We start from the raw sequence: 57,671 nt of genomic DNA, 5'->3' as shown, positions 1-57,671 counted from the left end.
TAATGACGGCAACGGTGGCTTCCTTAGGTTTCTTGCCAATGGCAATTTCTACAGGAGCGGGAGCGGAAGTTCAAAAACCTTTGGCAACGGTAGTCATCGGCGGATTGGTAAGTGCTACCTTCCTTACTTTGTTTGTACTTCCGATGCTGTATATTATTTTTAATTCAAAAATATCAGGGAAGCCTGGCAAAACAAAATTAACCACTGCTGTGGTGCTGCTTGGGTTCTTATGCCTTGGACAGACTTTTAAAGCACAATCAACACCGATATCCGTAGAACAGGCTATGGAAATAGCTGCAAAGAATAACCTGACCTTACAATCTAAAGAGCTGGGTATCCAGTCGCAGGAAGCGTTGAAACAGACCGCGAATGAACTTCCTAAACTCAATTTTAACGCGCAGTTAGGACAATACAACAGTCCGAAATTCGATCAGTCATTCTCTATTTCACAGAGTGTTCCTTTTCCTACGTTGTTCAAAGCCAGAAAGGAATTGATCAATGAAAATATTAAAAGCAGACAGATAGAAAAAGAAATGTCTGTGAATGAATTGATGAAGCAGGTTCGTACCTATTATTATCAGATTGAATATCTCCAATATACTCAATCTAAATTGAGTAACCTCGACAGCCTGTATCAGGATTTTATTCGGATTGCAACAGTAAGATTTAAAGCCGGAGATGTTAAAAAGATCGAAATAAATACCGCGGAAACTCAGAAAGGAGAAATTAATCTTTTGTTAAAGCAGAATGAAGTCTACCTCAGCAATGCTTATAAAAATTTAAAAACACTGTTAAATACGCCACAGGATATCGAGATTCCTCATCAAAAAGGCTATGAACCGCTCAAAGTGGAAATGGTTCTGGATAGTGTGGCTATTGCAAACAATCCTTCTGTAAAAGCTTTATACCAAGAAATGGAAATTGCCGAAAAGAATAAAAATGTAGAGAAATCACTGGGGCTTCCTGAATTTACGATCGGATATACCAATCAGTCGCTTACAGGACCGGGTACCAGAAACGGAGTTGAGCAGTATTTTAATGCTTCAAACCGTTTCAATTCCGTAAACCTGGGCGTTTCGATTCCGCTTACATTCGGTGCCACCAAAGCAAGGATTCAGTCGTTGGAATATCAGAAACAGATGGCCGAAATGAATGCAAAACAACAGCAGAAACAGCTTTCAGCACAATTGGAAAATGCTTTTAGCCAATACCGGCAGGACGTAGAGCAATATGAGTATTATGTCAATCAGGCAATTCCTAATGCTGAAAAAATAGTAAAAGCCGGCCAGTTGGGGTATAAAACAGGAGAAATCACCTATGTGGAATATCTTTTTGCCCTTCAGACAGCTACGAACATTCAATTAAAATACTTAGAATCCATCCAGCAGGTCAATCAATCTGTAGTGACGATTAATTCAATACTTAATAAATAATATGAAACTGAAATATAATAGCATATACCTGGTAATCATTTCCTTGTTGATCATGAGCTGTGGAAAAAAAGAAGAATCAACGGAGAAATCTGTTGTAAAAACCGAGCAGAATCAAAAACATAATGAAGAAGCAGTGCCAACCATTGCAGCCCTGACGGAAGAGCAAATGAAATCCGTTGGAATTACCTTAGGCTCAATAGAAATGAAAGAACTGACCTCTACCATTAAAGCAAACGGCCTGTTGAGAGTTCCGAATAATAATAAAGCAACCATCACTTCTTTGTATGGCGGAATTATTAAAACCTTAAATGTTCAGGTCGGAAGTTTTGTAAAAAAAGGACAGATAATTGCATCCATCGCTAACCCAGAATTTATCCAGCTTCAGGAAGACCATCTTACGGTAAACAGCAGAATTACTTTTGCCGAACAGGAGTACAGAAGACAGAGAGAGCTTTTTGATAATGATGCCGGAGCAAAGAAAAATCTTCAGAATGCCGATGCCGAGCTGAAAACCCTCAGAAGCAGGAAAGCTTCTTTGCAGAACAGACTTCAGATGATGGGCATCAATCCGGGAAAAGTGAGCAACGGTAATATGAGATCAGGTTTAGTCATTACAGCTCCGATCAGCGGAACGATCAGCAGTATTTCTGCACAGATAGGAAGTTATGTGGACATGTCATCACCTGTTGCGGAAATCATCGACAACAGCTCAATACACCTCGACCTGCAGATTTTTGAAACGGACCTTCCTAAAATGAAAGTAGGGCAGATTGTTCATTTTAAACTGACCAATAACCCTGAATCAGAATATGATGCCCGCGTCTACAGCATCGGATCTTCCTTCGAAAATGAAAGCAAAACAATTTCAGTGCACTGTGACGTTACCGGAAATAAAGCAGGACTAATCGACGGAATGAATATCACAGGGATTGTAAGCCTCGATAAAAGCACAACCGCCGCTGTCCCTAATGAAGCGATCGTAGATGCGGAAGGTAAAAACTACATCTTCGTACAAACCGATAAAAAACCGGAAGAACATGAAGAAGCCGGAGAAAAAGAAGGGAAAATCAAAGAGCATGCTAAAACCATCAATTTTGAAAAGATAGAAATTGTAAAAGGAACCTCTGATGTAGGATATACAGCTATTACTCCCGTAAGAGCGATTCCAGATGATTCAAAAATCGTAGTGAAAAATGCCTTTTTTGTAAATGCGAAACTGGTGAATTCCGGTGAGCACGAATAAGGGAATAAGACAGGGATATTCAGGTTCTGATAACGTATAATCTCGGTTTTTATACTTAAATTAGAGTTGTTTTATCAGGAAATAGTATTCGGTTTTATGATGAATTTTATAAAATGTATTCATTAATCAAACAATCAAAATGAAAAAAGAAATTGAAAATAAACTCATCGATAAAAATACCAAACCTACAAGCATGAGGATTTTGGTCTACGATTTTTTACGTTCTCAGGAAAGTGCCCTGTCCTTATCCGAAGTGGAGCATCACTTTGAAAATGCCGACAGGACGACCATTTACAGAACATTAAAAACTTTTGAGGAAAAAGGAATTGTACACAGTATCCAGGAAAACACCACTACAAAATATAAATTGTGTGATGACGGCTGCAACGAGAAAATGCATAAAGATTGGCACCTTCATTTCTATTGCAAAATATGTAAGCAGACCACCTGCAGAGAAGATATTTCTTTCCCTGAAAATACAAAAACCAATTTCAGGATTGATGAAGTAAGGCTTTTTGCCAAAGGAATCTGTGAAAACTGTCTTGAAAGTTTGCAATAGTATTGCATGAAGTTTGTCCTTAATTTTGCTTAAAATTATCATGTATGGAAGCGCATAAAATGCAAAAAAATAGCCACGAAAAAGATCACGTTCATACCGAAGGAGATGGACATGATCATGATCATTCTCACGATAATACAGATAAAACGGTCTTTCAGATGTTCCTTCCTGCAATAATCTCCCTAGTATTATTGCTGTTGGGAGTAGCGCTGGATAATTATATACCAACAGAATGGTTCAAAGGATGGGTTCGTATCGTATGGTATGGAGCTGCCTATATCCCTGTAGGAATACCGGTATTAAAAGAAGCTTTCGAGAGTATCACGAAAGGAGATGTATTCTCAGAATTCTTTTTAATGGGAATTGCTACCGTTGGGGCCTTTGCCATCGGGCAGTATCCTGAAGGGGTTGCCGTAATGCTGTTCTATGCCGTAGGAGAAGTATTTCAAACCATGGCGGTATCTAGGGCAAGAGGAAATATAAAATCCCTGCTGGATCAGCGTCCCGATGAGGTAACGGTGATGGAAAACAATCAGCCGAAAACCATTAAAGCGAAGGAAGCAAAAATTGGAGATACCATTCAGCTTAAACCAGGCGAAAAGCTGGCTTTGGATGGTGAGCTGATCTCAGATTCAGCATCATTCAATACCGCTGCTTTGACAGGAGAAAGCAAACCTGATACAAAAAATAAAAATGAAGCGGTGCTGGCTGGAATGATCAATATGAACGGTATTGCATTGGTGAAAATTACGACTGCTTATGAAGACAGTAAACTGAGTAAGATCCTGGAAATGGTACAGAATGCCACTTCACAGAAAGCTCCAACCGAGCTGTTCATCAGGAAGTTTGCGAAAATATATACTCCGATTGTCGTCATCCTTGCCATTCTGATCTGTCTGCTTCCTTACTTTTTTGTGAGCGATTATCAGTTTAGAGACTGGCTGTACAGAGCATTGGTTTTCCTTGTGATTTCTTGTCCTTGTGCATTAGTGATCTCAATTCCTCTGGGATACTTTGGAGGAATAGGGGCTGCCAGCCGTAATGGAATCCTGTTTAAAGGAAGTAATTTCCTGGATAGTATCGCAGAAATCAAAAATGTGGTGATGGATAAAACAGGAACGATGACAGAAGGAGTCTTCAAAGTTCAGGAAGTAAGCATTACCTCTGAATTTAATAAAGACGAAATTCTGCAAATGGTCAATACCCTGGAAAGCAAAAGCACACACCCTGTAGCAACCGCAATCCATGAGTATGTTGGCAATATTAACCATTCTATTCCTTTAGAAGATATGGAAGAAATTGCGGGGCATGGCCTGAAAGCCACCGTCAACGGAAAAGAACTGTTAGTTGGAAATTTCAAGTTGATGGATAAATTTAACATCAACTATGATCTTAATCCAGCTCATATCGTATACACCATCATTGCGATTGCGTATGATAAAAAATTTGCAGGTTACATCACGATTGCAGACAGTATAAAAGCAGACGCCAAAGAAACCGTTGACAAACTTCATAAGATGAATGTAAAAGCAACGATGCTGAGCGGAGACAAAAGTACTGTTGTGAAATTTGTAGCAGAGCAGCTGGGTATCGATAATGCATTTGGGGATTTATTGCCTGAAGATAAAGTGAATAAAGTCAAAGAGATCAAAGCAAAAAATCAAACAGTCGCTTTTGTGGGTGACGGTGTGAATGATGCTCCTGTTGTTGCCTTAAGTGACGTAGGAATCGCGATGGGCGGACTGGGAAGTGATGCGACTATTGAAACCGCTGATGTCGTGATACAGGATGATAAACCCAGTAAAATCCCAATGGCGATTAACATCGGTAAACAAACCAAAAAAATTGTCTGGCAGAATATCATCCTCGCATTTGTCGTGAAAGGGATCGTACTTATTCTTGGAGCCGGAGGGTTGGCGACCATGTGGGAAGCGGTTTTTGCAGATGTTGGAGTTGCTTTACTGGCCATTCTGAATGCCGTAAGGATACAGAGAATGAATTTTTAAAAATGAGGGCATGAATTCACAGATGCTTTTACGGTAAAAGCACAAAACTCAAAGCAATAATGAAGCTCCGATACCCGTATAAAGGGATCGGAGCTTTTGTTTTCTGAAATAGGATCAATGATTTTCATCAGGAATGAAGCATACAGTCATTTTCAGTAGTATATTTGTAGGACAGAATTCATCGTTGAAATTTTTATTATCCATATTCATCATCTTTACCATTGCAATACGCCCTGTTTTGCCATTGATCAATTATGCTGTTAACTATGATTACATCGTAAAAAATCTTTGTGAAAACAGAAATGTGCCACAATCTACCTGTAAAGGCAAATGCTACGTGGGAAAAGAATTGGCAAAAACAGAAAAGCAAACCAATTCTCAAACCATTAAAATTTCTGTCATCGATGTTTTCCTTCACCACGAAATTCTTTCATTCTCAAATCAATATCAAGGTGAACCTCTTGTTAAAAACTCCGGTTCAAGGTATTTGAATTCCCATACATCAGAATATTTTTCCAGAATATTCCATCCTCCACTGGCCTGATTTTATTTTAAACTAAATATACCGTTGATTGCAATAGCGTTATTAAAGCATATTTTTGTAATGATGCCATAAATTTGTAAAAAGATTTTGGATGATCTTTGTATTACAAACCCATTTATTTAGTTTAAAACCCATTCACTTCTTATAAACGATTATTATTAATTTCAATTGATATTTTACAATGAAATCTAAAATTATTTTGACAGCTTTACTGTCACTATCATTGCTGTCTTGTGCGCAGGAGGCACCTAAAGTGAAGCATAAAAAGAGCACGGCTTCTTCCGGAAACCCTATGGGAAATGTGAAAATAGTCAATGTAGAAGATCCGATCTGTCACATGAAAAATACAGAGCATACCAAAGATACGGCTGTATATAAAAATAAAACGTACGGTTTTTGCAGTGTATACTGTAAAGACGAGTTCAAAAAAAATCCAGAGAAGTATGCCCAGAAGTAAAAAGACTGATAACAGCGCCAAAAGGAAGATTATTATCCCGATTGCTGTAATAGCACTGTTATTTTTGGCCATAGGAATTGGAATGAGTTATTTTAAAAATAACCTCTACACCGTAATGAAAGTTCCGGATTTTGAACTGACCGATCAGAATAACAAAAAGATCACCAATAAAGATATGCTCGGGAAAGTGTATCTGGTAGAGTTCTTTTTCAGCAGCTGTCCTACCATCTGTCCGGTAATGAACAGCAATATGAGAGCTATTGAACACGAAATCAATAACCCGGAATTTGGAATTGTTTCCATCAGTATTGATCCCGAACATGATACTCCGGAAATCCTGAAAAAACATGCAGAAAGAATTGGAGTGAAATCACCCAACTGGCATTTTCTAACCGGAAACAGAGATTATATAGGAAAGATTGCAGACCAGTTCAATATCTATGTAGGTGATAAAGAAGATGAAGGCGAAAGCCTGAACCACAGCGGAATGATTGCTCTTGTTGATCAGCAGGGAAATATCCGGTGCAGATACAATAAAGAGAATATGCCGATTCTGTATTATTCAGGATTAAACTACGAAGATCCGGAAGGAAAACTTCCTAAACTGACCGGAAAATATCATCCGGACAGAGAAATATTGATAGAAGATATCAAAAAATTATTAAAATAATAGTGTTAAACCACAAAAACAAAACGTTATGAAGATTATGAAAATAGCTGCTTTAAGTGCAGTTTTTGCGGCGCAGTTTGCGTTTGCTCAATTTAAGCAGACCCCTTTAACATATGCTTACAATGCATTGGAAGGTTCTATCGATGCCCAGACTATGGAAATCCATTATTCGAAGCATGCTGCTGCCTATGTTGCCAACCTGAACAAAGCGATTGCAGGAACACCTCAGGAAAAAGAAACCCTGTTCCAGATCCTTTCTAAAGTATCAACATTAAGTCCTGCCGTGAGAAATAATGCTGGTGGACATTTTAACCATGAGCTTTTCTGGACGATGCTTACTCCGGTAAAAAATACCCAGCCATCGGCACAATTAATAAAAGCCATTAATGAATCTTTCGGAAGCATGGATGCTTTTAAAGAAAAGATCAGCAAGGCTGGAGCAGACCGTTTCGGATCAGGATGGGCTTGGCTTTCTGTAGATAAAAACGGAAAACTGTTCGTTTCTTCAACTCCTAATCAGGATAACCCTTTGATGGATGTCGTGGAAGAGAAAGGAACTCCGATCTTAGGAATTGATGTTTGGGAACATGCCTATTACCTGAAATATCAGAATAAAAGAGCTGATTATCTTGCGGCTATCTGGAACGTGCTGAACTGGAAAGAAGTAAGCAAAAGATATGAAAATGCCATCAGCAAAAAATAATTCATGAAATTAATCTGCAGCATATTCCTTACTTTTTATATGGTGGTCAGGCCTCTGATCCCCATCGTAGAGTATGTTGCAGATTATCATTATATCTCCGAAGTTCTCTGTATTAATAAAAGCAAACCGGAGCTTCACTGTAATGGAAAATGTTACCTTAGCAAAGAGCTTGCGAAAACAAACGATACCGAATCTTCCCCTCTTCATAAAGCAAAAAATTCAGGACAGAAAATCTTAGATATTTACATTCTCCCTGACATTGCAGAAATAACCATCACGGAAAAACCACTGTTTTCCAGTTTTAATTTTACGTACGAAACAGCATACTCCTTTCTGTTTCTTCCCTCTGTTTTCAGACCACCGGTTTTTTAAGTTACCACCAATCATTTTTATTATAAAAATTGAATGTACAGCCATTCAAAGAGCATTTCTATGCTTTATCATCAACATAATATTCAACTTAAAAAATAAACATGAAAATTTATAAATTTTTATCATTACTTTTCGTAGCAATTGCATTACTTACCCTTTCATCTTGTAGAAACAATAACGATGATGAAATTCTGGATACAACTCCGGGAAATCTTCAGTTAAAATTCGAAAATGGTTTCAATAATCTTGGAGACATCGTTTTAAACCAGACCATACAAACGTCTCTCAACGGACAAAAGCACCAGTTTTCTACCCTGAAATATGTAATCAGCAATATCACTTTAATTGATGAAAACGGGGGAGAGTTCAAATATCATTATAACGATCCGGACAACGGTGCATTTATCGTTGATCAGTCGGAAGCAGTTGCCGGAATTAATTATATCAACCTGAAAGAAATTCCTAAAAATAATTACAAAAAAGTAAGAATCGGTTTGGGGATCAGCCAGTCGGCGTACTTTTTGGGACAAAATGGACAAGGGGTTTTCTGGCAGAAAGCAAAAACTTCAGGAATGGCTTGGTCTTGGGCTGCAGGATATATATTCACGAAATTTGAAGGCAAATACGGAACTTCTTCAGCAGCTACAGAATTTATGAACCACTGTGGAAATATGGGCAATACTTCTGCAAACAATACAGCGGATCTTTATCGTGAAATTACCCTTGATTTTCCTACAACGGCGAGAGTTTCAAAAGAGATTACACCGTCAGTTCATATTTTGGCGGATCTTAATCAATATCTGAGCGGGCAGACTTCTTTAACACTGGATAATTCCAACGATATGGCAATGGGATCGAACCAACATCTGGTCAATGTGACGAACAATGTTTCTAAAATGTTTAAAGTAGATCACGTTCACAATGATTAATTGTTTCAAACCATCCAAAAGAGGGCAATTCTGCTCTCTTTTGATTTTCCTTTTTTTTGCAGCTTTTTCATTAACGTCATGCACAGGTGATGAGGTTATTGAGCCTTTACCAAAAGATGAAGCGTATCATCTTGACAAACCATCCGGATTTCCGGAAATAACGTTCGACATTACAGGAAATCCGGTCACGGTGAATGGGGTGGCATTAGGAAAAAAACTTTTTTATGAAGGGAAATTATCCAGAAATAACACCATCTCATGCGGTTTCTGTCATATTCAGGAATATGCTTTTACGCATCACGGTCATTCAGTGAGCCATGGAATTGATGACAGATTAGGCATCCGAAATGCGCCGCCGATACAGAATATGACGTTTCTAAAAAATTATACCTGGGATGGAGTGGGTCACAATCTGGACGAAAGATCTTTGGTTCCGATTACAACTGATTTTGAGATGGACAGTTCTCTTCCTGAAGCAGTAGGAAAGCTAAATGCTGATGCGAATTACAAAAAAATGTTTAAAGCAGCCTTCGGGGATGAAAATATTACCGGTGAAAGAATTCTGAAAGCTATTTCCCAGTTTATGGCAACCATGATTTCTGCTGATTCAAAATACGATCGGATGAAAAAAGGAAACGCGGTTTTTACTGCCGATGAATCTCAGGGGATGGCTCTGTTCCAGCAAAAATGTACAGCTTGCCACAGCGGAGAATTATTCACCGATGAAAGTTTTCGCAATACCGGAATGTATTACAACAGTCAGTTTAAAGATGCCGGACGCTACCGCGTAACCCTGGATCAGAATGACTGGATGAAATTTCGGGTTCCGAGTCTCAGAAATGTAGAGTATACAGCTCCTTATATGCATGACGGAAGATTCTATACGTTGGATGCCGTGCTCAATTTTTATTCGGACAATGTAGAAGACAATGCCAATCTTGATCCACAGCTGAAACAGAACGGACACATCGGAATTCCCATGACGGGGCAGGATAAGCAGTATATTATTGCTTTTCTGAAAACACTCAGTGACAACAATTTTATCACTAATCCAAAATTTGCAGAATAAATGGAACATACCATAAAGAAGATCATTGTAATAATCAGTCTGTTTGTATTGACTGTCTGTCAGGCAGCAACCATCAGGGACAGCCTTTATATCCCGACCATAAGTTATAATAAAGTTATCCTTGATGATGACTGTGATGCTTGTGGCTGTGCTGCAGGAAACGGCTCCTCCGGTTTTGAATCACTGTTGAATCCACAGTTCATCGGGATTAAATATTTTGCCCAGCACTATAAGGCCAAAGAGAATTTATTCGTGAAAGATCTTACGCAGGATCAGTATTTTAATACCCTTCAGCTTTGGGGAAAAATTCCTCTCACTAAAAAACTAAGTGTATATGCCAGTCTTCCTTTTCATTTTCATGAGAAACAAACACTACAGGGAGATATCCGGATCAATGGAATCGGAGATATGAATGTAATGGGAATTTACCAGTTCCTGAATTCTAAAAATACTTTTCATCAGCTCAACGGAGGCCTTGGAGTGAAAGTTCCACTGGGAAAATTTGATGAAAAAGGAATCACCGGAGTGAATCCCAGTTTTCAGCTGGGAACCGGCAGTTGGGATTATCAGATGGTCTTGAACTATAAATATCAGAAAAATAAACTGGCAATACTCTTCAATACAGATTACACCGTTAAAACCGAAAATAAAAAACACTACCGATTTGGAAGCCAATGGAATTATGCAGCGGCAGGATTTTATCAGCTTTACAGAAATGAAAAGGTGATTGTTTCCGGAAAAGGCGGACTTCAGGGTGAAGTGTATGACAAAAACAGGCAGTTTAATGAGGTGTTACCCAATACCGCAGGCAGCGCTTTATATGGAAAAATTGGCTTTGAAGCAGGTTACAAAAATCTGAGCTTAGGAGGAGAAGTGATGCTGCCTGCCTATTCCAATCTGGCAGGAGGTGACATTGAAGCAAAATCCAGATTCAGTTTGTTTATCAATGTGGGTATTTGATGGGAATGATGCAGATTTAAGATTGAAGAATTAAAGTGGTTTAAAATTTTACAACCACAGATTTTACAGATTCACGCAGATGATGCAGATTTAGCAGATTTTTCTGTATGATGAATAATCTTTGATTTTTTTAACTTAGGTGAACTTGCTATACACAATCATTTAACCTTAAAAAACTAAAATTTTTAAAAAACTTTTATGGCTTTGTGGTTAAAATTAAAAGTGTAAACAAGTTGAAGTACAAACCTTATAGATTTCAAAAATCTGTAAGGTTTTTTTTATAGAAAATTTTTAGATAAAAATGACGCTTTAAGTTTTTAATAGGAGACAGATTATCTTGAAATTTATATTTATCGTATTGAAAATTAATTTATTAAGCCTTTTATTGGATATCTTAATAATTTTCTATCTTTGCCGAAATCTGGTGCGCCATAAAAAGCGCTTAAAAGGGAATCCGGTGAAAATCCGGAACAGACCCGCTGCTGTAAGCTCCAAACCAAAGTTTTTGAAGAATATATCCACTGTTGTAAAATGGGAAGGATTTCAAAAATGGAGTAAGTCAGAAGACCTGCCGGACAATTAACGTTTGACGCTTTCGTGGAATAAAGCTTAGGACACTATTGATATTGTGCAGTGCAGAACTGTGCTTTGTCATGGTTTTCCCATATCCATTAGCGTTATCATTATTCAAGTGAGCTAATGGTAATACAATATAGTACTTCTCAATTTTACAGATCAGTTACTGCAATTCTTGTGATAACAGGGCAGTTTTTATTTTCCCAGTCGAAGGACAGCCTCCGGGAAAAAGAAATTCTTCAGATCGATCTCTATAAAAAAAATCTTAAAGAAATCCTTCCTGCACAAACGTTGTCAGGAGAGCAATTAGAAAGGCTTAACAGTCATTCGGTGGCAGATGCCCTGCGGTATTTTTCCGGTGTCCAGATTAAAGACTATGGCGGAATAGGAGGGTTGAAGACGATTAACATCCGAAGTATGGGAAGCCAGCACGTCGGTGTTTTTTATGATGGAATCCAATTGGGGAATGCCCAGAACGGCTTAGTAGATTTAGGACGCTTTTCTTTAGATGATCTTGAAGAAATTTCGCTATACAACGGACAGAAAAGTGAAATTTTCCAGCCGGCCAAAGATTTTGGTTCTTCAGGATCTATTTACCTGCAGCCAAAAACACCAAGTTTTAAAAATGGCAGAAAAACCAATCTGACGATCAGGTTAAAAAACAGTTCCATTGACTTATTCAATCCGTCGATTCGGGTGGAGCAGAAGATTTCGGATAGAGTATCGGCCAGTTTCAGTTCAGAATTTATGCAGAGTGACGGGGTCTATAAATTCCGGTATACCAGGAAATATCCTGACGGTGAGATCGCCAATGATACTATTGCGAAAAGATACGATTCTGATATCCGGGCAAAGCGTTTTGAAACCAGTTTTAACGGAACCGTGAATAACGGAAGCTGGAATGTAAGAGGATATGGCTATATATCAAACCGCGGAATTCCCGGGGCTATTGTCAATAACCGTTTCGGGGCAAGGGGACAACGCCTGATGGATGAAAATTATTTTGTACAGGGTAATTTCAGGAAAAAAATATTCCCAAAACTGGAAACCCAGTTCAAAGCAAAATTTGCTTACGACTATACTCATTTTGTCGATACGCTTTCTTCCATAAAAATAAACAATCAATATATTCAGAAGGAAGTGTATCTGTCTTCTTCCAATCTGTACACAATCAATCCTAACTGGGAGGTAAGCGCCAGCGCAGATTTCCAGTATAATACGCTGGATTCGGATCTCAAATTATTCTCTTACCCTACAAGATACACTTCACTGGTAGCTTTTGCCACCACCTATCATTGGAACAGATTTAAGTTTTTGGGAAGTTTATTAGGAACTTTTGTTCACGAAGAAGTAGAACTCAACACCAAATCTCCGGATAAAGCTGAATGGACACCGGCTGCATTTTTAAGCTACCAGCCTTTCGATGATAAAGATTTTACCGTAAGAGCTTTTTATAAACGCATTTTCAGGATGCCAACATTCAACGATCTGTATTATACAAATATTGGAAATACTTTCCTGAAACCTGAATTTACCAACCAGTATAATGTGGGATTTACTTACCAAAAATTGTATGATCATCCGGTCTTTAAAGGATGGTATGTAAAAGTAGATGGCTATTTTAATAAAGTAGAAAACAAGATTATTGCGGCACCCAATGGAAGTATGTTCCGATGGTCGATGTATAATCTGGGAGAAGTTGAAATTATAGGGACCGATGTCAATATCCAGGGAGAACTGAAGCTGGGAAATGTAATGGTAAAACCTTTACTGAGTTACACCTTCCAAAGTGCACGCGATTTTACCAGCAGGGAAGAATCCTATTTCGGGGATCAGATTCCGTATACGCCCTGGCACAGCGGAACATTTACGCTGATGGCGGATTATAAAGACTGGGCCTTCAACTATAGTTTTATGTATGTAGGGGAAAGATATGACATCAATCAGAATAACATACCTGCCAATCATGTGCAGCCTTGGTATACCCATGATCTTTCCGTTCAGAAAAAATTCAGATGGAAAGAGCATCAGTTTAAAACCAGCCTGGAAGTTAATAATGTCCTCAACCAATTCTATGAAGTCGTGCTGAGCTATCCGATGCCAGGAAGAAATTTCAGACTCACTCTAAGCTATACCTTATGAAAAAACTCAATTTTTGCCTGTGGGCCTTACTGTTTATTGCTGTTCTTTCCTGCAGAACCGATGAATATGTAGACCGTGAAGAGCTGGATTACCTTATCCCGGCTGAAGGAGATCTTCCCATCAAAGGATTTTATTTGCTGAACGAAGGAAATATGGGAACCAATAAAGCGACCCTGGATTTTTTTGATTATAAAACCGGAATCTACCACCGGAATATTTATGCACAGATCAACCCGACCGTCGTAAAAGAATTGGGAGATGTAGGTAATGATATCCAGATTTACGGAAGTAAGATGTATGCAGTGATCAATGTTTCCAACAAAATTGAAGTACTGGATGCAAAGACGGCGAAACGTCTTAAAACCATTCAGCTGGAAAATTGCAGATACATTACGTTTAAAGATGGAAAAGCCTATGCATCAAGCTATGCGGGTCCTGTTTCTCTTGATCCCAACGCACCATTAGGAAAAGTAGCCGAAATAGATACCGTCTCTCTTTCTATCCAGCGGGAAGTGACAGTAGGTTACCAGCCTGAGGAAATGGAAATTATAGGGAATCAGCTTTTTGTGGCCAATTCAGGAGGATATAAATTCCCTAATTACGACAGAACGGTTTCTGTGGTAGACCTTTCGACATTTAAAGAAACCAAGAAAATAGACGTAGCCATCAACCTCCACCATATTAAAAAAGATAATTACGGAGATCTGTACGTGACGTCCAGAGGAGATTATTACAATATCCCATCCAGTTTATTCCTCGTAGATGCTGCGACCGGTGCGGTGAAAAAAGATTTTCATATTGCGGTAAGCGAAATGACCATCGTGAATGACAAACTTTATTATTACGGGAATGAATTCAACTACAACACCCATTCTTACACAAAATCCTTCGGAATTATCGATGTGAAGACTGAGCAGATCATTTCCAACAAAATTATTGATCAGCAATATGTAGATGCCATTAAAACACCTTATGGAATAGCGGTAAATCCAATCAATGAGGAGATTTATCTTACCGATGCCCGGAATTATGTTTCAACAGGGTATGTCTACTGTTTTGATAAAACCGGAAAATTCAAATGGAAGACCGAAGGGGGAAATATTCCCGCTCATTTCGTCTTTTTATATAAATAATTAAATCAAAAAAAATGGAAAGAAAAACTCTTACGATGATAAAAACGGTGCTTCTGTCTTCTGTTTTAATAGGGACAGTAGCCTGTAAAAGCGATACTGATGAGGTAGTGGCAGAAGTTACAGTTCCTTCGGCAGTTCTTAAAGATTCCTATACAATAGACCGTCTTAAGATTTTAAATATTGACCCTCAGATTGCCGGAAAACTGACCTGGAGTATCAATGATTCTATTATTTCTGAAAATTCAGACCTAGATTTTATTAGTCATATAGCGAATACCTATCCTTTAACCTTAAAAGTAGAAGTAAATGGAGTCGTGAAGACTTACGGCTCGTCCATTATTGTAAAGAAGGAACAGACACCTTACAGTAAATACATTTCCAATGTTTTTGATTTTCGTCCTGGTGTAGGGCAGTTTACGAATGAAATTCCCGAATATATTTCCGGAAGCACTGCTGCTCAGATGATTCAAAAAGCCAAAGAATCTCTGGTAGGAGGAAATTCTTCCATGATTACTTTAGGAGGCTATGGTGGTTATGTTACAGTGGGTTTCGACCATACGATTCCAAACCTGGATGGAAGAGATTTCAAAATTCTGGGGAATGCTTTCTGGGGAAATGACGCGAATGATCCACGATCAGGATCTTGCGAACCGGGAATTATCATGGTAGCTTACGACAAAAACAGAAATGGTAAACCTGATGATGACGAATGGTATGAGATCGCGGGAAGTGAATACTTTAAAAATACAACCACTAAAAATTACAATATAACCTACTTTAAACCTAATGAAAACAAGCCTCCCGTTCCGGGAAGTGAACTTTGGCAGACTGATGTGGAGTACATCAAATGGGAAGATAATTATGGGAATTCAGGATTTAAAACCAGAAATACCTTCCATGCACAAAGCTATTATCCTTTATGGATCTCAGATGCCAGTTACAGCTTTTTGGGAACCAGACTTAAAGATAATTTTTACGACCAAAGCGGAGCGGGGACTTATTGGGTAGGGAAGTCGTATGATTTCGGCTATGCAGACAATGCACCGAATAATGATGAAGCCTCCAATATTGATATTTCTTGGGCAGTGGATAAAAACGGACATTATGTAAAACTTCCGGGCATCGACTTTATAAAAGTGTATACCGGCGTCAATCAGGAAGCAGGCTGGCTTGGAGAAGTTTCAACGGAAGTTGCCGGAGCGTATGACCTTCATCTTAATTAAAATTCAACAATACTTTTAAAATAGTTTAAAAATGAAAAAGTTTTATCTTTTAACAATGCTTTTTCTGTTTGCATTTTTTACCAATGCACAGATAAAAGTTCAGGGAGTGCCCCGAAATGACATTCAGAATCTGACCACTCAAAATCAGACGACTACACCTCTTACATTTGCTGATGTTCAGTATTGGGTAGGAACAGGAACAAACGAAGCTGCTTTTGTCGTACAATGGAATGATGGTAAAAATCCCGATGCTTTGGTTTGGGGATTCAGATGGAACGGAAATGCAACAGGTGAAGATATGCTGAAAGCAATCGCAAAAGCGGACCACAGGTTTTTCTCTCTGCTGTATCAGGGAACTCAGTTCGGATCAGCCATTGGCGGACTTGGCTTTGATTTGAACGGCGCTAATTCAAATGCGCTGTACAAAAACGGAAATGTAACCTATCCTTTTTATCCAGTTGACGGAATTGTAAATACTTCGGCTTACGATTTTGACCAGTATACAGCTGCGGATGCTGCGGATCATTGGAGTTCAGGATGGGCTACCAACGGATATTGGTCATATTGGGTGAAAGATCCTACTGATGCCGATTTTGGATATTCAGGAGTAGGAGCAACCACCAGAGCACTGGTAAACGGATCATGGGATGTCTGGAATTTTAACCCAAACTTTACGGAATTTCCTATTTCTTCTACAATGACGCCAGTTTCTCCGTATGTAAGTTCTACCAATTTTGCCAATGGTTATTTTATGGTGAATGAAGATTGGTACGGCCATACCAACGGTTCTGTCAATTTTATTGATAGTAACGGACAGATTAACTACCGGGTTTACAGTAATGCCAATAACAATCATGCTTTTGGAGCAACCACACAATACGGGACGATCTATGGGGATAAATTCTATTTTATCTCAAAACAGGCTGCGGATGGCGGAGATACACAATATACTCCTGGTGGAAGACTAGTCGTGGCAAACGCACAGACCATGCAGAAAATTGCTGGCTTCAATACCATTGGTGGCGGAGACGGAAGAACTTTTGTAGGAGTGAATGAGCATAAAGGATATATCGGAGCTTCAAACGGAATATTCCTTTTTGATATTGATAATCTACAGGTTGGCAATCTCATCACAGGAACAGGTGGCGGAAGTGCTTACGCGGGACAGATTGGTAATATGATCCGTACTTCAAAATATGTATTTGCCGTGAAGCAGACAGCTGGTATTTTGGTGATAGATCCTGCTACGGATACCTTAATCAGTACGATCTCAGGAGCATATCATTCTATTGTGCAGGCTAAAGACGGAAGTGTTTGGGCAATACAGGATCAAAAGGTAGTGAACATCAATCCTACTACTTTTGCGGTTACTTCGTACAATATTCCTACCACCAAATACCTGGGATCATGGGGTGCCTGGAATGCAGGAAGCTTTTCAGCAAGCCGCCAGCAGAATGCTTTATACTGGATCAATTCAATTAATAGTTTTAATTCCGGAACACAGATTGTTAAATTTGATGTAACGACAAAAACATTCAATGAAAACTTTGCAGTGATTCCGGGACAGACAGGAACTTATAAGCAAATTCCTTACGGAGCAGGACTTCGTGTAAACCCAACAACGGATGAATTGATTCTGAATACCACAGAAAGTGGCTTCGGTGCACACTATCAGAAAAACTGGATCCATACGTTTAACAATACGGGGACTTTGACGAATACAAAAACACTAAACGATTATTACTGGTTCCCGGCATTGGCGGTATTCCCGGATAATACGGCACCTACAATAAGCAGTACTTTCCCTTCTCAGGTTACGGCAGGAAATATAACATCGATTGATTTAAAGATTGTAGTTTCAGATGATGACAACTTATCAGCTGCCATTGTAAAATCAGTAAAATCAAACAGCAACCCGGCAATTGTTTCTGCCGTTATTAACGACAGTGACGAATTGGTATTAACTCCGCTGGCATCAGGAACATCAAATATTGTTATCAGCTTTAATTCAAACGGTAAAACGGTTGAAAAAACGCTTATAGTCAATGCAACGACTTCTTCTCTAGCAACGGCCGAAGTGAAGAAACTGGAATTCAGTATCTATCCAAATCCAGTGACTGATTTTCTTACCATTAAAACACAGGAGAAAGTACTGAATGTTTCTCTTTATGATGCTTCTGGTAAATTGATCAATACGCAGTTCAATAACGGACAAATCAATGTAAGCATGCTTCCAAAAGGAATGTATATATTGAAAGCGGTGACTGATAAAGCAGTATATCAGCAGAAAGTAATTAAAAAATAATTTTTAGATATCTATTTTATAGGTAAGCCTCTACTTCCATACAGTAGAGGCTTTTTTTATAATGATAGTCAATTTTCTGATCTTATTTTTTTTTCGATCCTTTAATATTAGGTAAGAAGGCTGTAATAATACCGATCAAAGGGAGAAAAGCACATATCTTAAAGACGTATTCAATGCTTGTATCATCGGCGATGGCACCCAATACGGCAGAACCAATACCACCCATTCCAAACATAAATCCGAAGAATAATCCGGCTACCAACCCAATTTTATCAGGCATAAGGTCGGTCGCATACACCAGAATCGCAGAAAATGCAGATGCAATGATCAATCCGATGATCACAGCAAATGCAATGGTCCATGCTAAGGAAAGATAGGGAAGGCATAGGGTAAACGGAGCAGCTCCGAGAATAGATATCCAGATGATTTTTTTCCGGCCGTATTTATCGCCCAATTTCCCCCCAAGAATAGTTCCTACTGCTACCGCTGCAAGAAACATAAATAAATACAACTGAGAATCTTTTACCGATATATGAAATTTATCCATCAGGAAAAAGGTAAAATAATTCGTCATGGATGCCAGATAGATATATTTGGAAAATACCAGTGCCAATAGAATGCTAATGGAAAATAACACTTTTTTTCGCGAAAGTTGGATATTCACTACTGCATCAGTATGCTTCGCTGTTTTTTTAATGGATAATCTTTCAGCGTACCAGTTTCCAATTCTCCACAGCAGAATAATACCGATAAATGCAGCAATTGCAAATAATCCCACATATCCCTGACCTAAAGGAAGAACGATCAATGCAACCAATAAAGGTCCTATAGCACTTCCTGAATTCCCGCCAACCTGGAAAATAGACTGCGCCAATCCTTTCTGACCGCCGGAAGCCAGTTGCGCCACCCGGGAAGCCTCAGGATGGAAAATAGAAGATCCCATGCCAATCAATCCGACTGAAAGAAGAATAATATAATATTGATGGGCAGAAGCCAACAAGAGTAGACCGGCCATAGATAAAGCCATTCCAATCGCCAGAGATCTCGGATTCGGTTTTTTATCAGTATAAATACCGACAAAAGGCTGTAAAATGGAGGCAGTAAGCTGAAATACCAGGGTAATAATTCCGATCTGGGCAAAAGATAATTTAAATTCTCCTTTTAAAATAGGGTACAAAGAAGGAATAGTAGATTGGATCAGGTCATTCAAAAAATGTGAAAAACTGATCATGAACAAAATAGGATATACAATCGTACTTGTATCAATGCTTTTGGTTTGTGTGTTGTCCATAAATAATAAATTTACATTCATCTTGTCATCTGATGAATTTAAAGATGAATATTGGTAAGGGTAATTTTTTAAAATAATTTATCGATGATTTGCTGCGCAATATGAGCGGCACGATCTGCATCTCTGTCTTTTATAGAATGATACAGACTTGTATGAAGTTCATGTGACGCTTTAAAAGCGTCCGTATTATTATTGTGCCCGTTTTCGAAAGTTCTCATGACCTGTTTGCTGGCAATCTTATAGATTTCTTTCAAAAGGGGATTTCCGCAAGCTTCGGCAATAGAAACATGGAAATTAATATCCGCCTCATAACATTCCAGCGCCTGATTTTTCTCAGCCATTATACCTCTTAAATCAAGGTAGGATTTAATAATCTTCAGTTCATCTTCATGATGATGTAAGGCAGCTTTTGCAGCTATTTTTGCTTCAATTAAAGAGCGTACTTCAAGAACTTCTTCTATTTCAGCTCTGTTAATTTGAGATTCCAGTGATTCCTGAACATTGTCGGAAACAACAAACGTACCGACGCCCTGCTGTACTCTCAATACACCTTGAATTGATAATATTTTAATCGCCTCACGAATGCTGGAACGTCCGACTCCATACATTTTCATCAATTCAGGTTCAATCGGTAGCTGATCCCCAATTGTATATTCTTTAGCAATAATTCCTGCTATCAGGCGGTCGGCAACCTCTTGGGCCAAACTCTTTTTTTGAATTACACTCATACATCTTATCATCTGATGATTGCAAAGGTACAACTTTTTTTGAAGTAAATTATGTACTGTCAGAATTTTATAAGGTAAGAATCGATAATTTACACCTGATGTTGTGGTCTGCTTATTTCTGCTGTCATTCAAATGCAACGAAGTGAAATGAAAAATCTGATCTATCAAAAAGATTCCTCCTTCGTCGGAATGACACTAGAGGTAAAATAGTATATAGCCACCTTTTATAATTAAAAAATCCGGTAGATTGACGTCTACCGGATTAGTTATTTTACTTGATAATTATTTTTCGTGAATAGATCCTGTTTTCTTTGGTCTGTAGATTGAGGATATAAATTCCTTCTGGAATAGGAGTGGAAAGATCAATATTTTTCGAGTTGATCTTTGAACGGTATATTTCTTTACCTGAAATATTTGTAATAGTCATTTGGGAATCTTCCACAGGAACATTTCCACTTAAACTGATCTGCCCGTTGGCAGTACCGAAAGCTGTAAAAGTAACAGGTTCCTGATATGCATAATAAATACGGAAGCCACCGCCAAGGCTCAGTACTCCGCCGCTTACTCTTATTTTCACACCGGTATAGGGTTTGGTAGGTTGTAATTCGATGGTTGCCCTGTTGGGGGTGTCTCCTCCAAGCTTAAGGATACTGCTGTTAATGTATTTCATGTCACCGTTAGAAACATTTCCATTCATCGTTTCTATGGTAACTCCGCCAAGTAACTGAACCGTTAAAGGAATATCGTTGGTTCCGATGCCTACAACCAGTTTTGTATTGGAAGTTACATCCGGAAACAGCAGTGTCTGAGAAACTCCGCCCAGCAATACAGTACCCATGGTGAGGGTAGAGTAGTCGTTCTCATTATCTCCTACAGCATTGAGCGGATTCTGTACATTACAGGCCAGGCATACGCCGAAGGTGTCGGAGGTTTGTTCGTAGGCATAGATTCTGTTCTGTGCAAAAGATAGAGAGCTTAATAGCAATAATAAGAATGCTGCCTTTAGGTGCAGACTACACTTCGATAGAAAATTAAATTGCATGTTATGAATTTTTGGTTATTAGATTAATCCAAATTTAGGGATAAAAAGAATAAACCAAAAGAGATATTTCTATTTTATGTGATTTACTAATAAACAGGTATTATTTTTTTTAAATAGCGTATTAAAAAGAATAATAAACAATAATCGTTGTAAGGTTTAAATAGGAAAAGAATGCTTGTAAGATACCCTCTTTGGGAGAATATGAATTAATCCCATAGTAGGCTTTAAAGAAAGTTTTAGAGACTATTTATTCAAAAGAAATGGAGAGGAAAGAATAAGGCAATGATGAAGACATGATAATCCCCAAATCTTGCAGCTGAGTCCTGTATTCATATGACAGCATACTATAAATGCAAAAAGAGAAGACTTTATAAAAGTCTTCTCTTTGTAGCCCGTAGGGGAGTCGAACCCCTCTTACCAGAATGAAAATCTGAGGTCCTAACCGATAGACGAACGGGCCCTCTATCTTCCGCTAATATAAAATCAACGTGTTAGTGTTTGTTTTTATAAGTTTATCAACTCTTAGTTTTGTAGCCCGTAGGGGAGTCGAACCCCTCTTACCAGAATGAAAATCTGAGGTCCTAACCGATAGACGAACGGGCCTACTATACTTTTATGCTAATTTATTAACGTACTTCGTTAATTTGCTTTTCAAGTTAGCAGCTTTGTTTTTGTGGATGATGTTTTTCTTAGCTAACTTATCCAATAAAGCGACTACTTTAGGCAATTGCTCAGAAGCAACAGCCTTATCTTCTTCATTTTTTAACACTTTGATAGCTGTTCTAGCAGTCTTGTGATAATATCTGTTACGAACTTTTCTAACTTCGTTTTGTCTTATTCTTTTTAATGCTGATTTATGATTTGCCATATCGTTCAAATGTGAGTGCAAAAATAAAAACTTTTTTCTTAACTGCCAAATTTATTTTTAAAATATTTCAATTTTCTTCTGACAGGTATTTTCTGAGTTTATCTATTGCTTGTTCTATTTTTAAATTTTCTTGTTCTTTCTCTATTTTCCTGATTGTGCTTTTCAGCATAATCATCGCGTTGTTCCATTCTCCAGTCGTATTGGTGAAGGTAAGTCCGTCAATCGTTACTTCAAAGGCGACCCTTTCTTCTGTCCTGTAAAGCCTGAAACTTATTTTATCATCCCTGCCTGCAATCCCGTCTTCATTGACTTGTAAATCATAACTTTTTGGGTTAGAGTGGATTTTCTTAAAAAGCAATGTCGCTTCTTGTATTTTTAAATCCGGCATGATATCAAATTTGGTAGCCTATAGGAGAATCGAACTCCTGTTGCAAGGATGAAAACCTTGAGTCCTAACCACTAGACGAATAGGCCAAATTTTGAGGTTGCAAAAGTAGTGATTAACTTTTTAACTTCAAAATTATTTTTTAGATTATTTGTAAACTTTTTGAATGATCGTATTCTTAATTCCCTTCGCTTCGATCTCCTTCTGGAGCTTCACTGCATCCTCCAGACTGTAGACTTTACCATAGGTGTAGTAGAAGACTCCGTTGTCCTTGTTTCTCTCTACATCCTTCAATGTCTGTAAGATAAACGAATTTCCGTTCAGCTTTTCACCCACAAATACCTCTATCGTATAGTAGCCGGTACTTAGTTTTTGGTTAGGCATAAATCCTACTGCAAAAGCATTTCTGAAGCCGGCATCTTTAGCCGTTTTTAAATTGATATCTTTTACGGAAGCCATGTTGGTAACCCCATAATAATATTTATACTGACCGTTTTCTTTAAGAGGAAGAATATAATTCAGCCCTTTCAACGCAGGATCTCCTTCATTGTATTTTACAGGAGAACTCAGTAATAAAATCCTGAAATCATTTTTCAGCGCAGTTTCCGCTGGCTTTTCAGGCTCAGGTTTTTTATTATTCATGGCGATTGATCCTCCGGATTTTCGGTCAACGGCTTTTTTATACTCGATAATCGCATTGTAAATACTTTCAGAGATCTCATTCTGGCCCTTTTCAGAGGCTAGATAATGGCTCTCCTCAGGATGGTTGATGAAACCCGTCTCAATCAGTACCGATGGCATCGCATTCATACGGAGAACGTGAAGGTTTTTCTGAAAAACCCCTCTTGAGAACCTTTTGTCTTTATTCACAAAATTATCCTCTACCAGTCCGCCAAGCAAAAGACTTGATTCTAAGTATTTACTTTGCTGAAGTTTTAGAGCAATTAAAGATTCCGGTGAGCTCGCATTATACGATCCGAAAGTCTGCTTGTCTTTTTCATCAAGGAAAATCACGTCATTTTCTCTTTTTGCTACTTCAAGGTTCTCGTCATTCTGATTGGGTCCCTGAACGTACGTTTCCGTTCCATAAGCAGTCGGTCTCACTGATGAATTACAGTGGATGGACACAAAAAGATCAGCTTTACTTCTGTTGGCAAGGTTCGTTCTGTCCGAAAGTGAAGGGTATTCGTCAAACTTACGGGTGTAAATTACCTTAAAATCTTTATTTTTTTCAAGCATGCTACCCACTTTTAGAGTAATTGCCAGTGTAACGTCCTTTTCTGCCACCCTTCCGATATCACTGTATGTTCTATTGGCTCCGTGGTCACTTCCCCCATGTCCAGCGTCTAAAACGATGGTAAACTTCTTTTGTGAAAGGATAAAGTTACTTAAAAGGATAAGGAGAAATGATAAAATTATTTTAAAATTTTGTTTGTGCATCTTACAGTTTTAAAAATTATACTAATTTTGAGCCTTAAATTATATAACAAAATTGGCCAAAACCGTCCTCAAAAATATATTACAAATTTTAATTATCCTAATTTTTAACAATTTTTTAGCACAGAAAAATCCTGAAAAATTGCCTAAAAATACGGTTAATGATACTATTTCCAAAAAGGATACCATAGTTGTAAAAAAAGAATCTTTGGAAGATATTCTTCGCACAAAAGCTGAAGATCAGAGAAGAGATGTCCAAAAAAAGATGACTTACCTCAATAAAAAGGCCCAGGTAAAGTACCAGGACATGCAGATTGATGCAGATTATATTTCTATTGATGATGATAAAAATTTAATCTATGCCCGTGGAAAACTGGATTCTTTAGGAAAGATTATTGAACCGGTAATTACGACCCAGGCCGGAAAAAAATACGAAACCAACGAGTTTAGCTATAACACCAAAACAAGGCAGGCGATTGCTTTCAATGCAAGAACGGAAGAAAGTGAAGGGGTGATTATTGCAAAAAAAACCAAAAAATACAATGATTCTGTCTTTGCCATGAGAAATGCGGATTATACGACGGATGAGTATTTCATTAAGAAAAAAGATACCGCAGCTGATTATTTCATGCGGGCTTCCAATATTAAGCTAATCAAGACCAAAAATAAATCCCAGATTGTTACGGGACCTATCCAGATGTATATTGAAAGAGTTCCGACTCCTTTGATTATGCCGTTTGCTATTCTGCCTTTCTCTGCCAAGAGAGCAGCCGGGATTTTGATTCCGAGTTTTGGGGAAAGGGAAGATGTCGGATTTTACCTGAACGGAATTGGATATTACCAGCCGATAGGAGAGCATTTTGATATGAAAGTACTTGCAGATATCTATACCAAAGGAAGCTGGAACCTGAGGCCGCAGATGAACTATCTGAAGAAATACCGCTATTCCGGAACATTTACAGCAGATGTAGGAACAATGGTAAGAGGGATCAAAGGATTGGACAACTATACGAAAAACAGCACCTATAGAATCACCTGGAATCATACGCAGGATACCAAAGCGAACCCGTTCCTTACGTTTGCGGCTTCGGTGGATATGGTGAGTACCAAGTTTTATAATAATCCGTTGAACAACAACTATATCTTCAACCAGAACGTGTTGAATACCCAGCAGAACTCAACGGTAACGCTTACGAAGAGATTCCTGAAACTTCCGGTAACGATTACGGGAACGGCATCTTACTCTCAGAACTTCGCAACAGGACTGGCGGATCTCCGTCTTCCTCAAATGAACGTGGCCATCAACCAGTTTTATTTATTAAAATCCAAAACAGGAGTAAGACAGGGCCTTCTGGAAAATATTACTATCAACACGGGATTTAACCTGACTAACTTTGTGACTACACAGGAAAATGAGCTTTTCACAAAAGCAATGTGGGATAAAATGCAGACAGGACTTAAAAATAATATTGCAATAGGGACCAATACAACCCTGGCAAAATATTTTACTTTCAGTTTAAGTGCGAATGTTGATAATGCATTAACAACAAAAACGCTGAACAGATTTTATGATCCGGTAAAAAATGTGGTGGTGGATGAAATTGATAAAAACCTTACGGGATATTCTACTTTTACATCAACTGCCAGTCTTCAGACTACTTTATTCGGAATGCTGAAGTTTAAAAAAGGATCTTCCATAGAAGCAATCCGACATATGATGACTCCAAGTATCGGGTTTACTTATTCTCCGGATTTTTCGAGTCCTAACTTCGGATATTACAGAAATTATTACAACGCCAATGGTGCTTTAACTCCGTATTCCATCTTTGAAAAAGGAATTGTAGGAAGTCCTTCAAGCGGAATGGTAGGTGCATTAGGATTTAATATCGGAAATAATATTGAAATGAAGGTGAAATCTAAAAAGGATTCTACCGGAGTGAAAAAAGTAAAATTATTTGAATCTTTAAACCTTTCGGGGAACTATAATTTTGCGGCTAAAGATCACCCTTGGTCTGTATTAACGATCAACGGGCAATCTTCTTTCTTCAATAATAAATTAAGCGTTAATACAAGTCTTTCTCTGGATCCGTATAAAATTATTTTTATTCCGGGACAAGACACAGGAATCAGAACGGAACAGTTTGGAAGCTTTAGTGTACAGGGATTCAATATTCAGCTTTCTTATCCTTTAAGCAGTGAGCTTTTTGGTGAAAAAACGGATTATGCTAAAAAATATTCTTCAAAAGGAGAAGTCCGAAATGAAAAGTATTATTTTGATGATGATCATTATGCACGTTTCGATCAGGCATGGACTTTGAATGTTAATGCTAATTATGCTTATTCCAGAAGTCTTACCCGTTTAGGAACCAAAATTGCTTCAGTAGGTCTGGACGGAAGTATTAAACTTACTCCATACTGGAATATCAATGGAAGTACCCATTATGATATGGTAACGAAACAGCTGGCTTATACGAGGATAGGATTCTCAAGAGATCAGCGAAGTTTTACCATTAATTTCAACTGGGTTCCGTTCGGGCAGTATAAAGTGTACGACTTCTTTATCGGGATAAAAGCTAATATTTTAAGTGATGCGCTTAAGTATAAAGACAGAAGTTTCACGCAGCCGGGTGCACCTTTCTAATATCGGATTGGCATTTGATAATATAAATTTTATATTTGCACCCAAAATAAATTCTGATGAAATCGGTGCTGACGAAATTTTCCGAAAGGTAAATACAGACGGTAGTGATTCCAAAGGACCTTTGAAAAAAATAAATATCCACATATGAAACAAATAATTAACACAGTTAATGCTCCTGCAGCAATCGGGCCTTATTCACAAGCGAACATGGCAAATGGTATTTTATACATCTCCGGTCAAATTCCTGTAGATCCGTCAACTGGTAAATTAGTAGAAGGAATTGAAAAAGAAACGCATCAGGTTATGAAAAATCTTGAAGCAATTCTTACAGAAGCAGGAATGACATTTAAAAATGTTGTAAAAGCTACAATCTTCCTTAAGAGCATGGATGATTTCGCAGTAATGAATGATATTTACGCTTCTTATCTGGATGCAGAAAGTTTCCCGGCCCGTGAAACGGTACAGGTTTCTTGTCTGCCTAAAAATGTTGATATAGAAATTTCTATGATTGCACATCAGGATTAATGAACATTATAAGAAATACAATTGCGGTTTTGGTGGGCCTTGGTATAGCGGGGCTTATTATCACTCTTGGTATAAGGGCTTTTCCGCAATGGGTTACTTTCGACGCTTTTGCTCCGTTTGAGCACTGGCAGAGGTTTCTTTTTAGTATGAAAGATGATAAGGCTTTTTTTGGCTTCCTGCTGTTTATTTCCGGGTTAGGAACGACAGTCGGGGGAGTTGCAACTGCCATTATCGTAAAGTATGCTAAAGTAGCCTATGCAATCCTGATTGGGTTTATCATGCTGTTTATAGCAATGCTGGATGTGATTATATTTCCTTATCATCCTACCTTTTATAAGATTTCTATATTCCTTACTTTTTTCCCTTTTTCCTGGATAGGGGGTAAAATTGTAGAAGTTATTTATGAGCGGAATAAGAAAAAAAGAATCGCTGAAAAAATGAATAAATCAAAATAAAAAAAACGCTGCAATTTGCAGCGTTTTTTGTTGTTATGAAGTTGTTGGTTAGTTCTTCTTATTAAGGCATTTTGAAACCTTTCGTATAAATTCTTCCGTAATCATCTACGAATTTCACCTGTACATTGCCCTGATATTTATCTAATATCTTTTCAACATCTTTTTGGGAATTTACCGGTTTACCGTTAATTTCAATAATAATGTAGTTGTCTACAATTCCGATTTTCGCCATTTCGCTTCCTTCAGATACGCTTTTCGCCACAACACCACTGTTCAGTCCGTATTCAGTTTTGAATTTGTCATTAAGCGGATCAAATTCAGCTCCGATTTTCTCTGTTACGCTAAGGTCAGCTTTTGTTTTGGTTGAAGTGCCTCCTTTCTGATCTTTCAGCGTTACGGTTGTTGTACTTTCTTTTCCATTTCTGGCATAAGTTACCAATACTTTATCACCAGGACGTTTGCTTCCTACAGCGATGGATAGATCAGCGAAGTCTGTCACAGGGGCATTATCAATCTTCGTGATGACATCTCCAATTTTAAGACCTGCATCTTCAGCACCGCTCTTATCTCCGAATCCTGTAACATAGATTCCAGAACCTGTTTTTATATTCGTGTTTTTGCTTTTGTTGTATAATGCTACCTGCTGGTCGTCAGATAAGTCAAGTGAAGTTACCCCCAGGAATCCTCTCTGTACGATTCCGAATTTCTTGATGTCTTCAACAATTTTTCTGGCAAGGTTAGCCGGAACTGCAAATCCGTATCCCTGGTAATATCCTGTCGTAGACTGGATAGCAGAGTTGATTCCGATAAGGTCTCCGTTTACATTCACCAATGCACCTCCGGAGTTCCCTGGATTAATAGCAGCATCCGTCTGGATAAAGCTTTCAATAGGGTTGCTGGCTTTTCCTTGTCCGCCTAAAATTCCGATCCCTCTTCCTTTAGCAGAAACAATACCGGCAGTCACTGTAGAATTTAATCCAAGTGGATTTCCTACGGCAAGTACCCATTGTCCAACTTCAATATTATCAGAGTTGGCAAAATTAAGGAATGGCAGTCCTTTTTCTTCAATTTTCAATAATGAAATATCAGTATTAGGGTCAGTTCCTACCAAGGTAGCGATATAAGATTTTTTATTGCTTAATACAACCTCTAATTTATTGGCTCCTGCTACTACGTGGTTATTCGAGATGATATAACCGTCCGGAGAGATGATCACACCGGATCCCATTCCAGATGGCATATTATCAGGTGCCTGCTGCTGCTGTCTTTGCTTTTGCTGGCCTCTGCCTCCTCCAAAAGGATCACCGAAGAAGAAGTCAAACAGATCCTGTTCTGAAGCTCTGCTTGTAGTTCTGCTTTGATAATTTTTAATGGTTACAACAGCAGGAACGGTGGTCTTAGCCGCTTTTACAAAATCATCTCCGGTCGCCGAAGTATTCATGCCTACAAATGAGGCATTCGGTGATGAAGTGAAGTATGATTGGTCACCATTATTAGAGTGTTGACCAAAATATTGTAGTGTTCCAACAGTAGTAGCTCCGGATATTACTCCTACTACAGCAAATGGTAATAGTTTTTTTAAAGTACTCTTCATTGTATATCTTTCTTAGTTATTTATTACTTAACTTATTTTGTTTAACTGTAAACAAATTTAATGCTAAATAGGTATGCAATTGGTATTGAATGTTTCAGCTTTAACTAAAATTTAACAACAATAGCAATAATTTATATCTTATACTATAATTCTTAAGGTGTCAATTAACAAACCTTAAAAAAATATTAATGACAATATGACATATAGATGGTTGTATTGTCATTAAAGTTAAGTCTAAATTATTAATAATTGCAAAAATGTTTATCAGATTATCACAGATTATTTACAACGAATGACAAAAATTATCCCTTTTTTACAGTATGTATTTCCAGGTGATAGTGTGGTTGGGATGAGACTGATGAATTGACTCAATTAAAAAAATCATTATATTTGCAAAAATATTTTTCTCACTTAAAACGTTTATAGCATGCAACTGTATAACACCTTAAGCGCAGAAGAAAGAGCTCAACTTATTGATGAAGCTGGTAAGGAACGTCTTACATTGTCTTTCTATGCGTACGCCAAAATTGAAGATCCCAAAAAATTTCGTGACGAATTGTTTATAGCCTGGAACGCACTCGATGCATTGGGCCGTATTTATGTAGCACATGAAGGAATTAACGCTCAGATGAGTGTTCCGGCAGATCAGTTAGAAGCGTTTCGTGATACATTGGAAGTGTACGATTTTATGAAAGGAATCCGCTTAAATGTAGCGGTGGATCAGGACGATCATTCTTTTTTAAAACTTACCATCAAAGTAAGGCATAAGATTGTTGCTGACGGATTGAACGATGATTCTTTTGATGTTACCAATAAAGGAATTCACTTAAAGGCACAGGAATTTAATAATTTGCTTGAAGATCCGGATACCATTGTGGTTGATTTCAGAAATCACTACGAAAGTGAAATCGGTCATTTTGAAGGAGCTATTACTCCCGATGTGGAAAATTTCAGAGAAAGTTTACCGATTATCAACGAGCAGTTACAGGATTTCAAAGAAGATAAAAAACTGTTGATGTACTGTACCGGCGGAATTCGTTGCGAAAAAGCCAGTGCATACTTTAAACATCAGGGTTTTAAAAATGTATATCAGTTAGAAGGCGGAATTATTGAATATACCCGGCAGATAAGAGAAGAAGGAATACCAAGTAAATTTATAGGTAAAAACTTTGTATTTGATCACCGTTTAGGAGAACGAATTACAGATGATATTATTTCACAGTGCCACCAGTGTGGAAAACCTTGTGATAACCATACCAACTGTTCCAACGATGCATGTCATTTACTGTTTATCCAGTGTGATGAATGTAAAGCTGCGATGGAAAACTGTTGTTCTACAGAATGTCTGGAAATTACCCATCTGCCTTTAGAGGAACAGGTGAAATTAAGAAGCGGACTGCAGGTTGGAAATAAAGTGTTCAGAAAAGGAAAATCTGAAGCATTGAAATTTAAAAAATCAGGTGATTTACCTGATAAACCTTTAGCAAAAGCAATAACAAAAAATGTTCGTCAGAAAATAACCGTCAAAAAAACATTGATCGGAAAGGCAGAACATTATTATACAAAATCCAAGATTGCACAGTTTTTAATTGAAAACAAAGAACTGTCAGTAGGAGACAGGGTGTTGATTTCCGGTCCGACCACTGGTGAACAGGAATTTACCATGACGGAAATTTATGCTAATGGAAGTCCTTGCGAAACTGCAAAAAAAGGAGATCAGATTACCTTTGAGCTTCCGTTCAGAGTTCGTTTATCGGACAAATTATATAAAATCGCACAAAATTCTGAAAACGCATAATATAAAAAATGTGTTAGACTTCATGATGAAGCTGCGCAGTTTATGTTGTGAAAATTCTTCAGTAAAAATGATTTGATCATGCTAAAAGCTGAACTTAGAAAAAAATACATGCAAAAAAGAAAAGCCTTGTCTTCCGATGAGGCTTTCTTGTTATCTGAAAAGATTTTTAAAAACTTTATTGATTATTTTAAACCAACAGCAGGGCAGAAGATCCATGTTTTCGTCCCGATTGAGAAGTTTAATGAAATTAACACCAAAGTATTCATTACGTATTTTTTAGAGCAGAATATCCGTGTTTATGTGCCTAAAATTGCAGATGGATTGATTTCAGTAGAAATCTTTCCTGATACAGTGTTTGAAACCAACAGTTGGGGGATTTCAGAACCTGTTTCTAACGAAGATTCCGGGGAAAATCACTTTGATTATGTCATTACTCCTTTGCTATACTGCGATAAAAAAGGAAATAGAGTAGGCTATGGCAAAGGCTTTTACGATGCTTTTTTTAAAAGCCTCTCTCAACACTCAAAAAAAATAGGGGTTAATTACTTTGCTCCCGATGAAATCATTGAAGATGTCTGGGAACATGATATTCCGTTAGATTACTTGGTGACTACCACCGAGGTGCTGTCTTTCTTCAATGGTGCCGAGTAAAAATCAAGGAAGTAGAATTTAAATTCTTTTTTTGCTTTAGCTGTTGAAAGTAAAATATATTGTGCATTTTTCTCAAAAATTCCAAGAGATCTGTTTTTATTGTCGAAATATTCTACATTAAACTTTGCATAATCCAGTGTATCCTGCTTATAAAATTCCTTATAAACATTCAGGTTATTCACTTTTACAGTCTTCACTTTCAGGCTGTCCAGTTCTCTGAACAGTTTTTTGAAAGTCAGTGTGTCAGGCTTATGGAAATAGCTTTCCATTTGAGAATAGATGACAGTATCAATTTCTGTATTTCTATTACCCGACAGATAAAGGGTAGACAGGTCCAGAAGTTCCTGTACTTTTTGTTTGGTGATTGTATTGACAGCCTGCATGCTGTCCATCTGCACTGCAGGATAGCTTTTCGTATTGTTGCTGTTTCTTAACTTATCCAGATCGCTTGCTTCGGTTTTGTTTTTGGTGCAGGAAGCCAAAGCGAGAAGCATTAAGGTAAAAATTAAAAAATTATTTATTCTTTTCATCTGTACTTGCTATTTTGAATTTAATGGATATTATTTTCCCATTGTTGTCTTTTTTCATCTCAATGACGTTAAGATTCTTCAATGATGTGGTAGGGGTAGTTACTAAAGTAATATACTTCTGTTTGTCCAGTCTTTCTATACCGTAGGTTTTATTATCATATACCTGATAAATAACGGCATTGCTGCTGATCAGGTTTTCCAGTTGACTTCTTTTCTGTTTAAGAAGCTCAGGGTTTCCATTCGCATCTTTTACGGAGAAGTAATTAACGGCCATTTTGTAATCATCAGGTTTCATTTCGATCAATTCCTCTCCCGGAGCGTTTTCAAGGCTTCTGTTGACCTTTAAAGATTCGTAGAAGGGCGCACTGATCTCCATAATCAGATTTTTATCCTTTGTGGAATAATAAAAACATTCTCCCGGTTTTATTTTATAGATCAGAGGCGACTCGTTTTCTTTCATGACTCTTATTTCCAGCGTATTGATCACGGAAGTTCCTCTGTCAGCATCTGTAAAGCAGTATTTATACGTCTTTGAAAAAATCTCATCCTTAAATCCCAGAAGTCCTGTTATAGAAATTAACACTGTTGTAACAATTGCCCAGACATTCTTCCTGAAAAAGTTTTTATTAGGTTTTGCGATTACATCTTTTTGATCAGTATTTTTATTTTCATTAAATACTTGATTTTCAGGTATTGATTTTTGTAAATCAACATTTTCTTGAGGCTTTAAATCAATTTTATTCTGCTGAATCTCTGTTTTTAAAGAAACAGGCGATTGAGCAACCGTTTCCTCTAATTCTTTCATTTCTTCATCACTTAAATCAGTGTCATCCTGAAGCAGTTCTCCGGAAAAAAGATGCTGTTTTTTAAATTCATACCATGAATCGTAACCCGCATAGATGCTCAATAAATTAAGCATATCAATTCTCGGAATTTTAGTGACTGGTGAAGTTTTAAAATAGGTATAAAAAGATTTTTCGCTGATGTTGCCTTTTGCTTTTTTGCGAAGGTCTTCCTGGAAATATATAATATCAATTCCTTTCCATTTTGAAATATCATCATGGGAAGGAGTGTATTCTTTTAAATATTGAGCCTGCACATCCTTTTTTAGCTGCTCAAAATGCAATAGATCTAAATCTGTCAATTTATTTTAAATAATTAAATTATTGATTATCAGTTATATTTAATTGTAAAACTATTTTACAAAGGTATTACAATTATTTTTCATAAACAACTTTTCTATCTGCTATACCTTTGTCTTGTTCAAATAACGGAACAGAAGAAAATTTTAAAAAACAATATTAACAAAATTAAATTTAATTTATTATGAAAAAGTCATTATTCGTAGCTGCTATCGCTGCAATCTCTCTAGTTGCTTGTAAAAAAACTGAAGCTACTTCTACTGAAGGAGGTGCTGATTCTGCTGCTGTTGCTGCTACTGATTCTGCTGCTACTGTTGCTGATTCTGCTGCTCACGTTGTAGATTCTGCTGCTACTGCTGCTGCTGGTGCAACTAAAGATGCTGCTGCTGCTACAACTGCTGCTGCTGGTGATGCTGCTAAAGCTACTGCTGCTGCTGCTGGAGATGCTGCTAAAGGAGCTGCTGATGCTGCTAAAGGAGCTGCTGACGCTGCTAAAGATGCAACTAAAGAAGCTGCTAAGAAATAATTTTAGCTCACGCTTAACAAATAAAAGAACCGTTTCACCTGGTGAAGCGGTTTTTTTATGCTTTATATTTTAGTATATCTGTTAAAATAATTTCTAACAATCATTTACCATAACGAAAGTCTGATATCTGAAATCTAATATCTAAAAATCTTCTTTATCCCTTCTTCTGTTTCAAAGATTCATAACAGGTAATCGCAACGGCATTGCTTAGATTCAAAGAATCAATGCTTCCGGCCATTGGAATTAATGTGTTTTTTCCTTTGCCTATCCAGAAATCACTTAAGCCTGAGTGCTCAGTTCCAAAAAGAACAGCAGACCGCTGACTGAAATCTCTTTTATAAAGATCTTCTGCACTTTCATCCATTAAAGTGGTGTAGATGTTAAAGCTGTTTTTCTGCAAAAATGCTAACGTCTCATCATTTTCAGCTTCAAAAATTTCCATTCCGAAGAGACATCCTACACTTGATCGGATAACGTTTGGATTATAAAAATCTGCTTTTCCGTTTGCCACAATCAATGCATCGATCCTAAATGCTTCACAGCTTCTTAAGATGGCCCCAAGATTTCCCGGCTTTTCCACCCCTTCAACAATAATAACCGTAGAATCATGTTTCGGATTAAAAGAAGATAATTCTGATTCTTTGGTATGGTAAATTCCTATAATTCCTTCCGAACTTCCACGGTATGCTATTTTTTCATACACCTTTTCGCTTACATAATGGATCTTTCCCTGAGGAATTTCCCCTTTGAAAATACTTTCACAGATAAAAAACTCTACAGCTTCAAAGCTGTATTGCTGTGCTCTTTCATTTTCCTGCTGACCTTCTACCGTAAAAACTTTGGATTTTTTACGGAATCGGTTATCAGTAATAAGTTTAGTGATGTATTTTACTTTATCGTTCTGAAGACTTTCTATTAGCATTCTGCAAAATTATGTAAATTTTATGAGTAGACTTCTTTACTTGTTATGAAAATAAGAAGGTAGATAAAAATAGGGAAATAAAAATCCCGACTTCTGCCGGGAAAATATTTTTTGATCTGATGTTAATTTCTTTTAAAAGCAAGGAAATATACTATTCCTCATCATTCTCAAGATAAACCTGAGAATTGTCGATCATACTTTGGGGTAGATCTTTTTTATTTTTAATTCCTAATGATTTCAGTTTCTGGGTCTGGATCACAAGATTATCATTTCCTGTAGACAACTGCTTATAAGCTTCATTGTATACGTTTTTAGCCTGATCCAGATTTCTACCCACTTTTTCTAAATTGTCCACAAATCCTACAAATTTATCATAGAGCTTAGCCCCTCGTTCTGCAATTTCCATGGAATTTTTATTTTGATATTCACGCTTCCAAAGGTCTGCGATCAGCTTTAATGAAGTAATCAGGTTGCTTGGATTCAGTAAGAGGATTCTTCTGTCGTAGGAGTAGTTCCATAAGTTTGGATCTGCCTGCATTGCCGCAATATAAGCAGGTTCACTTGGAATAAACATCATCACGAAGTCCAAAGATTTCCCATAATCGTCATAAGCTTTCTGGCTCAGCTGATTGATGTGATTTTTGATGGAAGACAAATGCTGGTTCAGTTTAATCATATAAATATCCTGATCGGTTTCATCCACCAACTCTGTGAATGCAGTCAGAGATACTTTAGAATCAATGATTACATTTCTTTCATCGGGGTATTTTATTACAGCATCCGGACGCATTTTTTTACCCGAAAATTCTGAAAAAAGTGCTTTATTATCTTCATCACGGAGTTCATGTTCAAGGAAATATTCCCGGCCTTTTACCAAACCTGATTTTTCAAGAATGCTTTCCAGAATCATTTCACCCCAGTTTCCCTGGGTTTTGCTTTCTCCTTTTAAAGCTCTTGTCAGTTTTTTGGCGTCCTCAGAGATTTGCTGGTTCAGTTCCGCAAGCTCTTTTACCTTTTCTGCTAAGGAAAAACGTTCTTTATTTTCCTTTTCATACGCTTCGTTTACCCTGTTTTTTAAATCGGCAATTTTCTCCTGAAAAGGTTCTAGAATTGTTTTTAAATTGTTTTGATTAAGGGTTGTGAATTTTTCGGATTTTTCTTCTAATATCTTATTCGCAAGGTTTTCAAACTGCAGCTTAGATTCATCCTGGATTTTGGTGATTTCTTCTTTTTGGGTATTGAGAGATTGCTGTAATCCTTCATTTTTTGCAAAAAGTTCAGCGTTTTTAGCGAAAATATCCTGTTTTTCAGCTAAAAGTGTGTCAATTTGAGTATTTAGCTTTACGTTGATATTCCTGTATTCCTGAAGTTGAGTGACTACCGATGAATATTCTGCTGATATTTTTGCAAATTCATTTTTAAGGTCATTGAAAAGATCGGTCTGCTGTAAACTTAGCTCTTTTTCCTGATTGATCATGAGATGAAGTTCCTGAATTTTCAGGTTGGCATTTTCCTGATCTGATGTACTTTTAATAAACAGATTATTCAGTTCGTCATAAGAACTTCTTGAAACCATAGAAGATTTCAATACAAAATATACAATAACTGCTCCCAGAATTCCTCCGGCAATACATCCAATAATTAAATAAGTCAGCTCCATCTTTCAAAATTATGAAAAAAAGCCGGGTGTAAAAATTTATTGGAATAACTATCACTGCTTAAGATTTTATTAAAATGGATTGGTATGAGGTATTTGATGCAGACTTATTTTTTTGAATCCCTATATTTATAGGAAATTTCAGGACGTATGAATATTTTGTTAGTTGAAGATGATGAACGAATCAGCAAATTCCTTGTCAAAGGGTTGGGTGAAGCCGGGTACCAGATGGTGCTCGCAGATTCCGGGGAAAAGGCGCGTGATTTTATTAATGCCTATGATTTTGATATTATTCTGATGGATATTATGCTTCCTGGAATGGATGGAATGCAGTTGACTCAGCTTATCAGGTTCAAAAAAAATTATACACCCATCCTGGTTTTAAGTGCGTTGAACAGTCCTGATGATAAAATTAAAATGCTTGATCTTGGTGCGGATGATTATTTATCCAAACCGTTTCATTTTGAAGAGCTGATTTCAAGAATCAAAGCCCTCACAAGACGGAATAAATTGAGCTATCAGGAAGATGCTGAACTTCTGTCTTGTGGGAATCTGAGGGTTGACACCAATCTTCACAAAGTGATCCAGAATGATAAGGAGATCGAACTTTCTCCTACAGAATATAAGCTTCTAACTTTTCTGATGGAGCATAAAAACAAGGTATTGAGCAGAACACAGATCTTACATAATGTCTGGGGGATTAATTTTGACAGTACCACGAATGTCGTGGATGTTTATATTTCGTATATCCGGAATAAAATTGATGAAACAGAGCAAAAAATCATTCATACCGTAAAAGGAACAGGTTACCTGGTTAAAGATTAAAAATGACATTAAGAAACAGATTTACCCTTATTTCCAGCCTTTCATTCGGCATTGTTTCCATCGTTACGTTTGGAATTATTTTCCTGGCGTATTATGACAGTACGAAAATCTCTTATTTTGAAAGACTGAAAAATACAGCGCTGATTTCTGCTATTTATTATCTAGAAAAAGATGAGCTCCCGAAAAACAGGCATGCCCAGATAAAACGCGAATACACCCACCTTATTGAAAACAAACAGGTCGCTGTATATGACCAGAATAATCAGGTTACTTTCGGACAAAACCTGAATGATAAAAATATTAAGCTGCAGCATCTCCGGGTTGCAAGAAACAGCAAAAGTGTGCAGTTTATGGCAGATAATAATTTTTACTACGGTATTTTTTATCCGGATAACCAGGGGAATTTTGTGGTCTTTGCCAAATCATCAAGCAGTTCTTTTACCTCGCAGATGATCAGACTTTCGGTGATTATGCTGTGTGTACTGATCATCGGGCTTCTTGCGATATACTTTTTAAGCCGGTATCTTTCTAAGATAGTGTACAAGCCGATTTCTAATGTGGTTGAGCGGATCAATAATGTAGAGTACAACGACATTTCTAAAGCCATTACTTCTACCAATACCCATGATGAAATTGATGAGCTTATTAAATCGTACAATAAATTACTGGGCAGAATTTCTGAAAGTATGCTGTTACAGCAGAATTTTATCAATTATGTTTCCCATGAATTTAAAACACCTTTGGCTGCCATTTCAGGAAATTTGGAAGTTTTTGCTCAAAAAGACAGAACTCCGGAAGAATACAGAAATGTAGTGAAAGAGTCGTTGGAAAATGTATATGAGATCGAGAATATTCTCAATAATCTTTTACTGATGTCGGGGCTGACCAAACTTGAAAAGTCACATCAACAGGTACGGATTGATGAACTGATCTGGAAGATTTATGAAAAGTTGCATCCTAAAGCGTTGGAAAATAACGGTTCCATTAGTATTGATTTGCAAATTACAAAACCGTATTTGCTGGAGTTTCCGGGAAATGAAACGCTGTTATATCTGGCATTGTATAACCTTGTGGAAAATGCAGTTAAATATTCTGATCATCATCCGATTGTAATTACGTTGCTGGAAAATAATCAACAATTGCAGATAGAGATTAAAGACCAGGGCAAAGGAATTGCCGATGATGATCTCGATAAAGTGACAGAAACATTTTACAGAGGTAAAAATGTTGATCATGTAAAGGGAAGTGGTATTGGACTTTCGCTGTCTAAAAGTGTTTTTGATCACCATCATATTGACATCAAAATTAATTCTCTCATCGGCCAGGGAACTACTGTTTCTCTTACATTTCCCAAAGTATCCGGGACGCTCTAATCAAACTCTAATGTGGGCTTAATCCAATCTTAATTCTATTTGAATTGGGCTTTAATGTGCAGGAAATAGCTTTGTGGTCTTAAATATGAGACCTTGAAGAAAATTATTTTTACCCTATTGTACATTCATTTTTTCGGTTTCTTTTCAGCGCAGATTTCGGATACTCTATCGGTCGGCAGAAAAGAAGCTGAATCGATCTTTATTGCAAACAATTTGGATCTTATCAGCCAAAAACTTGAAATTTCCCAGGCAGAAGCCCGTGTGGTACAGGCTAAATTCTGGCCAAATCCTAAACTAAGCATCAGTGAAGTCAATTTATGGCGGACCTATGATATTGAACAACAGCCTGCCCTGATCGGAAACTGGGGAAAAAATACTCAGATCTCTGCTGAAATAGAACAGGTAATACAAACCGCCGGAAAAAGACGGAAGAATATCGAACTTCAGAAAATTGAAGTGGATGGAGAAAAGTATGAGCTTCAGGAAGTGCTGCGTGAGCTAAAAAAACTCTTGCGGAATACCATTACCGAAATGATATACAATCAGGAGCAGCAGAAATTATATCAGAACCAGATCTCTTCTATTGAGAAATTAACGAAATCCTACCAGAATCAATTGAATCAGGGAAATATCAGCAAATCTGAATACATCAGACTGAAAGCTCAGGAAATTGAATTTAAGAAAAAGCTGATTTCCTTACATCAGGACATCGAAGAGCAGCAGGCAGAGCTAAAAGCGCTGCTTATCATTCCTTCTTCATCTTATATTGTGATTTCAGATCCGCTGGAAATGCCGGATAAACAAATCTCAGAACTGGAATTGTCCAAGTGGATGCAGATCGCCAAAGAAAACCGCCCGGATATTTTACTGACAAAAAATAAAGAAAAGTATGCACAGAAAAATCTGGAATTACAGAATGCTTTGAAGACACCAGATATTGCGCTGTCTTTAGGTTATGACCGCGGGGGAAATATCATGAAAGATTTTATTGGATTGGGAGTGTCATTTGACCTTCCGGTTTTCGACCGGAACAAAGGAAATATTCAGGAAGCTAAGCTTGAAATTACCAAATCCGGATATGAAACCCGTAAGAATATTATGAAATCGGAAAATGAAATTGTTTCGGTGTTTCAAAATTACATCAGAACCCAGCAAATCTCTCACGAAATCGATGATTTGTATGAAACCACTTTAGATGGACTGCTCACCAGCCATGAGAAAAATTTCAGACTTAGAAATATAAGCATGCTGGAGTATATGGATTTTCTGGATACGTATATCAGCAATAAAATGATCATCCTGGATACCAAAAAAGAATTAAATCAATACTACGAAAACCTGCAGTATGCTGTAGGACAAGATCTATAGATATGAAAATGAAATCGACTCAATATATGGCAGCAGCCGGCTTTTTGGCAATGATCGCTCTCACAGGCTGTGCCGGAAAGGAAAAAAATGAAGAACCCGGAGTTCAAAATTACTGCATCGGTAAAGAACTTAAAAAAGATCTGAAACTGGCGGAAGTAACGATGCTGCCCATAGAAGAAAGTATTACCCTGACGGGAGAAGTGGAAAGCGATTCCGATAAAACCGTTCCTTTTGTAAGCCTTGTAGACGGAGTGGTGACGGAAACCTATTTTTCATTGGGAGATTATGTGAAGAAAGGGCAGGTGCTGGCTTCGGTAAAAAGTGTTTCCGTGAATGAAATGCAGGATGATACCAAAACTTTACAGGCACAGCTGGCAGTTGCCAAAAGAAAATTAGCCTCCGTAGAATCCATGTATAAAGATGATATTGCTTCCCAAAAAGACTTGCAGGAAGCCAGATCAGAAGTTGAAATCCTGCAGTCTAATGTGTTGAAAATAAGAAAAAACAGAGAGTTGTATTCTGCAGGGAACAGCACAATTCAGATTAAATCGCCGGCAGACGGATATGTTATTTCGAAAAATATATCCAGCGGAATGCCTGTAACAGCCGGTGGTGATCAGCTTTTTACCATTTCAAATCTGGATAAGGTTTGGGTAATGGCGAATGTGTATGCTACCAATATGAGACATGTATACGTCGATCAGCCGGTAGTCGTAAAAACGCTGGCATATCCTGATGAAAATTTTTCAGGTAAAATCAATTCCATTTCACAGGTTTTCAATGAAAATGAAAGGGTATTAAAAGCTAAAATTATTATGGATAATCACCATATGAGGCTGAGACCGGGAATGTCTGCAGATATCGTACTTCCGGTAAATGCCCAGAATAAAAGTGCACTGGCAGTTCCGGAAAAGGCGTTGATTTTTGACAACAATCAAAGTTACGTAATTGTCTATAAAAAAGATTGTGCACTGGAAGTAAGAGCAGTGACTGAAGTGGCTTCCAACAGCCGGAATATTTATGTAGAAGGAGATTTGAAGCAGGGAGAAAGGGTAATTGTTTCCAACGGATTGCTCATCTACGAAAACATGAAAACCCAATCCAATAATCCTACGAAGTAATGCGAAAATTTGTCCAGAATATAGTTTCTTTCTCGTTAAAAAATTCTTTAATCGTTCTGTTGGGGACATTTCTGTTGTTGGCCGGAGGAATCTATTCTTATATCCATACACCTATTGAAGCTTTTCCTGATGTTACGAATACCAGGGTGCGGGTGATCACCCAGTGGCCGGGAAGAAGTGCTGAAGAAATAGAAAAATTCGTTACGCTCCCGATTTCCAAGGAAATGAATACCATCCCGAATAAAACTTCGGTACGGTCCATCTCATTATTTGGATTATCTGTTGTGACGGTGATTTTTGATGATCATGTAGACGATTTTTATGCCCAGCAATATGCTTCCAACCGTTTGGGAAATGTGAAACTTCCGGATGGCGCCGATTACAGTATAGAACCTCCGTCCGGAGCTACCGGGGAAATTTACCGGTATATCATTAAAAGTAAGCTGCCTATTAAAGAATTAACCTCCATTCAGGATTGGGTGATTGAAAGAGAATTACTCGCAGTTCCCGGCGTGGCCGATGTGGTAAGTTTCGGTGGGGAAGAAAAAACGTATGAAATTAAAATTAATCCGACAGAATTACACAATTATGACCTTTCACCGCTTGATGTGTATGAGGCGGTTTCGAAAAGCAATATTAATGTCGGCGGGGATGTAGTTTCAAAAGGTGATCAGGCTTATGTGGTCCGTGGAATCGGCCTGTTGGAAAGTAAGGAGGATATTGAAAATATTCAGATTGAGGTAAAAGGATCAACGCCTATTTTAGTAAAACATGTGGCTGAAGTGAAAGTTTCAGCAAAGCCAAGACTGGGGCAGGTAGGTTACAACAAAGAAGATGATGTTGTAGAAGGAATCGTTATTATGCTTCGTGGGGAAAATCCTAGTGAAGTGATCGGCAGGCTGAAAGATAGAATTGCAGCATTAAATGGCGGTGAACTGCCGGGGGATGTTAAAATTCTTCCCATCATCGACCGTACAGAACTGGTGAATACCACCGTGCATACTGTTTCTAAAAACCTGGTAGAAGGAATTATCCTTGTTTCTATCATTGTATTTATCTTTTTATACAACTTGAGAACCACATTTATTGTAGCGTCGGTTATTCCACTGGCATTTTTGTTTGCAATCATTATGTTGAAAATTCAAGGACTTCCGGCCAACTTAATTTCTATGGGTGCTCTTGATTTTGGACTGCTCCTCGAAGGAACATTGGTGATTGTAGAACATGTTTTTGTCGCCCTCGAGCTCAAAGCAAAGAAAATTGGATTAGAACGCTTCAATAAAATGTCCAAACTTGGAATTATCAAGAAAAGTGCAGGAAGCGTAGCCGGATATATTTTCTTTGCATTATTGATTCTGATCGTAGCACTGATGCCTATTTTCTCTTTCCAGAAAGTAGAAGGGAAAATGTTTTCTCCCCTGGCATTTACACTGGGATATGCATTGTTGGGATCTTTAATTCTGAGTTTAACATATGTTCCGGCGATGTGTAAACTCTTACTCACCAAAAATATTGAAGAAAAAGAGAATTTCATTTCCCGTTTCTTTAAAGTGAACATGTTTAAATTTTACCAGTTCAGTGATCGTTACCGCAAAGGTTTTATGGTTGGTTTTGTCCTGTTGCTGGCAGTCTGCGGATGGAAATTTTCCAATTATGGCTCAGAATTTTTACCCAAGCTTAATGAAGGCGCTATTTATGTCCGGGCCACGCTCCCCAACAGTGTCAATCTGGATGAATCGGTACGGCTGACGAAAGAAATGAAGAAGATTTTAATGACCTACGATGAAGTACAGTTTGTAATGACTCAGACCGGGCGACCCAATGATGGAACAGATCCTACCGGTTTTTTTAATATTGAATTTAATATCCAATTGAAACCGGTAGGTGAGTGGAAGAAAAAAATATCGAAAGACGACCTTCTGGAAGAAATGAGAATGTCCTTAGAAAAATATCCGGGAATCAATTTTGGGTTCAGCCAGCCGATTCAGGACAATGTTGAAGAATATGTAGCAGGGGTAAAAGCTCCGCTGGTGATCAAGATTTTTGGAAACGACCTCTTCCAGCTGGAGAATTATGCCAATCAGGTAGCCAATTCCATTAAGACAGTACCTGGAATTGCTGATGTGAATGTCTTTAAAAATATAGGACTTCCGGAATTAAGAATTCAGCTTCATGATTCTAAAATGGCCAAATACGGAGTTTCCACCGCAGATGCCCAGGCTGTCATTGAAATGACAATTGGTGGGCAGGCTGCTACAAAGTTCTACGAAGAAGAAAGAATGTTTGATGTCATGCTCAGATTTGAAAAACAGTACCGTGACAACCCTGAAAAAATAGGGAATATCCTGATTCCGACTAAAGACAATAAAAAAGTGCCGTTGAAAGAAATTGCCACCATCGATTATCATACCGGTCCTTCATTTATTTACCGTGAAGGAAACAGCAGGTATATTGGGGTAGGATTCAATATTGAAGGCCGTGATTTGGGAAGTACCATTGCAGAAGCAAAAGCGAAAGTTGCCAAGGATGTTCATATTCCCAATAATCATAAAATGACATGGGCCGGAGAATTTGAAAGTAAAGAAAGAGCAGCAAAACAGCTGGCAATGGTCGTTCCCATCTCATTGGTGCTTATCCTGCTGCTGCTGTATTTCAATTTTGGAAATATGAAAGATACGCTGATCTCTTCCGTAACGCTGGCGTTTGCATTTATCGGTGGGTTTTTATCCCTTTGGTTAACGGGAACTATTTTCGGGATTTCTGCAGGGATAGGGTTTATTATCCTTTTCGGAGTCGCTACCATTGACGGAATTGTACTGATTGGCGTGATGAAAGAAAATTTACAGCATAAGATACCGCTGAAGAAAGCAATCGCAGAAGGAGTGAAAAGCAGGATCCGTCCGGTTGTGATGATTGCCTTGATGGGATCGATGGGATTATTCCCGGCAGCCATATCCAATGGAATGGGTTCTGAAATTCAGAAACCGCTGGCCATTATGATTGTAGGAGGATTGATTATCTGTATGCTGTTATCATTTACCATACTGCCGATTATATTTTATTATGCCTACCGTAAAAAATATGTTGAAACTGAATAAGTTTTGAATACCCTTGTTAGTTTTTTTTATTGCCGGAATGATTGATTGTTCCGGCAATTTTTGTGATTAAACAGTTTTCGTTGATGCCAGGATTTCAATGTTTTTCACTACGTCACTGCTTTCGCATTTCTTTAATTCTTTCGTTAAAGCGGGGGTAAGGATTTTTGGATTTAATATTTGAGTGGCTACTTTAGCTGCGGCGTAATCTACGATGTTAATAACAGATTCCTGTAAAAAGTTGGGAGTATTGGAAGCAATAACTGCTGTAGCCCAGGAAGTGTCTCTGGCTCTGGAGATCGCGAAATCCAGGACTACATTATCTTTGCCGTTAGAAAGTTTATCAATCAGATCAACCGGATAGCAGATTTTATTCAAAGAATCCTGCACTTTCTGATTAATGGAAGCAATTACAGTATTGATGTTTTCAAAATCCTTTTTTAAAGGATTAATCTTTCGATAAGGCATAATGGAAGCCGCCGAAATTCCAAGATCCAGATTGATATGGGCATTTATTCCTAAGAAAATATGTTGTAGGATGAGAAGATTTTTATTTTTTGTTGCTTCAAAAGTAAGATACCAGGCGTTTGAGCATTTCTCACCCTTATGGTAGTTTTCCCAGGCGTCCAGATACCGTTGTGCAAAAGCGAGGTCAAGCATGGTCATTCTGGGATTGTCTTCAAATTTCTTCTGTTGAATTCCTTTTAATACCTGAGCGGTCATAATCCGGTATGTACAGGCAAAATATCCGGCAGGGCTTTGGTTTTCTTTACACCAGATGATGATAGTATCCAGTTTTTGCAGAACTTCTTCAATGGTTTTCATGGCGGTTTTTTGTTTATTTAAAGATAATAAAAACCTGTCATCAGTGGTGTATTGGTTTGAAAACGAATAGAATGATCTTTTAATAATAAAAAAGTGAGCTGCAAAAGCTCACTTTTTTTGTGTTGATCAGATTAAGGAGTGATGGTAATCGGATCCGGAAAAGGCTCAAGCACCAATGGTTTGCACATGGCGGCCGGTTCGCATCTATTCCCCATGCATACGAAATTAGTCATAGTGGTGGAGCCGTCAGGACATTTAATCATGGCTTCGCCAGGACATCCTCCGGGGCATGGTGCCGGATATAAATACCCGCCGAATACCTCTTTCAGTTCTGTTCTCGAAAGTTTTGTTGAGTTCTTTTTCATGGAATTAATTTTTTGTTGGTTTTAATTTGTATAAATCTGAAAATGAACCTCTAAGGTAGTAAAAAAATAAATCACGACGAAGTCATGTAATAATTTATTTGAACTTTACTAAGATTTTTTTCTTGGAAAAATTGATACAGTATTTTTACTACTAAAGGTATAGTCTGTTTTTTCGGAATAAGCAAGGAAGAAATCTTAGGAATTAGAATGGTAGATTTCAGCTGGTATAGTGTAGGAGCTAAAAAGAAAACCTACTTAATGGTTAGCATGCGGAATTGGTAACTCCTTTATTGTTTTTGCCCAGCTCATATAAACAGGATACCAGACATGGTCACCCTTAGAACCGTTGGTGAGTACCACCAGACCGCTTTTGGTAGGTAAATGCAAAAATAGGGCGGCGCTCCAGCCTATATTTTCACCTGTGTGCCCTATGGTTCGGAGGCTTTCAAAATTCATGAATCTGTATCCCAGACCACTTTCTCCATCGTTAGATGATGGAAGCACAGGTTGTTCCATCAGGTGTATGGTTTCCGGATTCAAAACTTTATGTAAAGCCTTGGGATCAGTTGTAATAGATAATTCAGCAAAATGAGCCAGATCTGAAATGGTTGTCTGGAGTCCTGCGGCAGCCTGTTCTGTAAATATTCTGTTCTTAACGGGTTTTCCCAGGGTATCGTAAGCTGTTGCAGAACTGGATTTTATTCCCTCAGTCCACTCATAATTGGTGTTGTCTAATCCCAAGGGTTGGAAGACATTCTTCTTCATATAGCCAGCAAAGCGTTCTTTTGTTTTTTCTTCGAGAAGCAGCTGGGCAAGGGTGTAGCCACCGCCGGAATATTGCCATTTTGTCCCCGGCTCACTTATAAGACGTACACTTTCGCCATTCCTTTTGGTTTTTCCGTTAAGAGATTCTTCAAGGCTCATCAAGGGGGTGCCTTGTTCAGAGCCTCCATAGCCGTGTACGGAAAGCCCGGCTGTATGACTTAATATGCGTCTTAAATTAACTTTGGATATATCGTATGGTGACGGGGATAGCTTCCAACGGGTTAAAGACTGATTAACTGGCTCGTCCAGCGTTATCATTTTTTTTTCTACCAATTGCATGAAGCCCCACGAAGAAACAAGCTTTGAAATGGAGCCAATATTAAAAATCGTCTGTGGTGTTACCAGTTTTCCGCTGGCAACATCAGCATAGCCTATACACTGTATCCAGGCTATTTTTCCATTGCGTATTACAGCAACGGCCAGCCCGGGAACATGATTTGTTTTGGAGGATTCTAATCCTGCTTTTTGAATTTCCTGATAGAGAGGATCTAAACTTTTTTGTGGGAGGCTTTCTTTCTTTACTCCAGATGTATTGATCGTGGAGCATGAAAAAAGAATGGTGCTGCACAGTATAGATATGAGTTTTATTTTATAACTGTTCATTGGAACTGTTCTTTAGGTGAGGCTTTCTTTTAGATCATAAAAAATGTATCCTGCAACTGAAACACTATAAAACTTTATATTGAGGCAGGCTTGTTTTTCAGCTTCCGCAGTACATATAATATGATGGTATATTGTTTTTTTCTTCCTCACTGTCTTGTGGAGTGAGACCTTCAAAAAATACATGGTCGCCGAGTTCTTTATTACTGACTTGATTTTGTAGTTGATACAGTAAATCAAGGGCGGTGAAGTTGGTGTTATTACTTGCTTTCAGTTTTGCACAAAGCTCTACTCCAAACATGCCATCGTCACTATTGTCTTCGCTAAATACATCACTTTCGTCCCCCAATAATGTTTCATTGGCCGCCATATCTTCTTTTCCTTTGATCCACGCTTCATAGAATACGTTTATTTCAGGCGCATCTATTACAAGTTGGTAAGGTTCCCAGGATGCCTTTTCTTTTAAAATCAGGGTCTGATAGTCAGTGATTTCCTTATTGAAATCCTCAATGCTATGGTAGTCTTTATTTTGAAAAGCCCAGAGAATGTTTGATAATAAGCCCATTTGTTTTCAGTTTTAAAAGAATATATGCTTATTTTTTCTCTTCCTTAAGTCTTGCGATTTCTTCCTTAAGTAACGTTATATATTCCTGAAGGTTATCAATAACCGAATTTGGGATATTATAATTATTATTGGTCCCATTAAAACCAAATGAAGCTTGATCGCCTACCGTATTATTTTCATTATTTATAATGATTGTAGCCTCTTCCTCCTGATAAATTTCTTCTAAAGGAACGTCCATAAATTTTGCAATTTTTTCCCATTCCTCTCTTATAATTCTTACACCATCAGTTTCTTTTCTGCTGTAGTTAGAGACATCGGTAGCAATTGCATCAGCAATTTGCTGTTGGGTAAAGCCTTTTTGCTTTCTTAATCTGCGTAATTTTTCTTTTTCCATAACGGGTATTTTTACAAAAATGCGAATTTAAATTGTATTGGTAAAATCTGTTTTTTCTATAGAGTAGGTTACTGAATTTTAATGTGCGCTGTTTATAACTAAAAAGAAATACACACAGTTAAGCACCGTTGCTAAAAATGAAGCGATAAATACGGCTAAGTTTACCCTGGTTTTCCCTGTAATTAAACGTATAATCCAATAATTTATAATATAGGCAGGAATGAGTAAAGCAAAAGCAAAAACCGATAGAAAAATAAATTGATAAAGAATGAGGAGAATAGTGATTGTACTAATGATTGATGCAATGATGGCACCAATCAAACTGTATAGTATTGTTTTTGAATCGATTTTTAAATTCTCAACATTCTTATGTATTTGACTGTATTTTGCTCGGACAAGAAGGTGAATATCCTCCCGGGATAGGATATCAGATTTTATTTTTGATAAACATTCGTTTTGTGATTGTTTATCCATAAAATACTGATGAATTTCCCGGATAATTCTGTTCCTTTCATTTTGTATTTCGTTTTGCTTTTCAATAATAGCATGAAAATTTTCCAGAGAACCTCTTCTGGCTGAGATTTCTTCTAAGATTTCTTCATTTGCTTTACCTTGATGATCAATTTGATTCGTATAGGCTATAATCAGATCCTGTTCTGAAAAACTACTGTAAAAGCCCATTTTACGGATTTTCCTTTGCGATTTCTTGGTGATGTTTCAGATATAAAGGCAGTGCCGCAGATCCGTACCATGGGAAAATTTCATAACTGAAAACACCGGCTTGTACTGCGGGGTCGGTTTTCACCCATGCTTCCGCTTCTTCCTTGGATTTGGTATTGAAAATAAACATGCCGCGATAGTTTTCTTTATTTTTTTCTAAAAATGGTCCAGCCACAACAATTTTACCTTCATCTGCCAGTTTCCCGATATTGGACATATGGCCTTTCATCAATTCGCCCATCTTGGCCTTATCTTCAATCTTTGTAGTTCCTGTGGTAAGCATCACGATGGTGTATGCTTTCATTCCATATTGATCGGCTCCCAGAGAAGTAGCCAGCTCCTGGTTGAATGCCGGCCTTTCTGTTTTCTTTACCTGGGCAAAAGATAATGAGGCGATCAAAATACTAAGGGATACATAAATTTTTAATTTCATAGCATTGATTTTATAAGTCTACGATCTGAAATCTAACTTTAATCTTTAATTCTTAAAAACTCTTTAGCCAGTTCAATCATTTTTGGGTCACCTGTATATTTTCCGTGCTCATCAGACAGTTTTACGGTAGGAATCCATTCTTTGTTGGGAGCCTGTACTCCGATTAATTTCATTACAATATTCATCGGTTTTAGTCCTACATCATTGGTAAGGTTGGTTCCGATCCCGAATGATACGCCTATTTTTCCTTTACAGTAATTGGTGATTTCTTCTACTTTTTCCAGATTTAAGGCGTCGGAGAAAATGATGTATTTAAATAATGGATTGATCCCGTTTTTTTGGTAGTGGGCGATGGTTTTGTCGGCAAATTCAAGAGCATCTCCGCTGTCATGACGTACACCATCAAAAAGTTTGGCGAATTTTTTATCAAACTGCTGAAAGAAAACATCCGTAGTATAGGTATCAGAAAGCGCCACTCCAAGATCTCCTCTGTAGACGTCTACCCAGTGTTCTAATGCCAGTTCGTTGGCCATTTTGAAGCCATATTCCGCCGCATGGAACATGAACCATTCGTGGGCATGGGTTCCTATAGGTTTTACATTGTATTTCATTGCAAAATGAACGTTGGAACTTCCTATGAAGGTAGATTCTCTTTTTTGCGTCAAAGCCTCCATAACCAAATTTTGAACTTTGTAAGAATGTCTTCTTCTGGTCCCGAATTCTGCAAACGTAACTCCCAGCCTTGCCAGTGAATCTGCTTTTTCAAGTGTTTTGCTCATCACCACTTCGTTGGAATCTCTTTCCATATGATTCATCTCGTAATGAAGCTCGCTGATTAAAGCCAGTAAAGGCACTTCCCATAAAATCGTTCTGTACCAAAGTCCTTCAACTGTAACGGTAAGATCACTTCCTTCCTGATGGATTTTTACTTCAGACGGATCATAATGATAGCCTTCCAAAAAGTCCAGATACGGAAGATCCAGATACGGACAGGTTCTTGCCATGAATTTTTTTTCATCCTTCGTAAGCTTGAGCTCAGCCATTTTGGTGACAGCTTCCCTCAAAGCGGCGTCAAAACCGGCCGGGAAATGATGTTTTCCTCTATTGATAAATTCATATTTTACAATGGAGCTTGGAAATAATTTTACCACTGCATTTTGCATGGTTATTTTATAGAAATCATTGTCCAGTATAGAGTTTAATCGTACGTCGTGCATATTGTGTAATTTTAACGCAAATATAGTAATTAAAAATAAAAATCGCCTAAATGTAAGGCGATTTTTTGTAATATTTCCATGCTTTTAATGGAGTTATATTCCGGGATAAGAATTGTACATACAAACTTCTTTCTCCTGCTCGGTAATATATCCGCTCATTTGAGAGTTTGACCTATGCGTAATTTTACAGCGGTATTTTGCATAATGCTATAAAAATCATTGTCGAGTATTGAGCTAAAGATTAATGCAGATATTTTTTTATAACAAAGTTTAATAATTTAATTTTGCTCTATATTTATTCAGGCAGTAAAATGAAAAAGTACGGATTTATAAGTGTTTTTGTTTTTCTATTAGGCTATTTTTATCCTGTTGACGATGTTTATATTCATTTGGAGGTAGCAAAAAATATAGCTGATAAGTTTTTATTTTCTATCAACTCAAATTCATTTGATCCGGCATCTTCATCTATATTATATAGTTTTTTTTTGAGCCTTTTAATAAAAGTTTTTGGGGATTCATCTTATTATCCTTTGTTTATTAATCTTACGTTTGGGGTTTTAACAAGTTTTTACGCAACCAATTTTGTTTTCCTTCAATATGGAAAGAAATTTGCTCTGTTTTTTGCTCTTCTGTTGCAGCCATTAGCAATGATTTATCTTTCCGCTATATTAGGAATGGAGCATACCATTCATATATTCCTAATAGTTCTGTTTTTTATTTTTTATAATAAATTAGCTTCAGGAAATGTAAAGGCTTTCTCGCATTTATTAATCGTTGTTTTTTTTCTCGGAGCAGTAAGATTTGAAAGTGTGTTCTTCATTTCTGCCGTTATTTTTGTTTTTATAGGTCAGAAGAAATTTAGACAGGGTTTGTTGATTGGTCTTGTCGGATTTTCCCCCATAATTATTTATGGATTATACTCTCTTCTTATGGGAGGTTTGTTTTTTCCAAATTCAGTACTTGTCAAAAGTAATTTTCATGTTTCAGATGTACAAAGTTTTATAACAATTTTGAAAAGCAAGTTTTTGAGTGTGGATTATATCAAATATTTACTCCCTTTCAGTATATTTTATTTTATATATGCTTTTTCCAGATATAGAAATTTGAAACTTCAAAGATTTCTTGAAATGGAAGCATTGCCAATCATAATTTTGCTTACTTCTTACGGACAGCTCATTTTTGGAATAATGACATTTAGATATGAAAATTATCTGATGATTGCCTATCTTTTTATTTTAGTTAAAATTTGTAATTATTATCTTAAAACTTCAGATTTCTCTATTCCTAAACTTTCTGCTGTTTTATTTATAGGCTACTCGGTAGTTTTTGGACTATTCAAAATGTATTGGTATCATCCGGTTTTATATACTGATTCTAAAAATCTTTACTACAATCAATATAAACTCGCACAGTTTCTAAAAAAATATTATCATTCTGAAACAATTGTAGCCAATGATATTGGCGCAATCACCTATTTTACGAATATTGAAGTTTTAGATATGTATGGATTGGGCAGTACAGATATTGCAAAATATAAATATAAAAACTCTGGTGAGAATGATTTTTCATATTTTATGGGAGAATTGAGTAACCGTAAAAATGCGCGAATTGCTGCAGTATATCCAGAATGGTTTGTGGGACAAATTCCCCAAAATTGGGTTTTGGTGGGAAAATGGAAAATGAGTAATTTCAGAAATCCTACTATAAGGTATGTCAATTTTTATGCTGTTACAAAAAATGACATACCTTATTTAAGAAAAAGTTTAAAAGAGTTTAAAGATAATTACTTCCCAAGATAAGAGTTATACATCCATACTTCTTTTTCCTGCTCTGTAATGTAGTCGCTCATCTGGGAGTTAGTTCCCTCGTCACCAGCTGCATCGGTGATATCCAGTAATTCTCTTTGTAAATCCAGTACCACTTTGAAAGAATTTAAAATATTCTCAACACTTTTTGTACCATCACTCACTTCTTTACTTTCCTTAATCGTAGATACTTTAAGATAATCTGAATAGTTGTGAGCGGGCGTTGCGCCCAGCGTTAAAATCCTTTCAGCGATCTCGTCAATTTTTAAGACAAGGCTGTTATATAATTCTTCAAATTTTGGGTGAAGGGTAAAAAACTGATCCCCTTTGATATTCCAGTGCGAGCCTCTTGTGTTTTGATAAAACACGGAATAATTAGCTAAAAGGACGTTAAGCTTTTCTGAAATGTTTTTACAGTCGGTTTCCTGTAAACCGATAATACTTGCATTCTTCATATAGATAGTTTATTTATTGTGTACCACAAATTTAGTAAATCTCATGCCGAAAATGGAGGTTTATAATTGATGATACTTATCTTTGATATTTTTATAATTGATCTTAAAATGCAGTCATTCCGAAATATAGGACTAAGAAATTTTTTTATATCATTTGCCACTTTTTTTGTAGTGTGTTTATTATTATATTATGTGAATTCGGTTTCAAAAACGGGAGGGCATTATGTGTATGTTCTGGATGATGCTTATATTCATGTGGTCTGCTTATGAATGTTTAATTAAGATGAAGGCGTCTTTGATCAAAAATTTGAAGGGTACCTCACGGAATACTCTCTTAAAAATAAATACGAAATAGCAGTAGTGTATGATGCATGGCTTAATGGACATATTCCTAAAAACTGGAAGAAAGCTGCAGTGCTTAAGATTAAAAATAAAATAACGGTAGCCCAGCTGGAAGTATCGATCTATTCTATTGATACGGCTCATCTTGAACTTTTAAAACAGAATATCCGCAAATTTAACTGGGATAAAAACGTAACGGTCAGATTGATGGATTAAACGTAACTCGCTGTTAATTAATTTTTAATAAATCAGATTATTTACAGATAACTGTTTGCCAATTGAAAAAATATTACTATTTTTGCACCTTAAAATAAAAAGCAATTAAATGCCTACTATTCAACAATTAGTAAGAAAAGGAAGAGCCACGCTTGCCAAGAAGAGCAAATCAGCTGCCCTTGATTCTTGTCCACAAAGACGAGGTGTATGTACGAGAGTATATACTACCACTCCAAAGAAACCTAACTCTGCACTTAGAAAAGTTGCAAGGGTAAGACTTTCTAACGGAAAAGAAGTCAACGCCTACATCCCGGGCGAAGGACATAATCTTCAAGAGCACTCGATAGTATTGGTAAGAGGCGGAAGGGTGAAAGACCTACCGGGAGTACGTTACCACATCGTAAGAGGTGCACTAGACACTGCAGGTGTTAGTGGAAGAACACAGAGAAGATCGAAGTATGGAGCTAAGAGACCTAAACCAGGTCAGGCACCAGCTGCGCCAGCTAAAGGAAAGAAAAAATAATCATTAAATAAGGTACAGAAGCAATGAGAAAGACAAAAGCGAAAAAAAGACCGTTGTTACCAGATCCAAAATTTAATGATCAATTGGTAACGAGATTCGTAAATAACTTAATGCTAGACGGTAAGAAGTCTATCGCATTCAAAATTTTCTATGATGCATTAGAAATCGTAGAAAACAAAAAAGGAGAAACTGAAAAAACTGCCCTTGAAATCTGGAAAGATGCATTAACTAACGTAATGCCTCACGTAGAAGTACGTTCTAGAAGAGTAGGTGGAGCTAACTTCCAGATCCCTATGCCAATCAGAGCTGACAGAAAAATTTCTATGGCAATGAAATGGTTAATCAAATATTCAAAAGCTAGAAATGATAAGTCTATGGCTTTGAAATTGGCTAATGAAGTTGTAGCTGCTTCAAGAGAAGAAGGTGCTGCTTACAAGAAAAAATCTGATACTCACAAAATGGCGGAAGCTAACAAGGCTTTCTCACACTTTAAATTCTAATTAGAAATGAGTAGAGATCTTAAATTTACAAGAAATATTGGTATTGCTGCGCACATTGATGCCGGTAAAACTACCACTACAGAAAGAATCTTATTCTATACAGGGGTAAACCACAAAATTGGTGAAGTTCACGATGGTGCTTCTACAATGGACTGGATGGAGCAGGAAGCAGAAAGAGGTATTACCATTACTTCTGCTGCAACTACTTGTTCTTGGAACTTCCCAACAGACCAAGGTAAAAGATTACCTGAAACTCAGCCTTACCACTTCAACATCATTGATACACCGGGACACGTTGACTTCACAGTAGAAGTAAACAGATCTTTGAGAGTATTAGATGGATTGGTATTCTTATTCTCTGCAGTAGATGGAGTAGAGCCTCAGTCTGAAACAAACTGGAGACTTGCAGACAACTACAAAGTTGCAAGAATGGGATTCGTAAACAAAATGGACAGACAAGGTGCTGACTTCCTTAACGTGGTAAACCAGGTTAAGACAATGTTAGGATCTAATGCAGTTCCAATCGTTTTACCAATCGGTGCTGAAGAAGATTTCAAAGGTGTTGTTGACTTAATTAAAAACAGAGCTATCATCTGGGATGAAGCAGGACAAGGAGCTACTTTCGAAGTAGTGCCAATTCCTGAAGACATGAAGGCTGAAGTTCACGAATACAGAGAGAAATTAGTAGAAGCTGTAGCTGACTACGATGAGACTTTGATGGAGAAATTCTTCGAAGATCCGGATTCAATCTCTGAAGACGAAATCAACGAAGCGCTTAGAAAAGCTACTATCGATTTATCTATTATCCCAATGACTTGTGGTTCTTCATTCAAGAATAAAGGAGTACAGTTTATGTTGGATGCAGTATGTAAATACCTGCCTTCACCATTGGATAAAGATGATATCAAAGGTACTGATCCAAGAACAGATCTTGATATTACAAGAAAACCAGACGTAAACGAGCCTTTCGCGGCTTTAGCATTTAAGATTGCTACTGACCCATTCGTGGGAAGATTAGCATTCTTCAGAGCATACTCTGGAAGATTAGATGCAGGTTCTTATATCTTGAACACACGTTCAGGAGATAAAGAAAGAATCTCTAGAATTTATCAGATGCACGCTAACAAGCAAAATCCTGTAGAATATATTGAAGCAGGAGATATTGGTGCAGCTGTTGGATTCAAATCTATCAAAACTGGTGATACTATGTGTGATGAGAAGCACCCAATCGTTCTTGAATCGATGGTGTTCCCTGATCCGGTAATTGGTATCGCTGTTGAGCCTAAAACTAAGGCTGACCAGGATAAAATGGGTAACGCTCTAGCTAAATTAGCTGAAGAAGATCCTACTTTCCAGGTTAAAACTGACGAAGCTTCTGGCCAAACGATTATCTCAGGAATGGGTGAACTTCACCTTGACATTCTTGTAGATCGTATGAGAAGAGAATTCAAAGTTGAAGTAAACCAAGGACAACCTCAGGTAGAGTACAAAGAAAACCTTACAAGAGTTGCCCAACACAGAGAAGTTTACAAAAAACAATCTGGTGGTAAAGGTAAATTTGCTGACATTGTATTCGAACTAGGACCAGCAGATGAAGGTAAAATCGGTCTAGAATTTATTAACGAGATCAAGGGTGGTAACGTTCCTAGAGAATTTGTTCCTGCTATTGAAAAAGGCTTTAAAGCTGCAATGAAAAACGGTCCATTGGCTGGTTTCGAAGTTGAAGGTATTAAAGTAGTTCTTAAAGACGGATCTTTCCACGCAGTGGATTCTGATGCTCTTTCTTTCGAATTAGCTGCTAAATTAGGATTTAAAGAAGCGGGACGTGCTGCTAAGCCAGTAATTATGGAGCCTATTATGAAACTGGAAGTTGTAACTCCGGAAGAATATATGGGTAACATTATTGGTGACCTTAACAAAAGAAGAGGTACAATCAGTGGTCAGGAAGAGAAAAATGGTGCTGTAGTAATTAAAGGTTCAGTTCCACTTTCTGAAATGTTTGGGTATGTAACCACTCTAAGAACACTTTCATCAGGAAGAGCTACTTCTTCTATGGAATTAGAGAAATATTTACCTACGCCACAGAACGTTGCGGAAGAAATTATCGCTAAAGCTAAAGGTTAATTTTTTAAATTAGAAAAATGTCACAAAGAATCAGAATAAAACTAAAATCTTACGATTACAACTTGGTAGACAAGTCTGCTGAGAAAATCGTAAAAACGGTAAAGGCTACTGGTGCTGTTGTAAACGGACCAATCCCATTACCTACAAATAAGAGAATCTTCACTGTATTGAGATCTCCACACGTTAACAAAAAAGCTAGAGAACAGTTCCAACTTTCTGCTCACAAGAGATTGATGGATATCTATTCTTCTTCTTCTAAAACTGTGGATGCTCTAATGAAATTAGAGTTACCAAGCGGTGTAGACGTAGAAATTAAAGTGTGATAACTGCATACTTTGCAATGATTATAAATCCGTTCCTTTTTTAGGGACGGATTTTTTTTGGTAGATAGGAATTTGAATGAGATTATACATTTACCCCTTTTTCACAGAGGAATTTTCATTCATTGTAATTGACTGATTCTTATTTTCGAAAAATGAAAGGATTAATTTAGAACAGAATTTTTATACACATTAAAGAATAACCGGATGATTTTAGAATGGTAAAACAATTATTATCTATTGTTTCAAATAAATGTATCAAATAATATGATTCTTTTTATACATTTATTCTTTAAAATAATACAATGAGTCATAAGAGCAATAATTTTTTTGAGACATTTTCCAATTGGGCAACAAAATTTACAGGCAGTTCATCAGCTTTTATTGGTGCAACAGCTATTGTGGTCATATGGGCTGTTTTGGGACCTGTTTTTCACTATTCCGAAACATGGCAGTTAGTTATTAATACCGGAACTACAATTATTACTTTTTTGATGGTTTTTCTTATTCAAAAAGCCCAGAATAAAGACTCAAAAGCAATTCAGATTAAGCTGAATGAATTAATTGCTGCCCATGAAAAAGCAAGCAACCGTATTGTAGATATTGAAGACCTTAGTGAAAAGGAACTGGATCAGCTGCATGTATACTACGAAAAGCTATCAGATTTTGCGGAAGAAGATGAAGATATCCATACTTCTCACTCTATTGATGCTGCCAAAAGAAATCAGAATTACAAGCGTGATGTTTTCAAAAGGAAACATGAAGACTGGCTTGAAAAACAAAAAAAGGAATCAATTTGATTCCTTTTTTTTGTTATCGGATTTAATAAATCGATTTGTTCAAAAAATAATATATAAGAGATTAAAATTCTATATTAAAATGAAGTGTTTTTTTGTTAATAACAGCATTTATCATTTAATACAACAGGTTTTGTCGTTATGGAGAAATACATTTGTATTATCATAATAGTGAAATGTTATCAATTAATGAAATAAATGTTAAATAATAAGAATTGAGTTTGCTTAGTTCTTAATAAATGTTAAATTTGCAAAAATATAATAAAAAAATACTATTAACTTTAAACACACAATAGATGAGAAAACTCTACACGAGTGTACTTTCGATGTGCACTGTTTTGGGCATA

The 57,671-nt window shown here is 37.3% G+C and carries 53 protein-coding genes, 3 tRNA genes and 1 riboswitch (1 of these 57 running past the window's edge); of the genes, 34 read left to right on the top strand and 22 right to left on the bottom strand.

Features of this window, described 5'->3' with window-relative positions:
• The 16 genes from IW15_RS00290 to IW15_RS00210 all read left to right on the top strand — a co-directional run.
• Positions 1-1,433: the final stretch of a CusA/CzcA family heavy metal efflux RND transporter gene (locus IW15_RS00290; protein ID WP_084681338.1), read on the top strand. Its footprint begins 2,929 nt before the window's first position; only the last 1,433 of its 4,362 coding nucleotides appear in the window; its start codon lies off the left edge, out of view; its stop codon occupies positions 1,431-1,433.
• Position 1,434: 1 nt separating this feature from the next.
• A complete protein-coding gene (locus IW15_RS00285) occupies positions 1,435-2,676 on the top strand; it encodes an efflux RND transporter periplasmic adaptor subunit (protein WP_034708326.1) in 1,242 nt (413 codons plus the stop codon).
• Positions 2,677-2,815: 139 nt separating this feature from the next.
• A complete protein-coding gene (locus IW15_RS00280) occupies positions 2,816-3,235 on the top strand; it encodes a Fur family transcriptional regulator (RefSeq protein ID WP_034708325.1) in 420 nt (139 codons plus the stop codon).
• Between the two features lie 44 nt (positions 3,236-3,279).
• Positions 3,280-5,241, top strand: coding sequence for a heavy metal translocating P-type ATPase (locus IW15_RS00275; protein WP_034708323.1), 1,962 nt, complete (start codon positions 3,280-3,282; stop codon positions 5,239-5,241).
• 133 nt (positions 5,242-5,374) lie between these two features.
• Complete coding sequence (locus tag IW15_RS00270; RefSeq protein ID WP_228384285.1) at positions 5,375-5,785, top strand: hypothetical protein; 411 nt, start codon at positions 5,375-5,377, stop codon at positions 5,783-5,785.
• A 181-nt stretch (positions 5,786-5,966) separates the two neighbouring features.
• Positions 5,967-6,242 (top strand): YHS domain-containing protein, encoded by a 276-nt coding sequence (locus tag IW15_RS00265; protein ID WP_034708321.1) that lies wholly within the window; start codon positions 5,967-5,969, stop codon positions 6,240-6,242.
• Positions 6,229-6,912 (top strand): SCO family protein, encoded by a 684-nt coding sequence (locus IW15_RS00260; protein ID WP_034708320.1) that lies wholly within the window; start codon positions 6,229-6,231, stop codon positions 6,910-6,912. The genes IW15_RS00265 and IW15_RS00260 overlap by 14 nt, the downstream gene beginning before the upstream one ends.
• 28 nt (positions 6,913-6,940) lie before the next feature.
• Complete coding sequence (locus IW15_RS00255) at positions 6,941-7,615, top strand: superoxide dismutase (protein ID WP_034708319.1); 675 nt, start codon at positions 6,941-6,943, stop codon at positions 7,613-7,615.
• A 3-nt stretch (positions 7,616-7,618) separates the two neighbouring features.
• Positions 7,619-7,987: a hypothetical protein gene (locus tag IW15_RS00250; protein ID WP_034708316.1), complete on the top strand. Its 369-nt coding sequence runs from the start codon at positions 7,619-7,621 to the stop codon at positions 7,985-7,987.
• A gap of 101 nt (positions 7,988-8,088) precedes the next feature.
• Complete coding sequence (locus IW15_RS00245) at positions 8,089-8,916, top strand: MbnP family protein (protein ID WP_034708314.1); 828 nt, start codon at positions 8,089-8,091, stop codon at positions 8,914-8,916.
• Positions 8,909-9,985, top strand: a complete 1,077-nt coding sequence (locus tag IW15_RS00240; protein ID WP_084681337.1) for a cytochrome-c peroxidase — start codon at positions 8,909-8,911, stop codon at positions 9,983-9,985. Before IW15_RS00245 ends, IW15_RS00240 begins: the two co-directional genes overlap by 8 nt.
• Positions 9,986-10,945 (top strand): transporter, encoded by a 960-nt coding sequence (locus IW15_RS00235; RefSeq protein ID WP_117584534.1) that lies wholly within the window; start codon positions 9,986-9,988, stop codon positions 10,943-10,945.
• Positions 10,946-11,350: 405 nt separating this feature from the next.
• Positions 11,351-11,535, top strand: a riboswitch (cobalamin riboswitch).
• 109 nt (positions 11,536-11,644) lie between these two features.
• Positions 11,645-13,663: a TonB-dependent receptor plug domain-containing protein gene (locus tag IW15_RS00225; protein ID WP_034708312.1), complete on the top strand. Its 2,019-nt coding sequence runs from the start codon at positions 11,645-11,647 to the stop codon at positions 13,661-13,663.
• On the top strand, positions 13,660-14,796 hold the full coding sequence (locus tag IW15_RS00220) for a YncE family protein (RefSeq protein WP_034708311.1): 1,137 nt from the start codon (positions 13,660-13,662) through the stop codon (positions 14,794-14,796). Before IW15_RS00225 ends, IW15_RS00220 begins: the two co-directional genes overlap by 4 nt.
• Before the next feature lie 14 nt (positions 14,797-14,810).
• On the top strand, positions 14,811-16,019 hold the full coding sequence (locus IW15_RS00215) for a hypothetical protein (RefSeq protein WP_034708309.1): 1,209 nt from the start codon (positions 14,811-14,813) through the stop codon (positions 16,017-16,019).
• A 31-nt stretch (positions 16,020-16,050) separates the two neighbouring features.
• Positions 16,051-18,324 carry a DUF5074 domain-containing protein gene (locus IW15_RS00210; RefSeq protein ID WP_034708307.1) on the top strand — a complete coding sequence of 758 codons (2,274 nt, stop codon included), beginning with the start codon at positions 16,051-16,053 and terminating at the stop codon, positions 18,322-18,324.
• 82 nt (positions 18,325-18,406) lie between these two features.
• Here IW15_RS00210 and IW15_RS00205 read toward each other — a convergent pair whose 3' ends face one another.
• From IW15_RS00205 to IW15_RS00165, 9 genes are all read right to left on the bottom strand, one after another.
• Positions 18,407-19,615, bottom strand: coding sequence for an MFS transporter (locus IW15_RS00205; RefSeq protein ID WP_051881764.1), 1,209 nt, complete (start codon positions 19,613-19,615; stop codon positions 18,407-18,409).
• Between the two features lie 68 nt (positions 19,616-19,683).
• Entirely contained in the window at positions 19,684-20,343 is a 660-nt protein-coding gene (locus tag IW15_RS00200; RefSeq protein ID WP_034708305.1) for a FadR/GntR family transcriptional regulator, read from the bottom strand.
• A gap of 271 nt (positions 20,344-20,614) precedes the next feature.
• Positions 20,615-21,385 (bottom strand): T9SS type A sorting domain-containing protein, encoded by a 771-nt coding sequence (locus tag IW15_RS00195; RefSeq protein ID WP_084681335.1) that lies wholly within the window; start codon positions 21,383-21,385, stop codon positions 20,615-20,617.
• A gap of 388 nt (positions 21,386-21,773) precedes the next feature.
• Positions 21,774-21,845 (bottom strand) — tRNA-Glu (locus IW15_RS00190).
• Between the two features lie 71 nt (positions 21,846-21,916).
• Positions 21,917-21,988, bottom strand: a tRNA-Glu gene (locus IW15_RS00185).
• A 10-nt stretch (positions 21,989-21,998) separates the two neighbouring features.
• On the bottom strand, positions 21,999-22,253 hold the full coding sequence (rpsT, locus tag IW15_RS00180; protein WP_034708302.1) for a 30S ribosomal protein S20: 255 nt from the start codon (positions 22,251-22,253) through the stop codon (positions 21,999-22,001).
• A gap of 67 nt (positions 22,254-22,320) precedes the next feature.
• Positions 22,321-22,641, bottom strand: coding sequence for a hypothetical protein (locus tag IW15_RS00175; protein WP_034708300.1), 321 nt, complete (start codon positions 22,639-22,641; stop codon positions 22,321-22,323).
• A gap of 11 nt (positions 22,642-22,652) precedes the next feature.
• Positions 22,653-22,727: transfer RNA gene (locus IW15_RS00170), tRNA-Glu, on the bottom strand.
• Between the two features lie 58 nt (positions 22,728-22,785).
• On the bottom strand, positions 22,786-24,078 hold the full coding sequence (locus IW15_RS00165; protein WP_051881650.1) for an N-acetylmuramoyl-L-alanine amidase family protein: 1,293 nt from the start codon (positions 24,076-24,078) through the stop codon (positions 22,786-22,788).
• Positions 24,079-24,130: 52 nt separating this feature from the next.
• On the opposite strand from IW15_RS00165, the gene IW15_RS00160 reads away from it, so the two are divergent.
• From IW15_RS00160 to IW15_RS00150, 3 genes are all read left to right on the top strand, one after another.
• On the top strand, positions 24,131-26,716 hold the full coding sequence (locus IW15_RS00160) for a putative LPS assembly protein LptD (protein WP_084681334.1): 2,586 nt from the start codon (positions 24,131-24,133) through the stop codon (positions 26,714-26,716).
• 144 nt (positions 26,717-26,860) lie between these two features.
• Positions 26,861-27,241 carry a RidA family protein gene (locus IW15_RS00155; protein ID WP_034708296.1) on the top strand — a complete coding sequence of 127 codons (381 nt, stop codon included), beginning with the start codon at positions 26,861-26,863 and terminating at the stop codon, positions 27,239-27,241.
• On the top strand, positions 27,241-27,696 hold the full coding sequence (locus tag IW15_RS00150) for a hypothetical protein (RefSeq protein ID WP_034708295.1): 456 nt from the start codon (positions 27,241-27,243) through the stop codon (positions 27,694-27,696). The genes IW15_RS00155 and IW15_RS00150 overlap by 1 nt, the downstream gene beginning before the upstream one ends.
• A gap of 61 nt (positions 27,697-27,757) precedes the next feature.
• On the opposite strand, the gene IW15_RS00145 is transcribed toward IW15_RS00150, so the two are convergent.
• On the bottom strand, positions 27,758-29,290 hold the full coding sequence (locus tag IW15_RS00145; protein ID WP_034708292.1) for a trypsin-like peptidase domain-containing protein: 1,533 nt from the start codon (positions 29,288-29,290) through the stop codon (positions 27,758-27,760).
• 427 nt (positions 29,291-29,717) lie between these two features.
• Here IW15_RS00145 and trhO point away from each other — a divergent pair, with 427 nt between their 5' ends.
• Together trhO and IW15_RS00135 are read left to right on the top strand one after the other, a co-directional pair.
• Entirely contained in the window at positions 29,718-31,088 is a 1,371-nt protein-coding gene (gene trhO, locus IW15_RS00140; protein ID WP_034708291.1) for an oxygen-dependent tRNA uridine(34) hydroxylase TrhO, read from the top strand.
• Positions 31,089-31,166: 78 nt separating this feature from the next.
• Positions 31,167-31,739 carry a 5-formyltetrahydrofolate cyclo-ligase gene (locus IW15_RS00135; protein WP_034708289.1) on the top strand — a complete coding sequence of 191 codons (573 nt, stop codon included), beginning with the start codon at positions 31,167-31,169 and terminating at the stop codon, positions 31,737-31,739.
• On the opposite strand, the gene IW15_RS00130 is transcribed toward IW15_RS00135, so the two are convergent.
• Together IW15_RS00130 and IW15_RS00125 are read right to left on the bottom strand one after the other, a co-directional pair.
• Positions 31,688-32,269 carry a hypothetical protein gene (locus tag IW15_RS00130; RefSeq protein ID WP_034708287.1) on the bottom strand — a complete coding sequence of 194 codons (582 nt, stop codon included), beginning with the start codon at positions 32,267-32,269 and terminating at the stop codon, positions 31,688-31,690. The two genes, IW15_RS00135 and IW15_RS00130, sit on opposite strands and share 52 nt — an antisense overlap.
• On the bottom strand, positions 32,253-33,413 hold the full coding sequence (locus tag IW15_RS00125; protein ID WP_034708285.1) for a hypothetical protein: 1,161 nt from the start codon (positions 33,411-33,413) through the stop codon (positions 32,253-32,255). Before IW15_RS00125 ends, IW15_RS00130 begins: the two co-directional genes overlap by 17 nt.
• Positions 33,414-33,595: 182 nt before the next feature.
• On the opposite strand from IW15_RS00125, the gene IW15_RS00120 reads away from it, so the two are divergent.
• Positions 33,596-33,937 (top strand): hypothetical protein, encoded by a 342-nt coding sequence (locus IW15_RS00120; protein ID WP_034708283.1) that lies wholly within the window; start codon positions 33,596-33,598, stop codon positions 33,935-33,937.
• A gap of 154 nt (positions 33,938-34,091) precedes the next feature.
• Here IW15_RS00120 and IW15_RS00115 read toward each other — a convergent pair whose 3' ends face one another.
• On the bottom strand, positions 34,092-34,859 hold the full coding sequence (locus IW15_RS00115) for a TrmH family RNA methyltransferase (protein WP_034708281.1): 768 nt from the start codon (positions 34,857-34,859) through the stop codon (positions 34,092-34,094).
• Positions 34,860-35,010: 151 nt separating this feature from the next.
• Positions 35,011-36,519 (bottom strand): DNA recombination protein RmuC, encoded by a 1,509-nt coding sequence (gene rmuC / locus IW15_RS00110; protein WP_034708279.1) that lies wholly within the window; start codon positions 36,517-36,519, stop codon positions 35,011-35,013.
• A 147-nt stretch (positions 36,520-36,666) separates the two neighbouring features.
• On the opposite strand from rmuC, the gene IW15_RS00105 reads away from it, so the two are divergent.
• The 5 genes from IW15_RS00105 (at position 36,667) to IW15_RS00085 (ending at position 44,301) form a co-directional block, all read left to right on the top strand.
• On the top strand, positions 36,667-37,341 hold the full coding sequence (locus IW15_RS00105) for a response regulator transcription factor (protein ID WP_034708277.1): 675 nt from the start codon (positions 36,667-36,669) through the stop codon (positions 37,339-37,341).
• Positions 37,342-37,343: 2 nt separating this feature from the next.
• Positions 37,344-38,714 (top strand): sensor histidine kinase, encoded by a 1,371-nt coding sequence (locus IW15_RS00100; RefSeq protein WP_034708276.1) that lies wholly within the window; start codon positions 37,344-37,346, stop codon positions 38,712-38,714.
• 93 nt (positions 38,715-38,807) lie between these two features.
• Positions 38,808-40,082, top strand: a complete 1,275-nt coding sequence (locus IW15_RS00095) for a TolC family protein (RefSeq protein WP_034708273.1) — start codon at positions 38,808-38,810, stop codon at positions 40,080-40,082.
• 2 nt (positions 40,083-40,084) lie between these two features.
• Positions 40,085-41,203, top strand: coding sequence for an efflux RND transporter periplasmic adaptor subunit (locus IW15_RS00090; RefSeq protein WP_051881647.1), 1,119 nt, complete (start codon positions 40,085-40,087; stop codon positions 41,201-41,203).
• Positions 41,203-44,301 (top strand): efflux RND transporter permease subunit, encoded by a 3,099-nt coding sequence (locus IW15_RS00085; RefSeq protein ID WP_034708272.1) that lies wholly within the window; start codon positions 41,203-41,205, stop codon positions 44,299-44,301. The genes IW15_RS00090 and IW15_RS00085 overlap by 1 nt, the downstream gene beginning before the upstream one ends.
• A gap of 66 nt (positions 44,302-44,367) precedes the next feature.
• Here IW15_RS00085 and IW15_RS00080 read toward each other — a convergent pair whose 3' ends face one another.
• The 7 genes from IW15_RS00080 to pncB form a co-directional block, all read right to left on the bottom strand.
• Positions 44,368-45,123, bottom strand: coding sequence for a DUF5995 family protein (locus IW15_RS00080; protein ID WP_034708271.1), 756 nt, complete (start codon positions 45,121-45,123; stop codon positions 44,368-44,370).
• A 620-nt stretch (positions 45,124-45,743) separates the two neighbouring features.
• Positions 45,744-46,916: a serine hydrolase domain-containing protein gene (locus IW15_RS00070; RefSeq protein WP_051881643.1), complete on the bottom strand. Its 1,173-nt coding sequence runs from the start codon at positions 46,914-46,916 to the stop codon at positions 45,744-45,746.
• 97 nt (positions 46,917-47,013) lie between these two features.
• Complete coding sequence (locus tag IW15_RS00065) at positions 47,014-47,478, bottom strand: hypothetical protein (RefSeq protein WP_034708268.1); 465 nt, start codon at positions 47,476-47,478, stop codon at positions 47,014-47,016.
• Positions 47,479-47,506: 28 nt separating this feature from the next.
• The gene (locus IW15_RS00060; RefSeq protein WP_034708267.1) at positions 47,507-47,872 is read right to left on the bottom strand and encodes a helix-turn-helix domain-containing protein; all 366 of its coding nucleotides are present in this window, start codon (positions 47,870-47,872) and stop codon (positions 47,507-47,509) included.
• Between the two features lie 78 nt (positions 47,873-47,950).
• A complete protein-coding gene (locus IW15_RS00055) occupies positions 47,951-48,553 on the bottom strand; it encodes a hypothetical protein (RefSeq protein WP_034708266.1) in 603 nt (200 codons plus the stop codon).
• Between the two features lies 1 nt (position 48,554).
• Positions 48,555-49,025: a YciI family protein gene (locus IW15_RS00050; protein ID WP_034708265.1), complete on the bottom strand. Its 471-nt coding sequence runs from the start codon at positions 49,023-49,025 to the stop codon at positions 48,555-48,557.
• Between the two features lie 38 nt (positions 49,026-49,063).
• Positions 49,064-50,242: a nicotinate phosphoribosyltransferase gene (gene pncB, locus IW15_RS00045; protein ID WP_034708263.1), complete on the bottom strand. Its 1,179-nt coding sequence runs from the start codon at positions 50,240-50,242 to the stop codon at positions 49,064-49,066.
• A gap of 1,103 nt (positions 50,243-51,345) precedes the next feature.
• Between pncB and IW15_RS22570 the strand changes: the two genes are divergently transcribed.
• Positions 51,346-52,041 (top strand): hypothetical protein, encoded by a 696-nt coding sequence (locus IW15_RS22570; RefSeq protein WP_165585142.1) that lies wholly within the window; start codon positions 51,346-51,348, stop codon positions 52,039-52,041.
• Here IW15_RS22570 and IW15_RS00035 read toward each other — a convergent pair.
• On the bottom strand, positions 52,026-52,502 hold the full coding sequence (locus tag IW15_RS00035; RefSeq protein WP_034708261.1) for a Dps family protein: 477 nt from the start codon (positions 52,500-52,502) through the stop codon (positions 52,026-52,028). The genes IW15_RS22570 and IW15_RS00035 overlap by 16 nt on opposite strands.
• A gap of 360 nt (positions 52,503-52,862) precedes the next feature.
• Here IW15_RS00035 and IW15_RS00030 point away from each other — a divergent pair, with 360 nt between their 5' ends.
• From IW15_RS00030 to IW15_RS00005, 6 genes are all read left to right on the top strand, one after another.
• Entirely contained in the window at positions 52,863-53,060 is a 198-nt protein-coding gene (locus tag IW15_RS00030) for a hypothetical protein (protein WP_034708260.1), read from the top strand.
• Between the two features lie 109 nt (positions 53,061-53,169).
• Complete coding sequence (gene rpsL / locus IW15_RS00025) at positions 53,170-53,583, top strand: 30S ribosomal protein S12 (RefSeq protein ID WP_034708259.1); 414 nt, start codon at positions 53,170-53,172, stop codon at positions 53,581-53,583.
• 23 nt (positions 53,584-53,606) lie between these two features.
• Complete coding sequence (rpsG, locus tag IW15_RS00020; protein WP_034684795.1) at positions 53,607-54,083, top strand: 30S ribosomal protein S7; 477 nt, start codon at positions 53,607-53,609, stop codon at positions 54,081-54,083.
• Positions 54,084-54,089: 6 nt separating this feature from the next.
• Complete coding sequence (gene fusA, locus IW15_RS00015) at positions 54,090-56,207, top strand: elongation factor G (RefSeq protein WP_034708256.1); 2,118 nt, start codon at positions 54,090-54,092, stop codon at positions 56,205-56,207.
• A gap of 17 nt (positions 56,208-56,224) precedes the next feature.
• A complete protein-coding gene (gene rpsJ / locus IW15_RS00010) occupies positions 56,225-56,530 on the top strand; it encodes a 30S ribosomal protein S10 (protein ID WP_002661363.1) in 306 nt (101 codons plus the stop codon).
• Between the two features lie 302 nt (positions 56,531-56,832).
• On the top strand, positions 56,833-57,327 hold the full coding sequence (locus IW15_RS00005; protein WP_034708255.1) for a low affinity iron permease family protein: 495 nt from the start codon (positions 56,833-56,835) through the stop codon (positions 57,325-57,327).
• Positions 57,328-57,671: the final 344 nt, after the last annotated feature.

The organism is Chryseobacterium soli (genome assembly GCF_000737705.1).
Classification (GTDB): domain Bacteria; phylum Bacteroidota; class Bacteroidia; order Flavobacteriales; family Weeksellaceae; genus Chryseobacterium; species Chryseobacterium soli.
Note: the sequence above shows the minus strand (reverse complement) of the source record. Positions and strands in the feature narration are given on the sequence as shown.

Bases quoted from the DNA above. Each gene is read 5' to 3' on its own strand.
- IW15_RS00050 (WP_034708265.1), bottom strand. From the start codon at position 49,025: ATGAAATTAAAAATTTATGTATCCCTTAGTATTTTGATCGCCTCATTA.
- rpsG (WP_034684795.1), top strand. From the start codon at position 53,607: ATGAGAAAGACAAAAGCGAAAAAAAGACCGTTGTTACCAGATCCAAAA.
- IW15_RS00120 (WP_034708283.1), top strand. From the start codon at position 33,596: ATGAAAAAGTCATTATTCGTAGCTGCTATCGCTGCAATCTCTCTAGTT.
- rpsL (WP_034708259.1), top strand. From the start codon at position 53,170: ATGCCTACTATTCAACAATTAGTAAGAAAAGGAAGAGCCACGCTTGCC.
- IW15_RS00105 (WP_034708277.1), top strand. From the start codon at position 36,667: ATGAATATTTTGTTAGTTGAAGATGATGAACGAATCAGCAAATTCCTT.
- IW15_RS00195 (WP_084681335.1), bottom strand. From the start codon at position 21,385: ATGCAATTTAATTTTCTATCGAAGTGTAGTCTGCACCTAAAGGCAGCA.
- IW15_RS00005 (WP_034708255.1), top strand. From the start codon at position 56,833: ATGAGTCATAAGAGCAATAATTTTTTTGAGACATTTTCCAATTGGGCA.
- IW15_RS00085 (WP_034708272.1), top strand. From the start codon at position 41,203: ATGCGAAAATTTGTCCAGAATATAGTTTCTTTCTCGTTAAAAAATTCT.
- IW15_RS00150 (WP_034708295.1), top strand. From the start codon at position 27,241: ATGAACATTATAAGAAATACAATTGCGGTTTTGGTGGGCCTTGGTATA.
- IW15_RS00035 (WP_034708261.1), bottom strand. From the start codon at position 52,502: ATGAAGAATGCAAGTATTATCGGTTTACAGGAAACCGACTGTAAAAAC.
- IW15_RS00270 (WP_228384285.1), top strand. From the start codon at position 5,375: ATGAAGCATACAGTCATTTTCAGTAGTATATTTGTAGGACAGAATTCA.
- IW15_RS00215 (WP_034708309.1), top strand. From the start codon at position 14,811: ATGGAAAGAAAAACTCTTACGATGATAAAAACGGTGCTTCTGTCTTCT.
- IW15_RS00225 (WP_034708312.1), top strand. From the start codon at position 11,645: ATGGTAATACAATATAGTACTTCTCAATTTTACAGATCAGTTACTGCA.
- trhO (WP_034708291.1), top strand. From the start codon at position 29,718: ATGCAACTGTATAACACCTTAAGCGCAGAAGAAAGAGCTCAACTTATT.
- fusA (WP_034708256.1), top strand. From the start codon at position 54,090: ATGAGTAGAGATCTTAAATTTACAAGAAATATTGGTATTGCTGCGCAC.
- IW15_RS00080 (WP_034708271.1), bottom strand. From the start codon at position 45,123: ATGAAAACCATTGAAGAAGTTCTGCAAAAACTGGATACTATCATCATC.
- IW15_RS00155 (WP_034708296.1), top strand. From the start codon at position 26,861: ATGAAACAAATAATTAACACAGTTAATGCTCCTGCAGCAATCGGGCCT.
- IW15_RS00260 (WP_034708320.1), top strand. From the start codon at position 6,229: ATGCCCAGAAGTAAAAAGACTGATAACAGCGCCAAAAGGAAGATTATT.
- IW15_RS00060 (WP_034708267.1), bottom strand. From the start codon at position 47,872: ATGGAAAAAGAAAAATTACGCAGATTAAGAAAGCAAAAAGGCTTTACC.
- IW15_RS00285 (WP_034708326.1), top strand. From the start codon at position 1,435: ATGAAACTGAAATATAATAGCATATACCTGGTAATCATTTCCTTGTTG.
- rpsT (WP_034708302.1), bottom strand. From the start codon at position 22,253: ATGGCAAATCATAAATCAGCATTAAAAAGAATAAGACAAAACGAAGTT.
- IW15_RS00250 (WP_034708316.1), top strand. From the start codon at position 7,619: ATGAAATTAATCTGCAGCATATTCCTTACTTTTTATATGGTGGTCAGG.
- IW15_RS00245 (WP_034708314.1), top strand. From the start codon at position 8,089: ATGAAAATTTATAAATTTTTATCATTACTTTTCGTAGCAATTGCATTA.
- pncB (WP_034708263.1), bottom strand. From the start codon at position 50,242: ATGCACGACGTACGATTAAACTCTATACTGGACAATGATTTCTATAAA.
- IW15_RS00220 (WP_034708311.1), top strand. From the start codon at position 13,660: ATGAAAAAACTCAATTTTTGCCTGTGGGCCTTACTGTTTATTGCTGTT.
- IW15_RS00055 (WP_034708266.1), bottom strand. From the start codon at position 48,553: ATGGGCTTTTACAGTAGTTTTTCAGAACAGGATCTGATTATAGCCTAT.
- rpsJ (WP_002661363.1), top strand. From the start codon at position 56,225: ATGTCACAAAGAATCAGAATAAAACTAAAATCTTACGATTACAACTTG.
- IW15_RS00280 (WP_034708325.1), top strand. From the start codon at position 2,816: ATGAAAAAAGAAATTGAAAATAAACTCATCGATAAAAATACCAAACCT.
- IW15_RS00210 (WP_034708307.1), top strand. From the start codon at position 16,051: ATGAAAAAGTTTTATCTTTTAACAATGCTTTTTCTGTTTGCATTTTTT.
- IW15_RS00145 (WP_034708292.1), bottom strand. From the start codon at position 29,290: ATGAAGAGTACTTTAAAAAAACTATTACCATTTGCTGTAGTAGGAGTA.
- IW15_RS00090 (WP_051881647.1), top strand. From the start codon at position 40,085: ATGAAAATGAAATCGACTCAATATATGGCAGCAGCCGGCTTTTTGGCA.
- IW15_RS00265 (WP_034708321.1), top strand. From the start codon at position 5,967: ATGAAATCTAAAATTATTTTGACAGCTTTACTGTCACTATCATTGCTG.
- IW15_RS00235 (WP_117584534.1), top strand. From the start codon at position 9,986: ATGGAACATACCATAAAGAAGATCATTGTAATAATCAGTCTGTTTGTA.
- IW15_RS00065 (WP_034708268.1), bottom strand. From the start codon at position 47,478: ATGGGCTTATTATCAAACATTCTCTGGGCTTTTCAAAATAAAGACTAC.
- IW15_RS00135 (WP_034708289.1), top strand. From the start codon at position 31,167: ATGCTAAAAGCTGAACTTAGAAAAAAATACATGCAAAAAAGAAAAGCC.
- IW15_RS00100 (WP_034708276.1), top strand. From the start codon at position 37,344: ATGACATTAAGAAACAGATTTACCCTTATTTCCAGCCTTTCATTCGGC.
- IW15_RS00130 (WP_034708287.1), bottom strand. From the start codon at position 32,269: ATGAAAAGAATAAATAATTTTTTAATTTTTACCTTAATGCTTCTCGCT.
- IW15_RS00115 (WP_034708281.1), bottom strand. From the start codon at position 34,859: ATGCTAATAGAAAGTCTTCAGAACGATAAAGTAAAATACATCACTAAA.
- IW15_RS00165 (WP_051881650.1), bottom strand. From the start codon at position 24,078: ATGCACAAACAAAATTTTAAAATAATTTTATCATTTCTCCTTATCCTT.
- IW15_RS00070 (WP_051881643.1), bottom strand. From the start codon at position 46,916: ATGAACAGTTATAAAATAAAACTCATATCTATACTGTGCAGCACCATT.
- rmuC (WP_034708279.1), bottom strand. From the start codon at position 36,519: ATGGAGCTGACTTATTTAATTATTGGATGTATTGCCGGAGGAATTCTG.
- IW15_RS00205 (WP_051881764.1), bottom strand. From the start codon at position 19,615: ATGGACAACACACAAACCAAAAGCATTGATACAAGTACGATTGTATAT.
- IW15_RS00240 (WP_084681337.1), top strand. From the start codon at position 8,909: ATGATTAATTGTTTCAAACCATCCAAAAGAGGGCAATTCTGCTCTCTT.
- IW15_RS00275 (WP_034708323.1), top strand. From the start codon at position 3,280: ATGGAAGCGCATAAAATGCAAAAAAATAGCCACGAAAAAGATCACGTT.
- IW15_RS00255 (WP_034708319.1), top strand. From the start codon at position 6,941: ATGAAGATTATGAAAATAGCTGCTTTAAGTGCAGTTTTTGCGGCGCAG.
- IW15_RS00200 (WP_034708305.1), bottom strand. From the start codon at position 20,343: ATGAGTGTAATTCAAAAAAAGAGTTTGGCCCAAGAGGTTGCCGACCGC.
- IW15_RS00175 (WP_034708300.1), bottom strand. From the start codon at position 22,641: ATGCCGGATTTAAAAATACAAGAAGCGACATTGCTTTTTAAGAAAATC.